General features: G+C 46.2%; 52 protein-coding genes and 2 other annotated features (1 of these 54 running past the window's edge). Of the genes, 45 read left to right on the top strand and 7 right to left on the bottom strand.

Features of this window, described 5'->3' with window-relative positions:
- Window positions 1-330, top strand: partial view of a ferrochelatase gene (hemH, locus tag OB236_RS15005; protein ID WP_262684714.1) — the end only. The gene continues 606 nt to the left of window position 1, outside the view; only the last 330 of its 936 coding nucleotides appear in the window; its start codon lies beyond the left edge, outside the window; its stop codon occupies window positions 328-330.
- A 79-nt stretch (window positions 331-409) separates the two neighbouring features.
- Here hemH and OB236_RS15000 read toward each other — a convergent pair whose 3' ends face one another.
- Entirely contained in the window at window positions 410-1,072 is a 663-nt protein-coding gene (locus OB236_RS15000) for a Crp/Fnr family transcriptional regulator (protein WP_262684713.1), read from the bottom strand.
- A gap of 111 nt (window positions 1,073-1,183) precedes the next feature.
- Here OB236_RS15000 and hemL point away from each other — a divergent pair, with 111 nt between their 5' ends.
- On the top strand, window positions 1,184-2,488 hold the full coding sequence (gene hemL / locus OB236_RS14995) for a glutamate-1-semialdehyde 2,1-aminomutase (protein ID WP_408638477.1): 1,305 nt from the start codon (window positions 1,184-1,186) through the stop codon (window positions 2,486-2,488).
- A gap of 91 nt (window positions 2,489-2,579) precedes the next feature.
- Here the strand turns inward: hemL and OB236_RS14990 are convergent, their stop codons facing one another.
- A complete protein-coding gene (locus OB236_RS14990; protein ID WP_262684711.1) occupies window positions 2,580-4,370 on the bottom strand; it encodes a phosphodiester glycosidase family protein in 1,791 nt (596 codons plus the stop codon).
- A gap of 139 nt (window positions 4,371-4,509) precedes the next feature.
- Between OB236_RS14990 and OB236_RS14985 the strand changes: the two genes are divergently transcribed.
- The 9 genes from OB236_RS14985 (at window position 4,510) to OB236_RS14945 (ending at window position 15,311) form a co-directional block, all read left to right on the top strand.
- On the top strand, window positions 4,510-4,635 hold the full coding sequence (locus OB236_RS14985) for a hypothetical protein (RefSeq protein ID WP_256711325.1): 126 nt from the start codon (window positions 4,510-4,512) through the stop codon (window positions 4,633-4,635).
- A gap of 2 nt (window positions 4,636-4,637) precedes the next feature.
- Window positions 4,638-5,513, top strand: coding sequence for an RluA family pseudouridine synthase (locus OB236_RS14980; RefSeq protein WP_262684722.1), 876 nt, complete (start codon window positions 4,638-4,640; stop codon window positions 5,511-5,513).
- A gap of 103 nt (window positions 5,514-5,616) precedes the next feature.
- Complete coding sequence (locus OB236_RS14975) at window positions 5,617-6,651, top strand: LysM peptidoglycan-binding domain-containing protein (RefSeq protein ID WP_262684710.1); 1,035 nt, start codon at window positions 5,617-5,619, stop codon at window positions 6,649-6,651.
- A 139-nt stretch (window positions 6,652-6,790) separates the two neighbouring features.
- Window positions 6,791-7,092 (top strand) — a binding site (T-box leader).
- 117 nt (window positions 7,093-7,209) lie between these two features.
- Window positions 7,210-9,867, top strand: a complete 2,658-nt coding sequence (locus OB236_RS14970) for a valine--tRNA ligase (protein ID WP_317259351.1) — start codon at window positions 7,210-7,212, stop codon at window positions 9,865-9,867.
- A 5-nt stretch (window positions 9,868-9,872) separates the two neighbouring features.
- The gene (locus OB236_RS14965; RefSeq protein WP_262684709.1) at window positions 9,873-11,261 is read left to right on the top strand and encodes a bifunctional folylpolyglutamate synthase/dihydrofolate synthase; all 1,389 of its coding nucleotides are present in this window, start codon (window positions 9,873-9,875) and stop codon (window positions 11,259-11,261) included.
- 7 nt (window positions 11,262-11,268) lie between these two features.
- A complete protein-coding gene (murC, locus tag OB236_RS14960) occupies window positions 11,269-12,654 on the top strand; it encodes a UDP-N-acetylmuramate--L-alanine ligase (protein ID WP_076231520.1) in 1,386 nt (461 codons plus the stop codon).
- Window positions 12,655-12,819: 165 nt separating this feature from the next.
- Window positions 12,820-13,044 carry a DUF1450 domain-containing protein gene (locus OB236_RS14955; RefSeq protein ID WP_091163585.1) on the top strand — a complete coding sequence of 75 codons (225 nt, stop codon included), beginning with the start codon at window positions 12,820-12,822 and terminating at the stop codon, window positions 13,042-13,044.
- Window positions 13,045-13,188: 144 nt separating this feature from the next.
- Entirely contained in the window at window positions 13,189-13,695 is a 507-nt protein-coding gene (locus OB236_RS14950) for a ferritin (RefSeq protein WP_076231525.1), read from the top strand.
- A 170-nt stretch (window positions 13,696-13,865) separates the two neighbouring features.
- Complete coding sequence (locus OB236_RS14945) at window positions 13,866-15,311, top strand: SPOR domain-containing protein (protein ID WP_262684708.1); 1,446 nt, start codon at window positions 13,866-13,868, stop codon at window positions 15,309-15,311.
- 45 nt (window positions 15,312-15,356) lie between these two features.
- Here the strand turns inward: OB236_RS14945 and OB236_RS14940 are convergent, their stop codons facing one another.
- Complete coding sequence (locus OB236_RS14940; RefSeq protein ID WP_262684720.1) at window positions 15,357-16,679, bottom strand: N-acetylmuramoyl-L-alanine amidase; 1,323 nt, start codon at window positions 16,677-16,679, stop codon at window positions 15,357-15,359.
- 264 nt (window positions 16,680-16,943) lie between these two features.
- Here OB236_RS14940 and OB236_RS14935 point away from each other — a divergent pair, with 264 nt between their 5' ends.
- The 15 genes from OB236_RS14935 to OB236_RS14865 all read left to right on the top strand — a co-directional run bounded on the left by OB236_RS14935 (window position 16,944) and on the right by OB236_RS14865 (window position 33,494).
- Window positions 16,944-17,186 (top strand): DUF4321 domain-containing protein, encoded by a 243-nt coding sequence (locus tag OB236_RS14935; RefSeq protein WP_076231533.1) that lies wholly within the window; start codon window positions 16,944-16,946, stop codon window positions 17,184-17,186.
- 45 nt (window positions 17,187-17,231) lie between these two features.
- Entirely contained in the window at window positions 17,232-17,837 is a 606-nt protein-coding gene (locus OB236_RS14930; protein ID WP_262684707.1) for a Maf family protein, read from the top strand.
- 56 nt (window positions 17,838-17,893) lie between these two features.
- Window positions 17,894-18,583, top strand: coding sequence for a RadC family protein (radC, locus tag OB236_RS14925; RefSeq protein WP_262684706.1), 690 nt, complete (start codon window positions 17,894-17,896; stop codon window positions 18,581-18,583).
- A gap of 33 nt (window positions 18,584-18,616) precedes the next feature.
- The gene (locus OB236_RS14920) at window positions 18,617-19,651 is read left to right on the top strand and encodes a rod shape-determining protein (protein ID WP_076231540.1); all 1,035 of its coding nucleotides are present in this window, start codon (window positions 18,617-18,619) and stop codon (window positions 19,649-19,651) included.
- A 32-nt stretch (window positions 19,652-19,683) separates the two neighbouring features.
- Window positions 19,684-20,544, top strand: a complete 861-nt coding sequence (gene mreC / locus OB236_RS14915; RefSeq protein WP_076231543.1) for a rod shape-determining protein MreC — start codon at window positions 19,684-19,686, stop codon at window positions 20,542-20,544.
- Between the two features lie 7 nt (window positions 20,545-20,551).
- The gene (gene mreD / locus OB236_RS14910) at window positions 20,552-21,076 is read left to right on the top strand and encodes a rod shape-determining protein MreD (RefSeq protein ID WP_076231545.1); all 525 of its coding nucleotides are present in this window, start codon (window positions 20,552-20,554) and stop codon (window positions 21,074-21,076) included.
- A gap of 73 nt (window positions 21,077-21,149) precedes the next feature.
- Window positions 21,150-21,800: a septum site-determining protein MinC gene (locus OB236_RS14905; RefSeq protein ID WP_076231547.1), complete on the top strand. Its 651-nt coding sequence runs from the start codon at window positions 21,150-21,152 to the stop codon at window positions 21,798-21,800.
- 19 nt (window positions 21,801-21,819) lie between these two features.
- Window positions 21,820-22,614: a septum site-determining protein MinD gene (gene minD, locus OB236_RS14900; protein ID WP_076231549.1), complete on the top strand. Its 795-nt coding sequence runs from the start codon at window positions 21,820-21,822 to the stop codon at window positions 22,612-22,614.
- Window positions 22,615-22,621: 7 nt separating this feature from the next.
- Window positions 22,622-23,773, top strand: coding sequence for an FtsW/RodA/SpoVE family cell cycle protein (locus OB236_RS14895; protein WP_076231551.1), 1,152 nt, complete (start codon window positions 22,622-22,624; stop codon window positions 23,771-23,773).
- A gap of 112 nt (window positions 23,774-23,885) precedes the next feature.
- The gene (locus OB236_RS14890) at window positions 23,886-26,207 is read left to right on the top strand and encodes a helix-turn-helix domain-containing protein (RefSeq protein ID WP_262684705.1); all 2,322 of its coding nucleotides are present in this window, start codon (window positions 23,886-23,888) and stop codon (window positions 26,205-26,207) included.
- 238 nt (window positions 26,208-26,445) lie between these two features.
- Window positions 26,446-27,303, top strand: coding sequence for an ABC transporter permease (locus OB236_RS14885; protein ID WP_262684719.1), 858 nt, complete (start codon window positions 26,446-26,448; stop codon window positions 27,301-27,303).
- A gap of 39 nt (window positions 27,304-27,342) precedes the next feature.
- Window positions 27,343-28,227: a carbohydrate ABC transporter permease gene (locus OB236_RS14880; protein WP_262684718.1), complete on the top strand. Its 885-nt coding sequence runs from the start codon at window positions 27,343-27,345 to the stop codon at window positions 28,225-28,227.
- A 45-nt stretch (window positions 28,228-28,272) separates the two neighbouring features.
- On the top strand, window positions 28,273-29,847 hold the full coding sequence (locus OB236_RS14875) for an extracellular solute-binding protein (protein ID WP_262684704.1): 1,575 nt from the start codon (window positions 28,273-28,275) through the stop codon (window positions 29,845-29,847).
- Window positions 29,848-29,939: 92 nt separating this feature from the next.
- Complete coding sequence (locus OB236_RS14870; RefSeq protein WP_262684703.1) at window positions 29,940-31,403, top strand: sulfatase family protein; 1,464 nt, start codon at window positions 29,940-29,942, stop codon at window positions 31,401-31,403.
- 66 nt (window positions 31,404-31,469) lie between these two features.
- Window positions 31,470-33,494: an alpha-amylase family protein gene (locus OB236_RS14865; RefSeq protein ID WP_262684702.1), complete on the top strand. Its 2,025-nt coding sequence runs from the start codon at window positions 31,470-31,472 to the stop codon at window positions 33,492-33,494.
- A gap of 104 nt (window positions 33,495-33,598) precedes the next feature.
- Here the strand turns inward: OB236_RS14865 and OB236_RS14860 are convergent, their stop codons facing one another.
- The 3 genes from OB236_RS14860 to OB236_RS14850 form a co-directional block, all read right to left on the bottom strand.
- On the bottom strand, window positions 33,599-34,438 hold the full coding sequence (locus tag OB236_RS14860) for a carbohydrate ABC transporter permease (RefSeq protein WP_262684701.1): 840 nt from the start codon (window positions 34,436-34,438) through the stop codon (window positions 33,599-33,601).
- A complete protein-coding gene (locus OB236_RS14855) occupies window positions 34,435-35,352 on the bottom strand; it encodes a carbohydrate ABC transporter permease (protein ID WP_076231565.1) in 918 nt (305 codons plus the stop codon). Before OB236_RS14855 ends, OB236_RS14860 begins: the two co-directional genes overlap by 4 nt.
- Window positions 35,353-35,444: 92 nt before the next feature.
- Window positions 35,445-36,779: an ABC transporter substrate-binding protein gene (locus OB236_RS14850; RefSeq protein WP_076231568.1), complete on the bottom strand. Its 1,335-nt coding sequence runs from the start codon at window positions 36,777-36,779 to the stop codon at window positions 35,445-35,447.
- Window positions 36,780-37,040: 261 nt separating this feature from the next.
- Between OB236_RS14850 and OB236_RS14845 the strand changes: the two genes are divergently transcribed.
- The 13 genes from OB236_RS14845 (at window position 37,041) to OB236_RS14785 (ending at window position 50,693) form a co-directional block, all read left to right on the top strand.
- On the top strand, window positions 37,041-37,832 hold the full coding sequence (locus OB236_RS14845) for a response regulator transcription factor (RefSeq protein ID WP_262684700.1): 792 nt from the start codon (window positions 37,041-37,043) through the stop codon (window positions 37,830-37,832).
- 55 nt (window positions 37,833-37,887) lie between these two features.
- Complete coding sequence (locus tag OB236_RS14840; protein WP_262684699.1) at window positions 37,888-39,672, top strand: cache domain-containing sensor histidine kinase; 1,785 nt, start codon at window positions 37,888-37,890, stop codon at window positions 39,670-39,672.
- A 140-nt stretch (window positions 39,673-39,812) separates the two neighbouring features.
- Entirely contained in the window at window positions 39,813-40,583 is a 771-nt protein-coding gene (locus OB236_RS14835) for a M23 family metallopeptidase (protein ID WP_262684698.1), read from the top strand.
- The gene (locus tag OB236_RS14830; protein WP_262684697.1) at window positions 40,576-41,463 is read left to right on the top strand and encodes a site-2 protease family protein; all 888 of its coding nucleotides are present in this window, start codon (window positions 40,576-40,578) and stop codon (window positions 41,461-41,463) included. Before OB236_RS14835 ends, OB236_RS14830 begins: the two co-directional genes overlap by 8 nt.
- Before the next feature lie 22 nt (window positions 41,464-41,485).
- On the top strand, window positions 41,486-42,727 hold the full coding sequence (locus tag OB236_RS14825; RefSeq protein WP_262684696.1) for an Rne/Rng family ribonuclease: 1,242 nt from the start codon (window positions 41,486-41,488) through the stop codon (window positions 42,725-42,727).
- Window positions 42,728-42,800: 73 nt separating this feature from the next.
- Window positions 42,801-42,887, top strand: a sequence feature (ribosomal protein L21 leader region).
- Between the two features lie 14 nt (window positions 42,888-42,901).
- A complete protein-coding gene (gene rplU / locus OB236_RS14820; RefSeq protein ID WP_076231580.1) occupies window positions 42,902-43,213 on the top strand; it encodes a 50S ribosomal protein L21 in 312 nt (103 codons plus the stop codon).
- Between the two features lie 10 nt (window positions 43,214-43,223).
- Window positions 43,224-43,556, top strand: a complete 333-nt coding sequence (locus tag OB236_RS14815; RefSeq protein ID WP_076231583.1) for a ribosomal-processing cysteine protease Prp — start codon at window positions 43,224-43,226, stop codon at window positions 43,554-43,556.
- Window positions 43,557-43,570: 14 nt separating this feature from the next.
- Entirely contained in the window at window positions 43,571-43,882 is a 312-nt protein-coding gene (rpmA, locus tag OB236_RS14810; RefSeq protein WP_076231585.1) for a 50S ribosomal protein L27, read from the top strand.
- A gap of 81 nt (window positions 43,883-43,963) precedes the next feature.
- Window positions 43,964-44,608 (top strand): Spo0B domain-containing protein, encoded by a 645-nt coding sequence (locus OB236_RS14805; RefSeq protein WP_262684695.1) that lies wholly within the window; start codon window positions 43,964-43,966, stop codon window positions 44,606-44,608.
- Window positions 44,609-44,620: 12 nt separating this feature from the next.
- Window positions 44,621-45,922 carry a GTPase ObgE gene (gene obgE / locus OB236_RS14800; protein ID WP_262684694.1) on the top strand — a complete coding sequence of 434 codons (1,302 nt, stop codon included), beginning with the start codon at window positions 44,621-44,623 and terminating at the stop codon, window positions 45,920-45,922.
- Between the two features lie 253 nt (window positions 45,923-46,175).
- Entirely contained in the window at window positions 46,176-47,408 is a 1,233-nt protein-coding gene (locus OB236_RS14795; protein WP_076231592.1) for an MFS transporter, read from the top strand.
- A 30-nt stretch (window positions 47,409-47,438) separates the two neighbouring features.
- Window positions 47,439-49,568 (top strand): assimilatory nitrate reductase catalytic subunit NasC, encoded by a 2,130-nt coding sequence (nasC, locus tag OB236_RS14790; RefSeq protein ID WP_262684693.1) that lies wholly within the window; start codon window positions 47,439-47,441, stop codon window positions 49,566-49,568.
- 81 nt (window positions 49,569-49,649) lie between these two features.
- The gene (locus OB236_RS14785; protein WP_262684692.1) at window positions 49,650-50,693 is read left to right on the top strand and encodes an anthranilate phosphoribosyltransferase; all 1,044 of its coding nucleotides are present in this window, start codon (window positions 49,650-49,652) and stop codon (window positions 50,691-50,693) included.
- A gap of 119 nt (window positions 50,694-50,812) precedes the next feature.
- On the opposite strand, the gene OB236_RS14780 is transcribed toward OB236_RS14785, so the two are convergent.
- The gene (locus OB236_RS14780) at window positions 50,813-51,316 is read right to left on the bottom strand and encodes an NUDIX domain-containing protein (protein WP_076231598.1); all 504 of its coding nucleotides are present in this window, start codon (window positions 51,314-51,316) and stop codon (window positions 50,813-50,815) included.
- Between the two features lie 240 nt (window positions 51,317-51,556).
- Between OB236_RS14780 and OB236_RS14775 the strand changes: the two genes are divergently transcribed.
- From OB236_RS14775 to OB236_RS14750, 6 genes are all read left to right on the top strand, one after another.
- Window positions 51,557-52,048, top strand: a complete 492-nt coding sequence (locus tag OB236_RS14775) for an ACT domain-containing protein (RefSeq protein WP_076231601.1) — start codon at window positions 51,557-51,559, stop codon at window positions 52,046-52,048.
- Between the two features lie 46 nt (window positions 52,049-52,094).
- On the top strand, window positions 52,095-53,381 hold the full coding sequence (locus OB236_RS14770) for a homoserine dehydrogenase (RefSeq protein ID WP_262684691.1): 1,287 nt from the start codon (window positions 52,095-52,097) through the stop codon (window positions 53,379-53,381).
- Window positions 53,382-53,422: 41 nt separating this feature from the next.
- Window positions 53,423-54,397, top strand: a complete 975-nt coding sequence (gene thrB, locus OB236_RS14765) for a homoserine kinase (RefSeq protein ID WP_262684690.1) — start codon at window positions 53,423-53,425, stop codon at window positions 54,395-54,397.
- Window positions 54,394-55,272 (top strand): prephenate dehydratase, encoded by an 879-nt coding sequence (gene pheA, locus OB236_RS14760; protein WP_076231607.1) that lies wholly within the window; start codon window positions 54,394-54,396, stop codon window positions 55,270-55,272. The genes thrB and pheA overlap by 4 nt, the downstream gene beginning before the upstream one ends.
- Before the next feature lie 8 nt (window positions 55,273-55,280).
- Complete coding sequence (gene ilvE / locus OB236_RS14755; protein ID WP_076231610.1) at window positions 55,281-56,159, top strand: branched-chain-amino-acid transaminase; 879 nt, start codon at window positions 55,281-55,283, stop codon at window positions 56,157-56,159.
- 247 nt (window positions 56,160-56,406) lie between these two features.
- Window positions 56,407-57,671: LysM peptidoglycan-binding domain-containing protein (locus OB236_RS14750; RefSeq protein ID WP_262684689.1), on the top strand; the 1,265-nt coding region annotated here is incomplete at its 3' end.

Genomic DNA, 57,671 nt, shown 5'->3' with positions numbered 1-57,671 from the left:
GAAACTGCGCGAGCTGTTGCGGCACAGACAGGCATTACGAATTGGCAGTTTGGCTGGCAAAGCGCGGGGCGTACAGGAGTTCCTTGGCTCGGACCGGATATTCTTGATATTTTGCGAACCGTAGTAACGGAAGAACAGATCCGCAACGTTCTTGTGTGCCCGGTCGGCTTTGTATCTGATCACTTGGAGGTCTTGTACGATCTTGATATTGAGGCACAACAGGTAGCTCGGGAGCTGGAGATGCATGTGGAGCGTACGGCTTCACTTAATACCGATCCCTTGTATATGGAGACGTTGAGTGATGCGGTTTATTCGAAAGTAAATGGTTGAACAAAAAAGCCCGATTTTGAATCGGGCTTTTACTGAAATCATGAAAAGCGAAATGTATTTTGCTTGAAGATCGTAAAGTCTAACCTCGTAACTTGGCAAGATCCAGCTTCATCTCGTTGCCGAGAAAGGTCAATATTTGTCTTTCCTGAAAATCACGGATAACCTGCATCAGGATAGGCTTCTGCACACCAGCCATTTGGGAAACCTCATCGTAGTTAAGCATCATCTTGATTGTTACGACACTGCCTGAGCGAATACCATTTTTGTTGGCAAGCTTTATGAGGCTTTTGATGACTCTTGACCTGGCATCCAGGAAGGTAAGATCATGAACGTGCTGGTTCGTGTCGCGAAGGCGATTACACAGCTCCTGCATAATACAGAGAGAAATGTCGAAGTTGGATTTTAACATGTCCAAAAAGTTAGGTGCCGAAAGGGCAATCATCACGCTGTCTTCCAGTGTTTGCGCAGAAGCCGAACGCGGCTTGCCGTCAATCAATGAGAGCTCTCCAAAGCTGTCACCTGTTTTGAACAGGGAGAGAATCTTTTCTTCACCTGAAGTAGCTGCTGTATAAATTTTTACCGAGCCGCTGAAAACAATGTAGAATGCAGAGCCAAGCTCTTTTTCATGAAATAAAACAGTATTGGCTTTGAACGATTTTTTGGAACAAATATTGGAAATGATCGTTAACTGGGAATTGTTAAGACTGGAAAATAAGGGTACCTTGCGCAAAAAGTCGATCATTGTTTCCCCCCGCTTCTTTTGCTGGAAAATAGTCCGAGTATAAATTCAGTTCGAATAATTATATATCGATTTTTCTTGATTTTCAAGACATTTTATCGTAAAGAAAGGGGCATGGCATTGAAACCAACCCAACGAGACGACTCACGTTCATCGAAGGCATTTGCAGAAGCCAAGCAGTTTATTCCGGGAGGTGTTAATAGCCCGGTTCGCGCATTTAAATCGGTAGGTTTAACCCCATTGTTTATGGAACGGGGAGCGGGTTCGAGAGTATTCGATATTGACGGAAATGAGTTTATTGACTATATCGGCTCATGGGGTCCGCTAATTGTTGGCCATAGTCATCCGGAAGTCGTAGAGGCGATTAAAAGCGCAGTTGAATTAGGGACTAGCTTTGGCGCGCCGACTGAGCTGGAAACGCGTATGGCCAAGCTGGTCATTGAAAGAATTCCATCCATGGACATGGTAAGAATGGTTAACTCCGGTACAGAAGCAACCATGAGTGCTTTGCGATTAGCCAGAGGTTATACGAACCGTCCGAAGATTTTGAAATTTGAGGGCTGTTACCATGGTCATGCAGATGCGCTGCTGATTAAAGCGGGATCAGGCGTAGCTACTCTGGGATTGCCTGACAGTCCAGGAGTGCCGGAGAGTGTCGCAGTCAATACCATCACAGTGCCTTACAACGATCTCGATTCGATCCGTGTTGCCTTTGAAAAATACGGAGAGGAAATCGCCGCTGTCATCGTAGAACCGATTGCAGGGAATATGGGCGTCGTGCCACCGCAACCGGGATTTTTACAGGGTCTTCGGGATATTACGACAAATTATGGCAGTCTGCTAATATTTGATGAAGTCATGACCGGCTTTCGGGTCGACTTGGGCAGTGCTCAGGGACTTTATGGAATCAAGCCGGACCTTACCTGTCTCGGCAAAGTCATTGGTGGCGGCTTACCGGTAGGCGCTTATGGCGGCAGACGCGATATTATGGAAATGATCGCGCCAAGCGGTCCTATTTATCAGGCTGGAACCTTATCCGGTAACCCGTTAGCTATGGCTGCTGGCTACACTACGCTTCGCTTGCTAGGCCAGCCTGGAGTTTATGAAGAGCTGGAGCGCAAAGCGGCTCGATTAGAGGCAGGATTCATCTCCAATGCAAAAGAATTTGGCATTGCCTGCACGATCAATCGTGTCGGTTCGATGATATGCCCTTTCTTTACGGATCATCAGGTGACTAATTATGAGACAGCCAAGACTTCGGACCTGCAGCGATTCAATCGTTATTTTGCCGCGTTACTCGACAATGGGGTGAGTGTGGCACCTTCCCAGTATGAAGGGATGTTTGTATCAACTGCGCATTCTGACGAAGATATTGAGCAGACTATTGAGGCTCATCATGCTATTATGAAACAGCTGTAGCCAAACGGAGCTTTCCAGGATGTTGTTGAATAGCAATCGCTTAAAGAAAAAAGGATCAACCCTCGTTGAATGCGAGTGTTGATCCTTTTTATCATTTAACGGGTACTGTAGTAGTTTCTGTTGAACCCCCGGTAGTAGATCCTCCAGAAGGTGCTGCTGGTGAAGCAGGGGGCGTGGTTACAGGTGTGTTAGGCTTAGTTGTTGCATCTCCAGTTGCTGGCGTGTTCTTGGTAGATGCATCACTCGATGATGCAGGTGTATTCTTGGAAGCATCATTTGTTGCAGGCGCATTCTTGGAAGCATCGCTTCCAGCAGGTGGGGTAGTATTGGGTACAGATGTGCTGCCCGTTCCTTGCCCCTGTTGGTTAGATCCACCCGTCGTAGATGATGGGTTGTTAGTAGTCGGATTCGTCGTGCCTCCAGAAGCTCCTGCTCCTGTTGGAGTGGTCTCACCTGGCTTAACTGGATCTGTTGTTACCGGACTACCGTTACCGCCTTGCTGAGTATTAGGATGCGTGGTCGTATCTTTTCCAGTATCCTTGGTACCATGATTAGTAGCAGGAGGTGTTGTTTTGCTGTTGTCTGTGCCTTGTGGAGGCTTGGTCGCATCCGATTGCGTGTTAGGCTTAGTAGACTCGTTGGTGCCGGATGGCTTATTGGTTCCAGTATTTGCAGCAGGAGTCTTGGTCTGCTCCGTATCTGTTGTTTTGGTTGGCGTTGGTGTTGTCACAGGTGCCGGATTATTTTTGGCTTTTGCTTTAAGCTCAGCTTGCTCTCTCAAAAAGTCAGGGTGATCGAACGCACCGCCGGCATTAATTGAAGATAACCCATCCCAAACCCTGTTGGCTACCGCATCCTCAGGATGATCGTAGACGAGAAAAGCGGACGGTAATCTGCGTTCACCGTAACGGCTGGAAGGCTTGGTGACCAACTCGCCGTTCACAACCAGCTCGGAAGAGGCACCACCATCCAGGAAGCCTGCGTTGACTACATCATCCGCAAGGAACAATTCCTGAATTTCTTTCAACGTCGCTCCAACACTTTGAGTCGAGCGGCCGTCAGCGACGATAAAAATGACGGTTCCATCCGCTTTTTGACCAACTCCGGTCCGCGGCGCACGGCTAATGTCATTGATGGGAAGCGGTTTTCCATTTGCAATAACACGCGGATAAAAGGAAGCCGCTTCAGATATACCCATTTCTTGTAATTCAAACATATTATATTTACCGACGACGAGTGTACCTTCCTTGGTAAAGCCAACAATATGCTGTGCGACACTGCTATCCTGGTCCGTATAAATCACTTCTCCACCGGAGATCACAGCCCCAATTGCAGCAAAGCCATTACCTAAGCCCTCGGGATCGTCAAAACCTCCGGCATTGACTCCGGCTACAGCGCCAGTGCGTTTTACCATGGAAGAGATTTTTTCACCTTCACCTGGTTTCGCTGGGGTCATGAGACGAATCGATTTAGGATCATACACATACATCCGTTTGCCCTTCCAAAACGTTCCAGAGACGTCTTCTACTTTAATTAATTCATCGATAGTTCGATTCTTGCGAGTGACCGCAGAGGTAGGTTGAACTGTAACCATGTTAAACTGCTGCTTTTCCTCGGCATTTTCTTCGATAAACTGTCGCATTTTTTGAAGCATACTGTCACGCTGCTCTGTTCCTACAAATATCCAAGCCCAATCACGATGCTGGGTAATAATGACGGTATTAGCCATCCAGATGCGCATTTCCGTCCCAACCGGTGTCAAAAACATAAAGCTGGAAACCATAAAGGTCAGTATTGTAAATCCCAATAGTGAGCGCTTAAACCAACTCCAATCACGAAGTTGCTGTCGGGTGGATTGGAGAAATTGTAGTGCATTACTCAATGTGTAGTCCTCTCCCAAGTTCAAAATAAAATCAATAAATACTATTCATTCTATCATATTATTTGGTTGTTTAATAGAAGTCCTCATGCGAATTTGCTACAATGAAATATAAAGTTTTGTGAATTGAGGCGATAATTGCGTGGATAAATACAGTCTGTACGGGATTACACTGGAAACCCTGGTTGTGATGTTTGGTTTTTTCCTTGTCTTCGGAGGTCTTGTGGCTTACGGTGTTATTTATATGAAGAAGGTGCGGAAGCCGTGAAGATGTCTTGGAGCAAGAAGGGGGAATGGCTGGAGCTGTTATTGCCAGAACCTCTTGAAACAGAGCTCGATTTAGGGAATTATATCCGAATGCCCGTGCTTTTTTTGAAAAAACTTATCAAAAGCGGTGGTGTCTCGATAAAAGGCTCTCGTGTTCGTCTGAAGCTGTTTCCGAATGAACCCCTACAGGATATGCCGGTATGGGCTCCTTTAGACGTGTTGTATGAGGACGATTTTTGTATGGTTGTCCACAAGTCGGCAGGTATGAAGGTTCATGGAGACGGATCAAGGAATGGCAGCGAACAGACGACCTTGGCTGATGCTGTTGCCTTTTACTATGAGAGCACCGGACAGCAGTGCAAGGTCAGACACATCCATCGCCTGGATGAGGATACGACAGGCCCTGTGCTGTATGCCAAGCATGAATGGGCGCAGCTTATTCTGGATGAAGACATGAGGAGTAAATCCATACAGCGCTGCTACGCTGCGATTGTACAAGGACAATCAGAACTTTTGTCTGGGACTATAGACGAGCCTATCGGTAAAGATCGGCATCATTCAGCGCGAAGGCGTGTATCTGTGACAGGGGAGCGGGCGATGACCCACTATGAGGTTGTGGAGCAGTTGAATCACGCTATGCTTGTCCGACTTCGTCTGGAAACGGGAAGAACGCATCAAATTCGTGTTCATCTCAGCCACATCGGGTTTCCAATATGGGGTGACTCCTTGTATGGCGGTCCCACTAATGGAATCAATCGACAGGCTCTGCATGGCGAAAGCTTAGCATTTGAACATCCTCTGACTGGTGAGAACATCATTGTTACAGCACCCTGGCCGGAAGATTTTCTAAGGCTGTATACGGCACTTCAAAAAATATAGTCATGCTTATCCCCCGAAAACCATATAAATCTAAAGACAACTGAAACTGATTAACCGATGGATACGGTTTGCAAGATTTAGTTTTCGGAGGGAGGACAAGATATTGGCTGAGCAGCAGAATGGATTGCGGTTCGATATTTATGAGCGGGTGCATTTGTCTGAGGGAGTTGCCGGCATTAAACAATTGGAGGATGTGGAGCTGGTTCCCCATATTCAGGTTGTGCCTCAAGGGGATCAGGCTCTTCTAAGAGGTAATCTGCTTCTATCCGGCACCTATGTAGATGAGCAGGATGCCGTGAATCGTACGTTGGAGCACCTGATTCCGGTAGAAATTACATTGCCGTTGAACCGGGTGCATCGTGTTGAGGATATCGCCGTTGAAATTGAGAACTTTGATGTTGATATTCTTTCAGCCCGAAGCCTCAATATTACAGGAGTGTTATCTTTGAATGGGCTTGAGGAAGTCATTGTAGCTCCAAGTGCTGATGAGATCTGGAATCATAATTCGGAGGAGGTGCTTTTTGTTCATGAGGCGCCTACACCTGCCAGATCCGACACATCCGTACCGATTTTAACTGAAGCTGATTATACCCAGCCTGTTCAAGAGCGTTCACCTTCTTCAGCTTACAATGATCCGCCGGATGACTTAAGTGGTTTGACGGATGGTGAAGACGAGGAAGAGGAGGAATGGTTGGAGGACGAAAGCGATGAGGCTCTTGATGCCTTTCAACATCAGCAGGCCGATAGTTACGCAAGCTATGCGGCAGAGAACAAGATAGAGCCAAGAGTTGCTTTCACCGGGAAGATTACCGACGCCCCCCAACCTGTAAAGCCATTCGGTTTGACCTCTTTGCTGCAAAGTTCTTCATCAGTCAAAGAGGAGCAAAGATTAGCTGAATCGGAGGCTGCACAGAGTGCTCCCGCTCCGGGTGACCGATTGGAATGGAAAAAGCTGCTGCTAAGCTCAACGAGTGAGAAGCAGGAATTCCGCCGCGTTCGGCTATGTATTGTACAGAAGGAAGAAACCTTGGAAATCATTGCGAAGCGCTATGAATTAAACCCACGTGAAATTGCACTGTTTAACCGATTAGCCGAGCATGAAGTTACCGTAGGACAAATCGTCTATATTCCCAAATAAACGAAAATGCCCGATCAAACCTAAATAAGGGTTTGAAACGGGCATTTTTGGCTATAATAAGGATAAAACCTTGGTTTATAGGCGGATATGTTATTGACTCCATCGGTAATGTTGTTTATCATAGATGTAATCATATGTTTCAATAACTTGGAAAGGGAATAGTAGGCAGCTAACCCATCAGAGAGCGGAATTGTTACGCTGAGAGGTTCCGTAGGATGTAACTTGCCGAAGTCGCCCTGGAGTTGCAGTATTAAAGGCAGGTCTGAGATTCAATATAGCCATCTCGTATGGTCATTGAATGCTTGGTTTGCGGATAGATGCTGCCGGTATCAGCCGTTATCTGTTGAAGTGCCGCATAGTGGGCAGTAATGTGTCAGCCCAAGCCTTTTTCTTATGCGGAATAAAGGTGGTACCACGGAAGCAGATCCTTTCGTCCTTTGCGGCGAAGGGATTTTTTTGTTGCCTATGAAAGTGTAGTGGATGGGTAGAAGGTTAAACCCTGGCCCAGTCCAGCCTGCAAGTAATGGATGAATAGTATGGATAATGGAGGAACCCGCGATGGAAGAAATAAAAACAACGGAAATGCCGACGACCTACGATCCGAAGGAAGCGGAAAGGAAATGGTACGAGTACTGGCTGAAGGGCGAATACTTTAAAGCAGGGCAGCGGAAGGACGCCGAGACGTATACGATCGTTATTCCTCCACCGAATGTAACAGGTATGCTGCATATTGGGCATGCGCTGGATTGCACACTGCAGGATATTATGATTCGTACCAAGAGAATGCAAGGCTATGATACACTCTGGCTGCCTGGATCTGACCATGCTGGAATAGCGACACAAACCAGAGTCGAGCAGAAACTGCGTGAGGAAGGCATTACTCGATACGATCTGGGTCGTGAAAAGTTTCTGGAAAAGGTGTGGGAGTGGAAGGAGCATTATGCGGATTCGATTCACCAGCAGTGGGCTAAGATGGGTTTCTCTCTGGATTATTCCCGTGAGCGGTTTACACTGGATGAAGGGCTGTCTAAAGCGGTCCGTGAAGTATTCGTCCGGTTGTACGAAAAGGGCCTTATTTATCGCGGCAACTATATTATTAACTGGGATCCGGCAGCACGAACCGCTTTATCGGATATTGAAGTTGAACACAAGGAAGTACAGGGTCACCTGTACCATTTGAAATATACAGTCAAGGATAGCGATGAGTTTATTGTGGTTGCCACAACACGTCCGGAAACGATGCTGGGTGATTCTGCTGTTGCCGTTCATCCGGAGGACGATCGATATCAGCATTTGATTGGAAAGGTATTGGTACTGCCGTTTGTTGGGCGCGAGATTCCGATTATTGGCGATGAATATGTGGATAAGGATTTTGGAAGCGGGGCTGTAAAGATAACGCCTGCTCATGATCCGAATGACTTTGAAGTGGGCAAGCGCCATGATTTGCCGCAAATATTGGTTATGGATATTACAGGTACAATGAACGATAAGGCTGGACCTTATGAAGGTTTGGACCGTTTCGAGTGCCGTAAGCAAATTGTTGCCGATATGAAGGAATCCGGGGTTTTGGTGAAGATTGAGGATCACGTGCATCAAGTCGGCCACAGTGAACGTAGTGGAGCTATTGTTGAGCCATATTTGTCCACACAATGGTTTGTGAAAATGAAGCCGTTGGCTGAGCAGGCGATTGCCGCGCAAAATTCGAAAACAGGCGCTAATTTTGTTCCGGAACGCTTCGAAAAAAGTTATTTGCAATGGATCGAAAATGTTCGTGACTGGTGTATTTCCCGTCAGCTGTGGTGGGGCCATCGAATTCCGGCATGGTACAACGACGAAACAGGAGAAATATTCGTATCCCACAGTGAAGCTGAAGCTTCCGTCCGTGCGGGCGGCGGCACGATCCGTCAGGATGAGGATGTGCTGGATACCTGGTTCAGCTCTGCGCTGTGGCCTTTCTCTACATTGGGCTGGCCGGATGAAACGGAAGATTTGAGCCGCTTTTACCCTACGAGCTTGCTGGTTACGGGTTATGATATTATTCCATTCTGGGTGTCTAGAATGATCTTTACCGCGCTTGAATTTACGGATCAAATTCCGTTCAAGGACGTGCTTATCCACGGCTTGGTTCGTGCTGAGGATGGCCAAAAAATGTCCAAATCTTTGGGCAACGGTGTAGACCCGCAGGAAGTAATCGAGAAATACGGCGCTGACGCGATGCGCTTTATGCTGTCAACAGGTTCCACAGCGGGACAGGATATGCGTTTCCGTTGGGAGAAGGTCGAGCAGGCGCGTAACTTTGCCAATAAAATTTGGAATGCTTCACGTTTTGTACTGATGAATTTGACCGGCTTCACGGTGAAGGATATTGATCTGAGCGGTCAATTAGGAACGGCTGATCGTTGGATTCTACACCGCTTGAACGAAACCGTACGTGATGTAACCCGATTGATTGACACCTACGAATTTGGTGAAACCGGGCGTCTGTTAACTAGTTTTATATGGGATGACCTGTGCGATTGGTACATTGAATTCAGTAAGCTGTCCTTATACGGAACTGATGCTGAAGCCAAGAAAAAGACGCAATCCGTGCTTGCTTATGTATTGGATCAGACACAGCGCCTGATTCATCCGTTTATGCCTTTCATTTCTGAGGAAATATGGCAGCATCTTCCGCATGAAGGAGAGACTATTACACTAGCTGCATGGCCGCTTTATAATGCTGATTGGGAAGCCGCTGATGCGGTTCAGGAAATGAATTTGCTTATGGATGTGATCCGTACGGTTCGTAATATTCGAGCTGAGGTTAACGTGCCGATGAGCAAAAAAATCGAATTGCTGATCAAGCCGGCTAACGAAGAAGCTTTGGTTATCTTGCAGCGTAATGAGGAATATATTCGCAGATTCAGCAACACCTCGCTGTTGGAGATTAGTCTCACTCTGGTGAATCCAGATAAGGCAATGACTGGAATTCTTACAGGTGCCGAGCTGTATCTGCCGCTCGCTGGATTAATCGACATTTCACAGGAACTGGCACGTTTGGAAAAAGAGCTTCAATCCCTGCGTGGCGAAGTGGAGCGGATCGAGAAAAAGCTTGGAAATGAAGGCTTTGTAGCGAAAGCTCCTGCCAAGGTAATTGATGAAGAAAAAGCAAAGCTGGCCGATTATGCAGATAAGCGGGATAAAGTGATTGCCCGTTTAGCAGAGCTAAGGGGATGACTTCGATGAGCAGTACGACGAATGATTCGCAGGTACAATCATCTAATGGTTTTCAGAGTGCGGAAGAAGCTATAGATTGGATCGTCAATTTGGTCAAGTTCGGTGTCAGACCCGGGCTCAAACGGATGGAAAAACTGATGGAGCTGCTTGAGCATCCTGAACGCCGCTTGAAATTCATTCATATCGCTGGCACAAATGGAAAAGGTTCAGTTTGTGCTTATCTGACAGAGGTTCTGAAGCAGAGCGGTTACGGAGTCGGTACCTTTACCTCTCCGTATATCGAGAAATATACAGATCGCATTCGCTATAACGGAGTCAACATCGCTGATGAGGATTTGCTGCTAGCCGTTAACAAGCTGAAGCCTCTGGTCGATCAGGTAGCTGATTCCGAGCTGGGGCAGCCAACTATGTTCGAAGTATCAACTGCCGTGGCGATTTATTATTATGCTCGAATATCTTGTCCGGATTATGTGGTTTGGGAAACCGGATTAGGGGGAAGACTGGATTCTACGAATATCGTAAAGTCTATATTGACGGTAATTACGAATGTTGGCCATGATCATATGGACATTTTGGGAGATTCCCTGGAGCTTGTAGCTGCTGAGAAAGCTGCGATTATCAAGGCAGGTGTTCCCGTAGTCAGCGCGGTGGATCAACCGAGTGTGATTGAGGTAGTTGAGCAGGAGGCCACAGCCAAGAATTGCACGCTGTATTTAAGCGGACGCAAGTTTCGCTATGAAACTGTCTCAACCAAGGAAAACGAACAGATCTTCAACTTCGATGGGCCATTTCGCACGATAGAACAGGTTACGATTTCTATGAATGGCGTTCACCAGTTGCAAAATGCTTCATTAGCGCTGATGACCCTTGAACTGCTGCGTCAATACTACGCGCTGATCATCGAGGATGAAGTGCTGTTACGCGCAATGAAGGAGACAAGCTGGGCAGGCCGCATGGAAATGGTGTCTACGGAGCCTCGTATTTTAATAGACGGTGCTCACAACCCTGAGGGTGGTGCCGTATTGGCACAAGCGCTCCGCGACACATACAGCTACAACAAATTGCATTTTGTGATGGGGATGCTGTCCACCAAGAATCATTCCGGTTATTTGCGGCATATACTACCAATGGTGAACACATTAATACTTACGGAACCGGTGTGGCATAAGAAGGAAGAGGCTGCTAAGCTGGCGGAGCTGGCTGCTTCACTTACTCAAGAAATGGGCCTTCCCGATATCGAAATCATTGTAGAGCCTGACTGGAAGGCAGCACTGGAGCTGGTGAAAAGCAAAACGGCAGAGAATGATCTGGCCGTTGTGTCCGGCACCTTATATTTAATAGGGGACGTCCGATCCTGGATCCTACATCAAACCGATTCTGAAAAAGGCTGGTGAGAGCTGCGTGAATACATCTGAGCACATCCATTTTATCGGTATTGGCGGATATGGCATGAGTGCTATTGCCAAGGTCATGCTTGAAATGGGCTACCGTATATCGGGATCTGACCTTGCTTCCCAGGAGCTAACGGAAAAGCTCGTTGCCAAGGGAGCAACTGTGTTTATCGGGCATGAGGCAGAGAATGTCAAAGGAGCCGACGTTGTCGTCTATTCGACAGCCCTGTCTAAAGATAATGTGGAGATGGCGGCTGCTGAGGAATGGAATATTCCGATTCTGCATCGTTCGCAAATGCTTGCGCGTTTAATGAACGCGAAGAAAGGGATTGCAGTCGCTGGTGCCCATGGAAAGACAACAACCTCTTCGATGATTGCGCTCGTGCTGGAGGAGTGCAAAATGGACCCTACTTTTATCATTGGCGGCGAAATCATGAACGTTGGCAGCAATGCCAAGGCCGGCAAGGGAGAATGGGTCGTTGCGGAAGCCGATGAAAGTGATGGTTCCTTTTTGCAATACAATCCATTGATAGCGCTCGTCAATAACATTGAAGCGGATCATCTGGAAAATTACAATGGTGATTTTGAGAACCTGAAAAAGGCTTATGCGCAGTTTCTGAGTCAGGTGAGCGACGAAGGCAAAGCTATCGTTTGTAAAGATGATACGTATCTTCAAGAGCTGATACCTGATATTAAAAGTGAAGTCATTACTTACGGTATTGAAACCGATGCCGATTATACAGCCCGCAACATAGTGCTTGGTGATCGCAAGGTAAGCTTTGAAGTCGAACATCAGGGCAGCAGTCTTGGATTCATCCAATTGTCTGTACCGGGCAAACATAATGTTTATAATGCAATGGCAACATTGATTACCTGCATGGAAGCAGGTTTGAGCTTTAGTCAAATTGCGGAAGCTATTACGGATTTTCGTGGTGCGAAGCGTCGTTTTCAAGTGCTTGGCGAGGTGAATGATATTCTGATCATTGATGATTATGCTCATCACCCTACGGAGATTGAAGCTACAATCAGCGCGGCCAAGGCAACCGGAAAAAGAATAGTCGCTGTATTTCAACCCCAAAGATATACGCGTACGTACTTCTTGTTTGATCAATTCAGTCGTGCATTCTCTGAAGCGGATGAAGTCATCATCACCGATATATATTCACCTGCGGGCGAGCAGCAGATTGAAGGCATAACTTCATCCAAGCTGGTTGAATTGATTCGACAGAACAGCAATCAGCATGTCCGTTATATTCCGAGTAAAGAGGAAGTACAGGCTTTTTTACTTGAGCACGTCAAGAGCGGTGATCTGGTACTTACGATGGGTGCAGGGGATATATGGAAGGCAGCATCAGGATTAGCCCGTACACTGAATCAACAAGCAGAATCCAAATAAAATACAGCTTAAGAGAAACAAACCGAAGACGTCTGTAACTAGCGTTAAGGTTTGTTTTTTTAATTTGCTTGAATAAGCTGTAATAAATAAATTAACATTGACATTGATAATGATAACTATTATCATCAGATACAAATGCATACTTGTGAGATAAAGGAGCAGGATATGAAAAAAATCAAATACTGCTGTAAAAACTTGAAGCTTGGTTCCAAAAAAGTATATAAATCCATTAAGGAACGTTTTCCCGAAATCAAGCAAAAAAAGCAGGATTGTCTCGGGAACTGCAAGCTATGCTCCAAGCAATGCTTTGTTATGTTAGGTAAATCCAACGTTATTTATGCTTCAAGTCCTCGTAAATTGTATAAAGAGCTGAAGCAGGTTATAGGTTAAAAATTTACATACGAAAGGATAATTTAACGATGAGCTTGAGCCTATTGTGGATTCTTTCTCCTATTTTGTGTATAGTGGTTGTACTACTCCCACTCTACGTGTGGGGTTTACAACAAAAATAATCCATGGAAGGTGCGTGTTCGTATGTTGAATGATTCCTTAAGTACAGCTCTGAACGATCAAATGAATTTCGAATTTTACTCCTCACATGTGTACCTGGCCATGGCTGCTTATTGTTCTGCTGAAAGCTTGGATGGGTTTGCCAATTTCTATATTGTGCAGGCTGAAGAAGAACGATTTCACGCAATGAAAATCTATAAGTTCTTAAATGACCGCGGTAGAAGAGCGGTTGTGATTGGTATGGATAATCCCAAAAATGATTATGTATCCATGCTGGACGTATTTGAGCGTGCTTATGAGCACGAACAGATCGTTACCAAGCGAATTTATGATTTGTCGGATATTGCAATGAATGAACGTGAGCATGCGACGATTCAGTTTTTGAAATGGTTTATTGATGAGCAGGTTGAAGAAGAAGCGATGTTTGATTCGATCATTAATAAATTGAAGCGTATTGATAAGGACAGTAATGCATTTTTTATGATGGATACAGAGTTTGCAGGTCGGGTGTTTACGCCGCCTGCACCTTAAACAATAATTTTGTATGAACACCAACAGGCAGCTGATTCCCGGACGATAGATTCGTTCAGGAGCCAGCTGTTTTTTTATGCCGTGCTATCGAAAGTCTAGTGTTATTGTTCTATTCATCTTTTCTCTTTCATAGTCTAATAATACGAATTTGGACAAGGGAGCGAAGTATAATGAGCAAAGCCAAAATGACCTTTCGGTTTGATCAGGAATATAGAAACAATGTTGGCGTTCCTGAGAGGAAAGCGAAAGAGCAGCAGGTAATCCCACTGCGCCCGGAAGAATATAAGGTCACCCCCGTGGATACGCAGACATTAAATCCATATCCGAATGATTTTGGAGGCTGGGAAAGTTCGTTTGATATGGAAACACAGCGAGTGGAGAAGCTGATCCGTGAGTCAGGTCATAGTACTCAGCAGGAGAACAGAAATGAGACTCGATTTGACCCCAGGTATAATACCGGTCGCGACCCCAGACATGAGCCCAGACATGACTCAATAAAAGCTTCTAATGAACTGAATGTTGAACCGAAAATTGACGCTATTCGAGAAACGGGAGCTCCGAATCACAGACAGTTGGAAAATGAGGAGCTATTTTTCTCGAACGACCCTATACGGGGCGAACCTATAGATCCAATTCGTGATCATCGTTGGTATGTGCCGGAGGAGACATTTTATCGGAGGAGGAAAACGGCAGCCTCGTGGTTTAAGGTTGCTGCATCGGTTGCTGGAGCTGTCGCTACGGGTGCAGCCTTCGGTTTTCTTGTACTATCGATGTTTTCTCAGGATTCTGGGACCAATAAAACAAACGTCACGGCCCCAACAGCTACCAATGTCACAGCTAATGCCTCGGCACCAGCCAAATCAGCACCTACAGATCAAGCCGTCGCGGTCTCAGGCTCAGTGACTCCGGCCAATACTGCCGGCAAAGCTGCAGATCCAACCGGTTCCATTGCCGTCTCGGCATCTGTCAGCAGCGGGGCAATAGCTGCTGTGAACGTGCCTGCAAGAACATTGACCTTCCTGCAAAGCGGTGTATTCTCGACATCACAAGGCGCAGCTGCTGCTCAATCAGAGCTGAAGAAAAAAGGTCTTGCTGCGGTAAGCGATGTGGGTGAAAAATTTCCTGTTTATGTGGGGATGGCATCCAATCGAGATGAAGCTTCACGGCTTGCCCAGCAATTTCAACAAAAACAGATCGATGTTATCATAAAGAGTGTGGATATGCCTGCGCTTTCGAAAATCAAATGGACAGGCAAGTCAACGGATAATGTGTCGGCCTTTATCACACAAGGTGATAATCTCGTCCAGCAAATAGCTCCGCTTACCGTTTCGCATTTAACTGAAGCTAAACTGACGGGAATGGATGCTTCACAGGTGCAATCCGTCAAAACTGCTCATCAAGCCTGGCTGGGGATGACTTCGGGAGTGAATGAGGGGCTTTCCGAGGAAGGTAAGGCAGCCGTCCTTAAAATCAGCAGCGCAATGAATGCAGCCGTTGCATCATTGGATGAGTATCGCAAAAGCCCATCTGCTTCCACGTTATGGCAAACACAAAATGCGATTTTGCAGACTGCACTTGCTCAAAAGGAATTCAGACGGGTAATCACGACACCATAAAAGTGGGATGATGAAGTTTTCAGAAAAAAACGCCGACCGGCTCAGCTATGGCTGCTGAGGGGTTGGCGTTTTTGGTGTGCTTTGAACATACCGATCAAGTAAGGAGGCTGCTTCGGCACGCGTCATGCCACGGTTCGGCATAAATTGATCTGGCGCTATGCCGTCGATCCAGCCGGCATGTTGTAAACTGTAGATCGATTTGGCTGCCCAATGATCAGCAGGTACGTCTGTAAACGACGCTGTACCTAACGGTCCAAGGGTGGCAGGAAGAGCAAGCCGTTGAAACGTAGCAGCAACTTCTGCACGAGTAATCGGTTGATCGGGACGTAAGGTAGCGTCATCGTAGCCGTTAAGAACATCTGCCATTACGGCTTTGTTCAAGGCGGCATTTGCCCAGTGACCAGTAATATCCATGAACAACGGCAAGGGAGGTTTTATAGGTGTTGCACAGCTCTCACCATTCTTATAAACCACAGCAGAAACCGTATTGTTGTTACTGCCGTTTGTGCAAACGGAAGGGTTGGCTGAAGGCTTTTTGACTATAGATAAATCGAAAACCCGATCCAGCAAGGTCATCCATTCCGCTCGGGTCAGCTCACGGTTAGGTTTATACAGTCGGCCCACGCCGTCAACAATTCCCTGACTTTTTAAGCGAAGTACAGCATCTCGTGCCCAATGTACACGCATATCGGTGAACACCTCGCTCGGTGTATTCGGTGGCATATAAGCTTCAATGCCTTGCTCTATGGCCTGAGCCATAGTCGTTCTGACTTCATCGCTGGCCAGTAATGCTGCATCCTGTCGATTCGAGAGAAAAGCAGTTTCTACGAGTATGCTTGGAATGGTACCCATACGTACTACATAAACAGCGCTCGCTACAAGACCACGATTTTCTAATCCGGTAGCATCAACGAAATTGTTCAGAACTACCTTCGCAAACTCCCGGCTCTGCGGGGTGAGCTCCGCCATTTCCGGGCTTGCCGGATAGTCTTCCTGTGGATAATTATTATCGTGGTACAGTATCAAAGCACCGCGTGTTTTGGCATTTCCCGGCATGGCGTTGGCGTGGATCGAGACAAACAAATCAGCCTGCTGCGCGTTTGTAAAGTCAACACGTTCTTTAAGTGAAAGAAAAGTATCATCTTCTCTCGATATTGCGGTTTCATAGCCGCGATCTGCCAGCATCTTTCTTAATTTGGTGGCAATATCCAGGTTAACGTTTTTCTCCAGCAGTCCATTGACTCCGACAGCTCCTGAATCCGATCCCCCGTGACCAGGGTCGACAACAATCTTTATTGCCCATGACGAGGATGGAGCAGCTAACAAGCATACAAGGATAAAAATAATAAGGGTATAAGACCGACGCATCAAACAAGGTTCCTCCTTAAAGTTTTCGCCAGAAAACTGGCATCGTAAGCATAAACTTAAAGTTTTCGCCAGAAAACTGGCATCGTAAGCATGGGTTAAAAGCTTTCGTCAGAGTGCTTTTAGCTCTTCCAGGGTATGTTTTTTAGTAAGTAGGTAAGAGGCTATATTTACAGGATAAAGGCTTGTGCTATAATACGGTGAGCGCAGTAGCGGCAGCGATTTGACAGCTTCATTTTTTAATATGTAAAGGAAGTGTAGCTATTTATGAAAAAGAATACCTTTACCTTCATCTTGCTGCTCGTCATAGGATTAGTAGCGGGAAGCCTTGTGGGTCAACTGCTGGTTTCTGTCCCTGCACTGGCTTTTCTTACAAAATCGGTTGATCTTACCTGGCAGCCAAAAGCGGATTTGTTGGTGATCAAATATGACCTCCAATTTCAAATGAAGCTTAATTTGATCAGTTTGGTGGGGCTTGTTGCGGCTTTTTGGATTTTTCGCAGATTATAATGAACTTACTTAAACTTTAACCTATTCGAGACAAGGAGTCTATATATGTCGATATTTGGCGCAAAAAAAATCATTTTGGCATCCTCCTCACCACGCAGGCAGGAATTAATTCAAACTTTAGGTCTTCCCTATGAAATTCGGGTTAGTGATGTTCAGGAGGATACAGAACCGGGAATGAGCCCATCTGAAATCGTCGAGCAGCTCTCCGGTCGTAAAGCCGCAGCTGTCTGCGAAATGTTTAAAGCCGAGCAGCGGACAGAAGGGATCGTGATTGGTTCCGATACGATTGTTGTGCTGGGTGATCAGGTGCTGGGCAAGCCGCAAGACCGTAAAGATGCCGCACGCATGCTGGAGGCTCTGCAAGGAAAGGTCCATCATGTTTACAGTGGAGTTGCTTGTATGGATCTGGGTACGGGACGTGAATTGTATGCCCATCGGGTTACAGCCGTCTATATGAAGCCAATGAGTTCTTTACAGATTGAAAGGTATATCGATACGAATGAACCGATGGATAAAGCGGGATCCTATGCGATACAGGGGATCGGTGCGACCTTGATTGAACGGATCGAAGGCGACTATTTCAATGTTGTGGGGTTACCATTATGCCTGCTTGGTGAAATGCTTGGTGAATTGGGCGTAACTGTTCTTTAATCCGGCATCATGCTATAATAAAGCTTCTACAAACCTAGAATGTCAGGGGGGAATGAATGGAATCGCACAATTTAACATTGCGCGATGTCCCAAACGAAGAACGTCCTAGAGAGCGCATGATGCAGGTTGGGGCTCAAGCATTAAGCAACGCGGAACTTCTGGCGATTTTACTGAGGACTGGTACTTATCAGGAGTCGGCTGTCCATTTGGCACAGCGCATGTTAAGTCATTCCGGTGGATTGCGCAGTCTGGTTGATATGAGCTTGGAGCAGTTAACCGAAATCAAAGGCATTGGTTCGGCTAAAGGACTGCAGATTCAAGCCAGCATTGAATTGGGTCGTAGATTGGCACGCAGTGTGTTGAATGATACCGTAATGGTTCGTTCTCCTAAGGACGTAGCTGATTTGATGATGGAAGAACTGCGTTATTTACAAAAGGAGCATTTTGTATGCTTGTTTTTAAATACTAAAAATCATGTCGTGGGTCAGGAAACACTTTCCATGGGCAGCTTGAATGCAGCTATTGTTCATCCAAGGGAAGTATTTCGTGCGGCGATTAAACGAAGCAGCGCTTCGATTATATGTGTACATAACCATCCGAGCGGGGATCCAACTCCGAGCTCAGAAGATATTCAATTGACACAGCGGCTGGTAGAAGCGGGCGAAATTATCGGCATTGATGTACTGGATCATATTGTTATCGGCGACCAAGCTTTCATCAGCTTGAAAGAGCAGGGGTTGATGTAACAGAAATTGAAACAAACGAAGGGAGTATCAAGCATGTTTGGTGGTTTTACGAAAGATTTGGGCATTGATTTGGGAACTGCTAATACACTCGTCTATGTAAAAGGAAAAGGTATCGTGGTCAGGGAGCCATCGGTAGTGGCAATAAGGACAGATACGAAAACTATCGAGGCCGTAGGAAATGACGCAAGAAATATGATTGGCCGGACTCCAGGTAATATACGTGCCATCAGACCGATGAAAGACGGCGTAATTGCCGATTTCGATACTACCTCGACCATGATCAAATATTTTATCAGACAAGCGCAAAAGCAGCGTTGGTTATTTCCACATCGTCCAAGCGTGATGGTATGTGTTCCTTCTGGTATAACAGCCGTCGAGAAGAGAGCAGTCGAGGATGCAACACGCCAAGCAGGCGCGCGCGACGCTTATACGATTGAAGAGCCATTTGCAGCGGCTATTGGCGCCGATTTGCCGGTTTGGGAACCGACGGGCAGTATGGTCGTTGATATTGGCGGAGGCACTACAGAGGTTGCCGTTATTTCATTGGGCGGCATTGTAACGAGCCGCTCGGTTCGTGTTGCGGGAGATGAGATGGACGAAGCCATCACGCAATACATTAAGCGTACCTACAATTTGATGATCGGCGAACGTACGTCTGAGCAAATCAAGATCGAGATCGGATCGGCATTGACGATGGACCCTCCGGTTCGTTTTGAAATTCGTGGACGGGATCTGGTTAGCGGTTTACCTAAAACAATGGCGATCACGTCAACTGAAATTACAGATGCCCTTACCGATACTGTGAATAGTATTGTTGAAGCTGTGAAAGTGACATTGGAGAAATGTCCTCCTGAGCTTGCGGCTGATATTATGGATCGTGGCATTGTGCTTACAGGTGGAGGCGGATTGCTGCTTAATCTGGACAAGCTGTTAGCAAGAGAAACAGGGATGCCTGTGCTTGTTGCCGAGAATCCACTTGACTGTGTAGCTATTGGAACGGGCAGAGCACTAGAGCACCTCCATTTATTCAAAATGAGATCGGGCCCAACAAGTAAATCCAGACGTTAAATCCATAAGCGTAAGATTAGAAGGTGGTTATTTTGAAATTACTGGGAAATAAACGATTATTAATACTGCTGCTGGGTTTCATTTGCTTTATTGCCTTGATGGGATTGACGCTTGGAAAGCGTGAGCGAATGAGTTGGCCTGAAAAATTTGTTACGGATACGATCTCCTGGACGCAAGGAATTATTTATAAGCCCGCTGGCTATATAGCGGGTTTCTTTGAGGATATTCGGCAGGTGCGTACGATCTTTGAAGAGAACAAAGTACTGAAGCAAACCTTGACGAAATACGCGCGCGACACGACCAAATTAAATGATCTCGAACAGACGAACAAACGGCTGCAGGAAGCTTTAAACTTTACAGAACGTCAAAAGCAGGCAGGTAATTACACCTTTCGTATCGCGGAGGTCGTGGCTGTTAACCCTGATTTACTCAACAATACAGTGAGTATCAATCTGGGTGAGCAGGACGGCGTCAAGCCTAATATGGCTGTAATGTCTGTGGATGGACTGGTAGGACGCGTTAAGAAGGTATCTTCCTTTTATTCTACGGTTCAGACGCTCAAAGGTATTGATGATACAGCCAATGAATCCAAAGCGATTTCGGTAACCGTCAAGAATAAGGAAAATGAAAGCTTTGGTGTCATTGTATCCTATGATCCTGGGGAACAACTTCTCGTCATGACCATGATAGATCCTAATGACAAGCTGGAAGTTGGGGATACCGTGATTACTTCCGGATTGGGACAGGTTTTCCCTAAAGGGATCGAGATTGGCAAGGTAGTCTCCAGAAAGCAGGGCAACTTCGGCATCTCGCATGAGGCGCTGATTCAGCCTTTTGCTTCTTTTGACCACCTTCGTGAGGTGTTTGTCGTTATCGTCCCGGAGCAGGGGTGATCTGATCATGCGTAAATGGCTGTGGTTGATCCTGTTGGCTTTGTTTATTTTGGAGGGTACCATACTGCAATGGATCATACCATCTGTATGGCAATCCAAAATCTATGTGGCGCCTCATTTTATCGTTGTGATCGTGATTTATATCGGTCTTTATGTAAATCGGCATACGGCGCTGGTTTACGGTCTTATTTTTGGATTATTGCAGGACTTTATTTATTATTCTCCGATGCTTGGACCGATTTCATTTGCAATGGGCTTGACCGGCTATTTGGCTGGCTTGATGCATCGCCGTCTTCATTCCAATATTATCGTGAGTATGCTCGTTATGGCACTCGGAAATTTATTTTTCGATTCCATTATCTATGGGCTGTACAGACTGTTCCAAATCAACCATCTTGATCTGCAGTGGGTATTTTTCCACCAGATGCTTCCGAGTATGCTGATTAACCTCCTATTCGCACTTATGGTCTACGTTCCTGTCCGAAAGTTGTTCGAAAGCATGCAGGCTGCAAAGACTGACGCAGAGGAATAATTTTTCACTGAACAAGCAGGAGTTACGTCGAAAAAGGCCGAATTGTATTAGGTGTAGGGAGGTAGGGACGGGGATGGCGGCTACAAAACATCATGTGATGATTAAAGGTGTAAAAGAAGGTCTTGTATTTCTTCTGGATGATAACTGCGCATTCGAGGAAATTATCGAGGAACTGCACCATAAACTGGAAAAAACACACCAAAAAATATTGACGGGTCCGATCATTCATGTTCACGTCAAATTGGGTACCCGTACTGCCTCAGCCGAGCAAAAGGATCAAATTCGCAGCATCATAGGTCAAAAGGGCAATCTGTTGATTCAGTCCATCGAGTCTCAGGCGGTGGATCCGGTAGCGATTTTATCTAATACAGGTGATGTGCATTTGGTTAAAGGTATTGTGCGTTCGGGTCAAACGATGGTAAAAGAAGGCAATATCCTATTTCTGGGTGACGTGAATCCGGGAGGGGAGCTCATTAGTACAGGCAGTATTTATGTAATGGGCTCGCTCCGCGGAATGGCTCATGCCGGTGTGAATGGTAACGATAAATCGATTATTGCAGCTTCTCATTTGAGACCTACCCAGCTGCGGATATCCGCTATTATTAGTCGACCTCCGGACGAATGGGGCATGAACGAAGCTTTTATGGAATTTGCTTATGTCAAAGATGGCAAAATGGAAATCGACAAAATTCACCATTTGCATAGATTGGTTATGGAACCGTAACATGAAGGAGCTGAGCACTATGGGTGAAGCAATTGTCATAACCTCGGGAAAAGGCGGGGTCGGTAAAACGACTACCTCTGCTAATATCGGAACGGCGCTGGCGCTCAATGGCAAGAAGGTTTGTATGGTCGATACCGACATTGGCTTGCGTAATCTGGATGTGGTCATGGGGTTGGAAAATCGGATTATTTATAATTTGATCGATGTTGCTGAGGGACGCTGTCGATTGGCGCAAGCACTGGTCAAGGACAAACGTTTCGATGAGCTGTATATGCTGCCTGCTGCGCAAACTCAGGACAAGAGTGCGATTTCTCCCGAAGCAGTCAGAGAAATTATTTTGGAGCTCAAACGTGATTTTGAGTATGTTATTATCGACTGCCCTGCAGGCATAGAACAAGGTTTTAAAAATGCGGTTGCAGGTGCGGACAAGGCTATTGTGGTGACAACACCGGAAAACGCTGCGGTTCGTGATGCTGACAGAATCATCGGTCTTCTGGAAAATGAGAAAATATTTTCGCCCAAGCTGGTTATTAACCGTATTCGACAAAGTATGGTGAAAAAGGGTGAAATGCTAAGTATTGACGAAATCACGTCCGTTCTGGCGATAGATCTGCTCGGTATCGTCCCGGATGATGAGTATGTCATCAAAGCGGCTAATATAGGGGAACCTACAGTAATGAATCCTAATTCTGCGGCAGCGATTGCTTATCGTAACATTGCTCGTCGCATTCTGGGAGATACGGTTCCACTCATGCCAATGGAGGAAAAGTCAGGGGTATTGACTAAATTCAAGAAGTTTATCGGGATGGGATGAGCATGTTTTGCTGCAAAAACTAAAAAATATCGATTTGTTGATCGTAGCCATTCTTCTGTCATTCATGGTTATTAGCACGCTGCTTGTTTATAGCGCAACGCTCGATGATCCCAATATCGTGTTCGATATGAAAAAAACAATAACGATTTATGTTATTTGCATACTGGCCTTTCTCGGAGTGGCCTTGGTTGATTATCGTGTTTTATTAAAAATCTCTCCCTATTTTTATGGGGCTGGGTTGATATTATTAATTCTTGTCTATAAATTCGGTTTGGAAATTAATAGTGCCAAAAGCTGGTTTCAGCTGCCGGGTAACTTGCTGTTCCAGCCTGCAGAATTTATGAAGCTCATGCTCATTCTTGCCCTAGCCGCGTTCATGGCTAGAAGGCAAGGAGAAAAGCTGCTTTTTTTGACGGACATAGTGCCTATAGGATTTATCGTACTCATTCCTTTTGTCCTTGTACTGATTCAGCCGGATTTGGGAAATGCTGTTATTTTTCTGGTAGTTTTGGTCGGGATGCTGTGGATTGGTAACATCAAGTATACGCACTTTTTAATAGGTTTTTTATTGGTGATAGCGGGACTGTTTCTATTTTATTATTTATTCACTCATTTTCACGACCCGATTCAGCAATATTTGAAGCTGCAAGGTAAAGGTCACTGGGTTACCCGGATTGATACCTTTATAGATCCAGATAATGCTTCTAAGGATCACAGCTTCCAGGTTGTCAATTCGATCAAAGCGATTGGTTCCGGTGGCTTGTCTGGGGAACGGTATTTGCAAGGTACCTCGGTCCACCGCAATTTCATTCCCTATGCGTATTCCGATTCGATATTTGTCGTGCTGGCGGAAGAATTCGGGTTTGTCGGGTCATCGGTGCTGCTGCTGCTGTATTTTGTGCTTATTTATCGGATGATTCTTATCTCGATTCAATGCCATGATAAAGGCGGGGCCTATGTTATTGTTGGCGTGGTGTCGATGTTCGTGTTTCAAATTTTTGAAAATGTGGGGATGCTGCTTGGCATCATGCCTTTGACTGGGATTACGCTTCCTTTTATCAGCTACGGGGGAACGTCGTTACTATTAAATATGATGAGTATTGCCGTTGTGGTCAGCATACGGATCCATCAGGAAAAAGAACCCACATTTCGAGCGTAGAAAAAAGCACCCATAGAGGTGCTTTTTTTTGTGCGAACGCAACAATTATGTTCAATTCACTTGGAGTTTCTTGCTATAATAAATGCAGGTAAACCATGGAGCGTAGAAGTAGTTGCGAAAGGTTGGGATTCACATCAGGCATATCTTGTTGTCCAAATATTTTTCGCGATTGTTCTGGTACAGCGTATTCATTGTCATATTTCCTGTCATAGTACTTGGTGGCTTTTCCTATTATAAATCCTCGGGTATTGCGCTTCAAAAGGTGAATGAAGGCAATGCGCAGGTTACACTGCAAACCAAGCTGCGGATCGAGCAATTTTTAAAAACCGTTGATGCGGCCTCCTTGCAGTTGGTTAGTTCGCCGCTGGTCAACAATGCCATGGATCGTGAGCTTTCCTACAAAGAGTTTCAACTGATTCAGGATCTGCGTGAACAAATACAGCGTATTCAATCGTACGAGCTGGGGATTCAGGATATACAGCTCATCAATATGTCGAAAAGATGGGTTTTGGAAAATAGCGGTGTATACCGGTTTGACGATTATGCCGTAAATATGGACCTGATCTATATCAAGAACACGAAAAACTCCTTCTGGACCGGCTCTTTTTCCAACAACCCTTTAACTACAACGATTGGAAAGGGACAAAGTCTGCAATTGATCCGCAGGCTGCCGCTGAATTCGCAAGCTCCACAGATGGTCGTCGTTATCAAAATTAATCCGGGGGAGATCAGCAAACTGGTCGAAAATATCCCGGGGATTGGCAAAACATTCGTTTTGGATGAAACAAATAACGTTCTAGCTAGTCATGACGGTTCTCTTAATGGTCGGTTATTCCCGATGAAAGAGCCGCTTCGCGAAATGTTGAGCAGTGACCATCCTCCTGAGACGTTCCAAACCGATTGGATGGAGCAAATGGTATCGATTAACCTTATTCAATCTACCTATAATGATTGGAAGTATGTAACTCTGATCCCGATCGCTGAGGTTACCCGTGAGTCGAGAGCGATCGGCTGGATTACTTTTCTCATTTGTCTCGGTATTATGGCGGTTGCCAGTGCTCTAGTTTACCTGCAATCCCGCAACATGTACAGTCCGATACGTAAGCTCTATGAGGCTGTCCGGGGAGCATCCGGCACCGCCTCCAGTTCTGTGAATGATCTGAGCAGCCAGGATGAATTCCAGTATATTAGTGAGCGGTTCCAGACGATGAGGCTGACTCAGAATGAAATGGAAACACAAATGCAAAGGCAGGCTCAGCAGTTAAAGGATTACTTTGTGCTGAAGCTGCTCCAAGGTCATGTGAATACAGTGGATATCACAGGGGAATGGAAATGGTCGCAATTTCCGTCCGAATGGCGTATGAAGGCAGTGCTGGTTACACAGATCGATACCTTTGAAGGCGTACGTTTTCGTGAAGGTGATAAAGATTTACTGCTGTTCGCGATCAATAATATTGTAAGTGAATTAGTACCCGCCGATAGCAGACTGAATCCCATACTGATTCATCCTTCCCAGGTAACGGTAGTCGGGAGTAATACGGAAGACCGTGAGGATTTTAAAAACAAGCTGTATACAGCTGCAGAAAAGATTCAGGCTGCTGTCAGCAGCTTTCTCGGTCTCCGAATCAGTATCGGCATCAGCCGTCCTTATTCCGAGTGGAGCGACATGCCCAAAGCTTTCCATGAAGGCCAGGAAGCGCTGAAATACCGGATCAAGGCAGGGCAGGCAGCCGTCATTTTTATTGAGGATCAACAACCTGTTCATCATGTTAAGCCTTACTACCCAGAAGCTGTTGCCGGGGATATGCTGGATGCAATTAAGCTGCTTGAAATCGGGCGGGTGCATGAACTGCTCGGACAGTTTATGAAGGATGTATTCTCGCGGGAATGCACGCACCAGGAGTATCAGGTGTCGTTCATACGGCTGCTTATCGAATTCATAGATTTGGCTAACCAAATGGGGGTATCGTGGGATTGGACTGACAACCGCAATCCATCCTTTTTTGAGAGACTGTTGGAGCTGAATTCATCTGCTGATATCGAGCGTTGGTTTCGTGAGGATATTATCGGCAGGATTCTTGAGGCTGTTGAGCAATCAAGAACTGTGCAGGACACGTCGATCACTGAGCAGGTATTAAGAATGATCCACGAGCAGCAGGAAACGGATTTGACGCTTGAAGCCTGCGCGGCCCGATTGCATTTTCACCCCAGTCATGTCAAAAGGGTGTTCAGGCGTGACGTGGGGGTCAGCTTTAGTGAATACGTTTCCACACACAGGCTGCAGACCGCCAAGAAATGGCTGACCCACTCGTCAATGAAAATAAGCGAAATAGCTGAACGACTGCAATATAACAATGCACAAAATTTTATTCGTTATTTCCGTAAAATGGAAGGGATGACTCCAGGGCAATACCGGGAGCAGTACAAAGCTTGACCATGCTCATGACAACAACGGAAAGGCCTCCCTGCGGGAGGTTTTTTTCAATTGATTACTAGATCCCAAATGATTATCACGACCTCCAAGTGGCGGGATGATCCCAAAAGATTGTAGACGTTATGATCGACAGCTTCTATATTGAGGGCAAGCGGTTTATAAACACAGAAAAGGAGGTTAAACGTTGGCTTACTCTCATCTATGGGCTTATGTAACTAAACATCGTTGGTTGTATCTCATGCTGGCGCCCGGATTTTTTTACTTTGTTATCTTCAAGTATATTCCGATGTGGGGTGTATTGATCGCCTTTCAGGATTATCAGGTATTCCAAGGTTTTTTGGCAAGTCCATGGGTAGGCGTGAAACATTTTGAACGATTTTTTGGTGATCCGGCTTTTTGGTTGTTGTTCCGTAATACATTTGTACTTGCTTTTTACAATCTGTTTTTCTTTTTCCCTTTACCGATCCTCATTGCCCTGATGCTGAATGAAGTGCGACAAGAACTGTTTAAGCGTGCGGTGCAAACACTCATCTATATTCCACATTTTATTTCGTGGGTCGTGGTGGTCGGGATTGCGTACATTTTTTTTACAACAGAGGGTGGAATCGTCAACGAATGGATCGCGTCTCTCGGCTGGGAGAAGCTGAACTTTCTTGTCAGTGAAAAATGGTTCCGGGTGATGGTTGTTTCTGAATTGATGTGGAAAGAGACAGGGTGGGGTACGATCATTTTTCTGGCAGCACTGGCTGGAGTCGATCCGCAGCTTTATGAAGCCGCTCGTATGGATGGGGCCAATCGACTCAGACAGCTTTACCACATTACGCTGCCAGCTATTCGAAGCACGATTGTGATCCTGTTGATTCTACGTTTAGGCAGCTTTCTGGATACCGGCTTCGAGCAAATTTTTCTGATGCTCAATCCGCTGAACCGTCAGGTGGGCGAAGTGTTTGACACCTATGTATACAGCATAGGCATCCAGCAGGGGCTTTTTAGCTATAGCACCTCCGTCGGATTGTTCAAATCTGTGATCGGGCTTGTTTTGGTATTAGGAGCGAATTATACCGCCAAAAGGTTCGGGGAGGAAGGGGTTTACTAACACGTGGATTCGATACAAAAACAGAACGTGCAGCGGCGCATGGCGGTAAAACGAACAATCGGAAAATCAGCGGGCAGCATCCTGTTCGAAGGCGTCAATTATACACTGTTAACGTTGTTTGCACTGGCAACCGTCATTCCGTTCGTATATATCATCGTAGGTTCCTTAACCCCTGCGGACGAATTAACGAAGCAAGGCTTCACACTCATTCCTACCCGAATCACCTTCGATGCTTATAGCTATTTACTGGCATCTGAGGCGGTCATTCGTGGGTTAGGAGCTTCCTTATATATTACGGCGGTAGGTACTTTCATTAATATTTCATTTACCGTACTGATGGCTTATGCGTTGGCCCGCAAAGAACTGAAAGGAAGGCAGCCTGTCCTGCTGATGGTCATTTTCTCCATGCTGTTCAGCGGTGGCATGATTCCGACCTTCCTGATTGTCAAATCGTTGGGACTCCTGGACAGTTACTGGTCGCTCATGCTTCCTGGTGCGATCAATGCCTTTAACCTGATCGTGATGAAAAGCTTTTTCCAGCAGCTGCCCGAGGGCTTGGAGGAATCAGCCAAAATCGACGGCTGCAACGATCTCGGCATTTTGTTTCGCATTGTGATACCGCTTTCTATGCCTGCTATTCTCACCTTTGTGATGTTTTATGCGGTGACTCATTGGAACAGCTATTTCACAGCTATATTGTACATTAATGATACCGAGAAATGGCCACTTCAGGTACTGGTTAGGCAGTTGATTATATTGTCGCAGGGCGGATTAGGTGAGTCCGGTCAGGACAGCTTTAATATTCCTGCACAAACCGTTAACATGGCGATGATTGTTTTGTCGACACTTCCGATCTTACTCGTGTATCCGTTCGTTCAAAAGCATTTTACAAAAGGGGTCATGATAGGCTCCGTTAAAGGCTGAGTTTTTGTAAAGCATTACAATCAAATTATTGGAGGGGACAACGTAATGAACAAACGGCAATGGTATACAAGCTTAAAGAGTGTCGGCCCTGTTCTCGTGGCAACAAGCTTGTTAGTCGGATGCAGCGGAGGGAATGCAGCAAGCAGCAAAGGAACAGAGACAACTCCGGCAGCCAAGAGCACACAGCAGACGAGTACTCCACCGAAGGAGCAGCCCAAAGAACCGAAAAAGATCAGTTTGATGATGGTCTATTATTTTGCCGAGCCTCCGAAAAAAGACAATATTATGGTGCAGAAGATTGAAGAAATGACAAACACCAAGCTGGATATAACCTGGGTTCCCAATTCCGCTTACGATAATAAAGTGAATGCAACGATTGCTTCGGGTTCACTTCCAATGGTGATGAATGTTCAGAATAACAAGCTCTCCACCATCTTATCGGGGGTGCGATCCGGGATGTTTTGGGAAGTTGGCCCTCTTTTAAAGGATTATCAGAATTTAAAAGGCTTGTACAATGAGCAAACGACTTACAACGCGTCTATAGACGGCAAGCTGTATGGAATGCCGCATCAGCGCCCGCTTGGTTTACAAATGCTTCTCTATCGTAAGGACTGGCTCGACAATGTGGGGATGAAGCCGCCAGAAACCATTGATGATGTGTATCAGATGGCTAAAGCCTTTACGGAGAAGGACCCGGATAAAAACGGCAAAAAGGATACGTACGGACTGGTAGAATTCATGCCCAAGCTGCTCAGTCAGCAAGGGTTTGGTAATGCGCTTGCATGGTTTGGAGCTCCTAACGGTTATGGGGTGAAGGACGGCAAGCTGTACCCTGACTTTACAACAGACGAATATTTGGAAGCGATGAAATTTTACCGCAAAATGTTTAGTGAAAAGCTGATGAACCAGGACTTCGCCGCAATTCAGCAAGGGCAGGCATGGGATGGAATCGCAAAAGAAAAAGCGGGAATGTACCCGGCTGTTGTCGCTCATGCTACCATTCCAAACTGGACTGCATTGTATCAGGCGAATCCGAATGCCAAGCTTGATTTCGTTACACGAATCAAAGGGCCGAAGGGGGAGAGAGTGTTTGCCTCCAATGGGTTTAATGGCATGTATATGTTCCCCAAATCCAGTATCAAAACGGAAGCTGATTTAAAGGATACGCTTGAATTTATTAATAAGCTGTCTGATCCAAAGCTGGAGCAGTTGCTAGTTAATGGTATTGAAGGACGGCATTATAAAATGGAAAACGGCAAGCCAGTACGATTGGACCAAAAATTGTACGACGATGAAGTGACGTCTGTTATTGAGCTTCTGATTACAGACTGGAAGCCCAAGCTGATGACCGGTTCGCCGATGGATGAAAAAGTAAATAAAACGTATGTTGAAAATTCGTCTATAGCCGTAGCTAATCCGACACTGCCGCTCGTTTCGAATACACAGATCGAAAAGGGCAGCGAGCTGGACAAATTAGTCAATGACGCGCGTGTAAAGTATATTTACGGCGAGGTGGACGACGCCGGCTGGAAAAAGGCCATCGATCAATGGAGGAGCAACGGCGGAGACAAGGTCATTGAGGAATATAACGCGGAATATGCCAAATTTACGAAAAAATGATCTATCAGCTGGATGGCAATCTCAGATGAATAAACGGCATGGAGGCTGCATATTCATCTGACTCGTCAATCCAGCGAGAAAGGAGCAGTAGGATGGAAACCGGTAAGGTAACAGGGAAGAAACCCAATGTGATCCTGATTACTTCGGATCATCATCGTTGGGATTATATGGGCTGCGCAGGAGCAGTGGGCGTTAAGACTCCGAATTTGGACCTTCTGGCGGCACGCGGTACCCTCATTACACGGACTTATTGCAATGCACCGCTCTGTGTACCATCAAGAATAGCTATAACATCAGGGAGGTACCCGATGAATACCGGCTGCTTTACGAACCGGCATCCGATACATCCCGATACACCTACATTTCTACACGCATTACGTGGAAATGGCTATCATACAGCGATGATAGGCAAGCTGCATCATCATGTTCATGTATGGGATGGTGATTTTATCGCCCATGAAGCAGATATTCATCAGCTCGGATTTGAGCATGTACATGAAACATCGGGCAAAATGGGCAGCGGCAGCATCGGATGCGAATGCCAGTATACCCGTTTTTTGAGAGAACAGGGCTTGCTGGAAGCTTACCGGAGCTGGACCGGCCGGTTTCGGCAAGGGAATGCAACGATGCTGCCTAATGAAGCATGGCCTTGGGATCAGAAATATACCCAGGATGCCTATATCGCTCGAAAAGCCAGTGAATTTCTCTTGAAGGTGTCGCCGGACAAACCTTTTTACCTGCATCTTGGATTCGTAGGACCCCATGATCCTTATGATGCACCACAGTCCTACAGGAATTTGTATGACAATGAGAAAGCAGGAATGCCGGAGGAACACATTCCAGCAGCGCCATTGACGGATGTTCAGCGTATGGAGTATGACAAGCTGCTTGCTTATAAGGCTTGCATTACAGAAGTAGACAGCCAGATCGGACGTGTGTTGGATACCCTCAAAGCGAGCGGATTGCAAGACGATACGGTCATCCTGTATACATCAGACCATGGAGATAATGCAGGGGATCATGGGATGTGGGGGAAAATCAATTTGTATGAAGGTTCTGTTCATGTACCTTTTATTGCTGCTGGTCCTGGAATCGGGCAAAGTGTAGTCAGTGATGCGATTGTTGAGCTTATCGATATTGGTCAAACCGTATGCAATTTTACCGGTTGTGAGAGCCATCATTACGATCAAGGCAAAAGTATGATGCCGCTGCTGCTTGGGACTACACAGCAGCACCGTAAGGATGCTTTCTGTGAGATGGGCAGCGATAAGATGCTATATGACGGCAGATACAAGCTGATGTACGGCGATTTAACACGAGATACTCGTACAGAGCTGCAGGCAGCCCCCTATCATGGACCAGCCTTCGGTAGGCCTGTGAACCTGCCGCCTGACCGGATCTCTCTATATGATTTATTGAAAGATCCGTACGAACAGCACAATCTGGCAGATGATCCCGTTTATCACGAGATATTGGCGCAGATGAAGGAGAAGCTGCTGATCAGACTGCTCTGCAATATGCAGGCAGTTCCCGATGATGTCGGGAGTGTCCTATAAAGCTTGTTCAAAAAGTAGACTTGTGAGCATACGCTATTAGGTTATTAAGGAGAGGTGAACATACAATTGAAGGATAATTGGTTCAGCAGTCATATACGACAAGTGCATGTCGATTTTCATATGCCGGAATTTCCTTACGACGCCATTAACGATTTTGATGCTGAATCCTTTGTGGCTGAATTTGTCCGGGCAAAAGTCAATGTCGTCGGTATTTTCACGAAATGCCATTTCGGCAATGCTTTCTATGACAACACGGTAGGTCACAAGCATAGTGGGCTTAAGCAAGACTTTTTCGGAGAAGTCCTGGAGGAGGCCCACAAACACGGTATTAAAGTGATCGCTTATTATTCATTAGGTACGGATGCTTACGCAGTAGAGCACAATCCAGATTGGTACCAGATTGATAAGGATGGCAGCAAACGCGGAGGTAAAGGAACGGTGTGGGAGCTTCCTTGCATCAACAGTCCTTACCGCGAAGAGCTTGTGATCCCACAGCTGAAGGAAATTACAGCCAAATATGCGATGGACGGTTATTTGCTCGATATTCCATATTTATGGGACCATCACTGCTTCTGCCGCTACTGCAAAAGCAGATTTGTACAGGAATACAAATTAGAGCTGACACCTGAACTGCTTGCATCCAATCCCAAACTGGTCAATGGGTTTGCGAAGCAGTCCGCCGCTCGCTGCATGCAGGAAATTTATGATGTTGTGAAGTCGATACGTCCGGAAGTCCTCGTTAACTGTAACGGGGCCTGGAAAATGGGTGAGCCAGTGGAAATTAATGCAACAAGCGATTATGGCCTCTGGGAATCCCAGCCTGCCTCAGGAACGTTTCTATGCCATTCCATTCGTTCCCGCTTTGTACGCAACCTTCCAGTACCCGTACAAGTGATGACAGTGCGGTTTACCGAGGGATGGGGGCTGATGAGCTGCAAAACAGCTGAACAGCTGAAATATGAGTTTGCTGCAATCATGGCTAACGGCGGTGTTATCAACGTTGGTGATCAGGTGCTGCCAAGCGGAAGGCTGCAGAGTGGTGTATACGATATTATCGGGGAAGCATTCTCATTCGTTGAGGAGAGAGAGCACCTGTGCATAGGTTCCAGCGCCCATAAACATATAGCCCTCATCGGTAATTTTACAGAGAACTGGTATTTCGAACAGGGAGAAGCGGCAACGATGGGTGCAGCCAAAATGCTGATCGAAGGCCATCACCAGTTTGATATCTACTTCAATAACGATTTTCCGGATTTATCGGATTATCAAGTCGTTGTCCTTCCCGAAACAGTGCGACTGAATGAGCTATCGACAGCTAAAATAGCTGAATTCGTTCGTAACGGAGGGCTGCTGCTGGCAGCTGGGGAAGCTAGCTTGACCGGAGGGGAAACCACGCCTAACTTCATGATGGCAGAAGTGCTTGGAGTGGACTATTTGGACAGAACACCTTATCCATTTGCTTATATGACCCAGAATGATGAGCTGTGGGCAGGTACCGCATCGATTCCCCAGCTAGTGGAAGAACCGTTTCTCAAGGTGAAGCTATCCACGGCAGAAGCTTTAAGCTATGTACAGTGGCCATTAACCGATCCGGCACCTCAAAGAGCGTTTCGGCACCCGATTCCGCCTGCGGGCAGGGTCAGCGATTTTCCGGCGATTACCGCTAACCGTTTTGGACAGGGAACGGCTTTGTATGTAGCTGCTCCGATTTTTAAAGCGTATTGGAACAACAACCATTTTTGGCTGCGGCGAATTATGAATAACTTGTTGAACAAATATGATAGATCTAAACCATTTAGGGTAGAAGCGCCGACCACCGTGGAAGCTAATATGATGGAGAAGGATGGGGTCCGCTATCTTCATTTGATCAATTTTCATAACGGTCACACAGGCAACCGCAAGCAGTCTTTGTATGATCCTATCGAATCCATTACTCCTGTGCATGATATTAAAGTCACGTTCCACAGCTCTGGAATTACAGAAGTTGTGCAGCAGCCGGAAGGGCACGTGTTGGCATTGAGAACAGCAGATAAGGGATATGAAGTGACAGTTCCCAGGCTGCATATTCACAGTGTGTTGGAAATCCGCTGATCAGCTTATCAAAGACATAACAAAAAGGCAGCTTTTGCAGAGATGGTGATCTGCAAAAGCTGCCTTTTGATATCGTAATTCGTTCCAATCTCAGCCTATCCGTATTAACCTTTGATGCCCGTAGTGGAGATGCCCTCGACAAAATATTTTTGCGCGAAGAAGAATACGAGAATACAAGGAACCACAGCGACTACTGACATCGCGAGCACCTGATTCCAGGCTACACTGGTCGAATTATCAAGGGCCATACGCAGGCCGAGGGCCACGGTGAAATTTTTCACACTGGTAATATAGATCAGAGAGTTGAAGAAATCGTTCCAGGTCCATATGAACTGAAAGATCGCCGCAGAAATCAAAGCAGGCATCGCCAGCGGGAGCAGAATACGGACCAGAATGACGAAGGAATTACAGCCATCCATTTTGGCCGATTCATCCAGTTCCCTTGGCAGTCCGCGGAAAAATTGAATGATCATAAAGATGAAAAACGCACTGGTCGCCAGCATCGCCGGAACAATAAAAGGCAGGTAGCTGTTCAGCCAGCCAAGGTTTTTGAACAAAATATATTTGGGAATAATCACGACAGCATTCGGCAGCATGAGCGTAGAAATCATCAAGGAAAACAACAGCTTCTTCAATGGAAAGTTAAATCTGGCAAAGCCGTAAGCAACGATGGTGCTGGAAATTACCGTAAAGATTACAGTTGGAATCACAAGCTTGAACGTGTTCATGAAGAACAGACTGAACGAATATTGTCCAGAGCCTAACCAACCCTTTGTATAGCCGTCCCACAGGAACTGATTGGGCCAAAGGCTCAGCGAGCCGAATATTTCTTCGTTGGATTTAAAGGAAGCCGTGAACAGCCATATCAATGGATAAATCATAATGAGTCCGAATATGCACATCAACAGGAACGTAATCGAATTTCTGACCGATTCTGATTTCATCGTTTATCGCCTCCGTCTTCATAATGAGCCCATTGGGAGGACGATTTGAACACTAGTGCGGTGAAGAGCATAATGATGGCGAACAATACCCAGGAAAGGGAAGAGGCATAACCCATTTTCAAAAATTTGAAGCCTTCATCGTACAGCTTCATTCCGAACAGATAGGTCGATTTTAAAGGGCCGCCATCCGGTAAAATGACAAAGGCACCGGTAAATTCCTGAAAAGCATTGACGATTTGCATGATCATGTTAAACAACAGGATAGGCGTTAGTAAAGGCAAGGTGACGGAAAAAAACATCCTTACTTTGGAAGCTCCATCGACGCGGCCAACCTCATACAACTCGCTTGGAACCTGTTTTAAACCGGCCAGGAACAAAACCATCGATGAGCCAAACTGCCATACATTCAGCATGGAGATCGTGTACAGCGCGATATTCGGGTTACCCAGCCAATCGACACCAGGGATGTGGACCGTAGCCAGCATTTGGTTAACGATACCTTCCTTCATGAACAGGAATCTCCACAGAACGGCGATGGCCACGCTTCCCCCAAGAATCGAAGGTAAATAATAAACTGTCCGGAATATATTGACGCTTCGCAGCTTCGCAGTCAAAACCACTGCAACAAACAAAGCGAATGCCAGCTTAGCAGGAACGGCAATCAACGCGTAGATTAGTGTTACTTTTAAGGATTGGTAAAACATGTCATCCTTGGTAAACATGTCAATGTAATTTTTCAGGCCAATAAATTTGGGCGGATTGATAAGATCAAACGATGTGAAGGAGTAATAAAAGGACATCATGAATGGATATAGCTCCAGGCATAGAAAGCCCAGCAACCATGGACTGATGTAAAGCAGGCCGATATATTGGTATTTTCTCTTTATATGAACAGTAGGTTTCGTTGCTGCCATTTCCTCACCCCGTACATGGTCTATTTGAAGTAGAAATGCCGCTGGTTGTCAGCGGCACTCTCTAAATGTGACATTGAAGCTGTATGTGACAGTTACTTTTTCAATTCTTTCAATTTATCCGTATACCGCTTGATCAGCTCATCGGCTGCTTGAGCGGGTGTTATTTTGTCAAAAGCGACTTTTTGGATAATATCTTTGCCAATATCTCCAAGCTGTGAATTTTGCGTGATAGCATTATCGGGAACAGCCTGATTTTTAGCGGCAAGATCTACAGCATCAGCTACATTTTTGTCCAGCTTGTTAGCCTCGACAATGGCTTTTTTGGCTGGTTCCAGTGCAGGCACAGCTCGGACATCTCCAAGAATTTTGGCAGCCTCGGTATCGCTCAACAGCCAGTTTGCGAACTTAAGAGCTTCTTCCTGACTTTTTGATTGCTTATTCACACTCAATACCATGGAAGGACGGATGACGGCAGCACCGGTTTTGGAATCCTTGAAGGCTGCTGGCAGTACGGATTGGATTTCTGTACCTTTTGGCAGTGTATCTTTGAATTTGATAACCTCACTGCTCCAACCTTCGATAGCTACCATCTCCTGGTTAATCCATTTTGGATTCTGGTCGGTTTTACCGGAAAACAACTGGCTTTCACCAAGCGGCTGGAATACGCCTGTTTTATACGCTTTTTGAATCCAATCAAAGGCTTCGGCTGCCTGTTCCTTGGTGAAGGCTAGGGTATAGTCATCCTTGACCATTGGACTATTGGTTCTTTGTCTGAGCATGGATGAGAACATAACCTGTACGACACCAAGATCGGAGTTCATCAGATACATTTTGCTATCCTTTTCGTGAAGCTTCTTACCTTCCTCCAGCACGCTATCCCAGGTCCAGGCTTGATCGGCTTTAATGCCGAGCTTATCTGCCAGTGTTTTGTTGAAAACTAAGGTTCGCCCGTTCGTACCCATAGGCAAGCCGATGATTTTGTTATTGTAGGTTGTGAAGTTTTTCAGGTAAGTAGCATCGAAGCCTTTGAGATCGAACGACTTTTGATTCGTTAAATCAAGCAGAAGCTCGCTGCCGCTGCCAAGCTCTGACAGCCAGGGTTGATCCAATTGGATCAGATCGGGTGCGGTGCCACCGGCCAACTGGGTTTTCATTTTTTGCTCGTAGCCGTCAAAACCGCCATATTCGGCTTCAATGGTCACATTCGGATTTTTCGTTTTGTACAAATTAATCGCTTCCAATGTTGCCTTGTGACGGGAATCGCTTCCCCACCATGCAAATCTTAAAGTAATCGGTTTGCTGCTGTCGGTTTGACCTGCATCCTTGCCTTGAGATGAACTTGCTGTATCTGGTGTACAACCCACCATGCTAGCTGAGAGCAAGGATATAGCAACAGCCGAGCCCCATAATTTCTTCATATGATTCATTTTCTGATCCCCTTTATGTTCGATTATTCAGCTTCAAGCAGTTACAGGTCCTATTATAGCAATGAGCTTGCCCGCTTTAAATCCATCTGATTTGATAAAAGGTTTGAATATTTGTCTATAATGTTGACGGAGGCAATTGGATTTGGGGTGCCTGATTTGCTATTAGTTTTCATTATTTGTCATCGTATTGTTTGCAGTTCATCGTTCCTCTATAATAAACCCATCACAATTTCCTATTAGAAAAGCACCGAGGAGGATCACATGTACACACTGCTGGTCGTTGATGACGAGACGAAGATACGTAATGGCATATGCAACTATTTCCCGTGGAATGAGATCGGCTTCGAAATCATCGGGGAAGCGAAAAATGGACGGCAAGCGCTGGATACGATCCTCAAGCAGCAAGTGGATGTGGTGCTGAGCGATATCAAAATGCCTGTCATGTCAGGCATAGAGCTGGCCCAGGAATTGTACAGCAGAGAGATCAGTACCAAAATTGTCTTTTTGACGGGCTACAAGGAATTTGATTATGCGCAAAAAGCTCTTATGTATGGTGTCAAAAGCTATATTATCAAGCCGACCAAATATGAGGAGCTGCTGGCGACCTTCAGTAAAATTAAGGATGAGCTGGATCGGGAAAGACAGCAGGAGTTGGCTATTCCCGTAACCCTCGCAGCGGATGCAACGGTTCAGCTTCCTGAGGCACCAGAAGATCCGATAGAGGAACAGGGTTATCATGAAAAGAAGATTGCTGCTATCAAAGCACACATCATGGAATGCTACAGGGATGTGACCTTAGAGGAAGTGGCGGGCTTGTTTCATATGAATCTGTACTATCTCAGTAAATATTTCAAAAAATGGTCGGGACAAAATTTCTCGGAGTACGTGATTTCCGTTAAAATGGAGAAGGCCGCGGAGCTTTTAAGGGATTTTTCCTACAAATCCTACGAAATTGGCAGTGCTGTTGGCTACGATAACGCGAAAAATTTTTCCAGAGCCTTTAAGCTCTACTTCGGTAAAAGCCCCCGTGAGTTCCGAGATTCCCCTCCATGATGCTATCCATTACATGTCCAGAGCAAATGAACCGTAAAGAATGGAAGGCGAACACATGAAAAACAAGTTTTTTATTAAGCATTTGTCCATGTTCCTGCTTCCTTTGCTTATCCCGCTTACGATTTTGGGAACCCTTTCGATTCTCATTACGCAAAATTACATTAAGGAAGACATCAATAAAAATTCGGTTAACGTGCTCAAGCAGACGAAAGAAAATATAGAATTAATTTTAAGTGAAACCGACCCGATGAGTCTTGTATATGGTAATGATTTGAAGGTCATTGAAGCGTTAAGCTCGATTATGAAAAATAGCTCTTTGACGCATGAGGAGCTGATTTCCTTTGATATACTGAAAAGCTTTCTGAGTGCCCCGGCTAACGCGCGGCCCTATATCGATTCCTTTTATATCTATATGCCTAATTCCACAGGCCGTTTTATTTCCTCCAAGCAGGGGTTATCCGATTTGCAAACCTATAATGACAAGGAATGGTACTCGCATTTTATCGAGAAGGACGAGAAGGTCAAGCTGTGGATTGAGCCGCGCAAGGTCAAACAGTTCGAGTTTGAATCGACGAATACGCCCCTTGTAACCATTTATCAACGAATTGAGTCGACGAACGGGGTTATTGTACTGAATATTCGCCCGATCTACATTGAAAATATTTTGAAGTCCTTGTCCACCTTCCCGGAGCAGTGCATTCTGGTCGTGAATGAGAACAATCAAATCATTTTTAGCGACCGTCAGCCTGAATACCTGAAGGATCTGAATATGGAAAGCATCAACAAGTCGAATGAGGCCTTTTATACAATCAATGCTGCCAATGAATCCTTTATTGTATCCCAGCTGAATTCAGCCCGATACGGCTGGAAATATATTTCGATTGTTCCTCAGCGGGCGTTGTATGAGGTACCGTTCCGAATTATTCAAATCACAATGCTGTTGCTGCTTATTTCGTTCATGCTTGGTCTCGTTCTTGCCTTTTATTTAACTAGAAATCGATACAAGCAAATTGCTAATATTATTGATATTATTGATTCTGCTGAAAAAGGAAATCCGCTGCCATCGTTACCGGAACGCGTGCAGGATGAGTACGGGTATATTGTGCAAAATATCGTAAAAACGTTTATAGAGCAAAGCTATCTGAAGGTCCAACTCTCCGAGCGCAGATACAAGCTGCAGGTAGCCCAGTTCACCGCTTTACAATCGCAAATCAATCCGCATTTTTTATTTAACACGCTAGAGGCCGTAAACTGGGAAACGATCGCATTAACAGGAAAGCCGAATCAGGTTACGAAAATTATTGATAATTTATCCGAGATACTCCGCTACTCCTTAACCAATCCGGAAGAACGGGTATCCTTGCAAACCGAAATTAAAAATGTGAAAAGCTATCTGGAAATCCAAAAATACCGGTACGAGGATAAATTTGATCTTGAATGGGACTATGACCCCAAGGTGATCGGCTTTCGGGTAATGAAGCTTTTGCTGCAGCCTTTAATTGAAAATAGTATTTATCATGGGATTAAAGAAAAGGAAGGGCACGGCTTGATCCGGATTAAAATCAAGCTAGTGGAATCAGCGCTGCAAATAGCTATTGTGGACAATGGTTTAGGGATGAACAAGGATACGCTTCAGATGCTACGAAATAATGTTGAGACTCAGCACGAATTTTCGGAGCATATTGGACTTTTCAACACCAACAAAAGGTTAAAGCTGGCCTATGGGGAAGCATACGGCATTACCATACGCAGTAAAGAAGGGTGGGGCACAGCCGTTTATTTGAAAATTCCAATGACTCAGGCCAACACGGATTCTGTTGAAAGCGATGGCCGTCCTTAACATGATCAAGTCTGCACTTTAGCTCTGTATCTCAGATACAGGGCTTATTTGTTGAGGATCCTGCTTGCTTGTTATATTCGAGTGTACATGCTCATAGGATGAAATATACAAGCCCTATTGGATGCAGGAGGATTATCGACATGGAAACACGGGATAAAATGAGCCATCGACAAATGGAGCAGCTGCGAGAATCTTCGGAGCGTTGGAATGATCCTGAATATGTATGGAAACGTAAATGGATGCAGGAATACTCGGAGCAAGCCAAAGCTGATCCTGAAGATGGGGGCGGCTGGCCGTTTCGGCCTAATGCCAATTCGATTCGAATCAAGCTGGTCATTAGCTGTGCGTTGTTTGCAGCCGTGTGGGGATTGTTTCAAATAAATCATCCGTGGGCCAATATTGCCAAATCGCATATTGAAGCGTCGCTGAATGAATCTTTTGATTTTCATATGGTTACTTTATGGTATGAGAGGCAATGGGGAGGGAATCCGTCACTGCTTCCCGCCTGGATGCCTGGCAAGCAGCAGGAGGCGCAGAAGGTGACGGCGCTTAAAAAGCATTATTTTACCCCGGTGAAAGGAATGGTCATAGCTCCTTATGAATCGAGTCGATTAGGGGTAACGCTCGAAACGAAGGTGGATGCGACAGTAGCGGCCCTGGATACAGGCCTGGTTATTTACAAAGGCAATAAGGATGAGACGGGCTTCACCGTTGTCATACGCCATGCGAATGGCCTGGAGTCTGTGTATGGCTGGATTGAAGCAAAGGTCGAGCTTAATGATTGGATAAAGGGAGGGGAAACGATAGGTAAAGTTTCTGCCAACACCTCCAAGCAGGCCGGCTATCTGTATTTTGCCATTTCCAAGGATAATCGGTATTTGAATCCGATGGATGTGGTTGCTTTTGATTAGGTGGAATCGTTGGATCGGTGTGCCTGTTCGCATTCATCCGCTGTTTTCAATTGTCATGCTGCTGTCCGTAGCTGGTGGCTATTTTATAGAAATAGCTACTTTGTTCGGAATTGTGCTAGTTCATGAAATGGGTCATGTTGTAGCTGCCAAAGGGTTTGGCTGGCGCATCAAGGAGATACTGCTGCTGCCCTATGGCGGTGAGGCTGTGGTCGAGGAGCTTGGCAGCGTCCCGGTCTGGCAAGAAGTGATCGTCATTATCGCAGGCCCATTGCAAAATATATGGATGATGCTGATTGCTTATTTACTGCAATGGATGGGCCTGGTTTCGGAGCAGTGGAGCGCCTATTTCATTGAAGCGAATCTCTTCATTGCCTTGTTTAATCTGCTGCCCATCTCGCCGCTAGACGGAGGGAAGCTGATGGAATCGTTGATGAGTCTATGGATGCCTTACCATCGTGTAATATCGCTTTGCAATGGTTTAAGCCTTGTGCTTAGCCTGATGGTTACAATAGTTTCCATCTTGCATGTGATCCGTGGAGGTGGTATACAGCTGAATTTGCTTATGATTGGCTTATTTCTGCTCTATTCCAATTGGTATAGCTATAAAGGGAGAGCGTACCATTTCATGCGTTTTTTGCTGCATCGCGAAACGGCGTTGGTTCGGTTAATGGGGGCAGGGACGCTGGCTCAACCAATCGTAGTCAATGGGAGTAGGCGCATCAAGGATGTCGTTCGTTTATTCATGCGTGAACGATACCATTTGGTTTATGTACTTGACGAATATGGATCGATAAGAGCCGTTGTATCGGAACAGCCGCTGCTGTATTCCTATTTTAATGAGTCCAAGCGGGGATGTGCGATTTCTGAGCTTTTCATGTAAAATGGAAGGCGAGGTGGAAAAGATGAAGCAAATTCTGGTTCAATGCGGACAAGATCAAATTGAAGTAGCTGTGTTAGAAAATGGCAAGCTGGCTGAGTATGACAACGAGTCTCGTGGAACCGAGCAATTGGCTGGCAATATGTATTTAGGGCGTGTCATGCGTGTGCTGCAAGGAATGCAGGCCGCATTTTTGGATATAGGACTTGAGAAAAATGCTTTTTTGTACATCGATGATATGCTTCCTGCTCATCTGGATAAACAGCCTCAGCAAAAGCCGCTGGTTACCGACCTCGTTCAGGAGGGACAAACCTTGCTTGTTCAGGTGGTGAAAGAGCCGGTTGGAACCAAAGGCGCGCGTGTGACGACTCATCATTCGATTCCGGGCAGATGGGGAGTTTATATGCCGGAGGCAGATTATATTGGCGTGTCCCGGAAAATTGCCAATGAAGAGGAACGGCTGCGGCTGAAACGGGCTGCGGAAAGCAAGGTGCTTCCTGGAGAAGGCTTTATTGTACGAACAGCGGCACAAGGAGTTTCGGAGGCGACGATTGCGGCCGATTTGGAAGAGCTTCGACAACGTTGGCTGGCGGTAGAAAAATTGGTCGAACAACCGGGTGCCGTGCCGCGGAAGGTGTATAGCGATTTTGGGCTTCTGTCCAGATGGATTCGGGACGGGTTTAGTGAAGACATCAAAGAGCTCTGGATCGACGATAAAGAAATCCATCAATCCGTCGTATCACTGCTGCGCACCTCGGCGCCTTCGTTATCCGAGCATGTCCGTTTGTACGAAAGTCGACCGATATCGCTATTTGCGACATATCATGTGGATGAGCAGCTGCAAAGCGGCTTTAAACGTAAGGTATGGCTCGACAACGGCGGTTATCTGATTGTTGATTACACAGAGGCACTGACGGTCTTTGATGTTAACACGGGCAAATACACGGGCAGTGTCAGCTTGGAGCAGACGGTGTACGATACGAATTTAATGGCTGCCAAGGATATTGCAAGGCTGTTGAGATTGCGAGATATTGGTGGACTGATCGTCATCGATTTTATTGATATGGGCCTGGAATCGAATCGACAGCAGGTTTTGGAGCTGCTTGTTGATGAAACACGCAAGGACCGAACCAAGACGGTCGTTGTTGGTTGGACGAAGCTGGGACTTATGGAATTGACTCGCAAAAAAATAAAAACGGGCACAGATAAGCTTCCGGTGACCCGCTGCAAGACTTGCGACGGGAATGGCTGGATATGGTCCAAATAACCGTTATTTGAATCAATGAAGTAAATGTTGCTTTGTTAAGTTCACTGTGATAGAATATTCGAGTATGTTGCAAAACATGCTGTAACCGCGCGAAACAGGTCTAAGTATGTGTGGGAGTTACGACACATCACCTGATGTATAGGCGAGTCTGAGACATGAGGGAGGTGCAACAATATGTACGCAATTATTGAAACAGGTGGTAAGCAATACAAGGTTCAAGCTGGCGATGTTCTTTACATCGAGAAATTGAATGCTGGTGAAGGCGATTCCGTTACTTTTGACAAAGTTTTGGCTGTGTCTAAAGAATCTGGTTTGGTTCTTGGAGCTCCATTAGTTTCCGGAGCTGCTGTTTCCGCGAAAGTGGAAAAGCATGGTAAAGGTGAGAAAATCATCGTTTACAAATACAAAGCCAAGAAAAACTACCGTCGTAAACAAGGTCATCGTCAACCTTACACTAAAGTTGTGATCGAAGCTATCAAAGCTTAAGGATCAGCAGATGATTCGTGTGAAGATTAAGCGCAAGCCTGACGGTCGGATCTATTCGTTTCAAGTAAAAGGTCATGCCATGTATGATGAGCCTGGCAAAGATATTGTCTGTGCAGGTGTATCTGCTGTTACGGTAGGTACGGTCAATTCGGTCGAAGTATTGCTCGGAATTCAATTGAAGACGAAAGCCAAGCATGGCTTTTTGGATGTTGAACTTACTGAGCTTGCAGATAACGTCTTGAATGAAAAGGTACAGATGCTGCTTGAGTCGATGGTTGTCATGCTGCAAACTATTAAACAATCGTACAGTACGTATATAGATTTGCAAGAAAATACGAAATGAAGGAGGTTGACACCATGTTACAATTAAATCTTCAGATGTTTGCATCCAAGAAGGGTGTAGGTTCCACAAAAAACGGTCGTGACAGTATCGGTAAGCGTCTTGGCGCTAAACGTGCTGACGGACAAGGAGTTAGTGCTGGAAGCATCTTGTACCGCCAACGCGGAACTAAGATTCATCCGGGAAATAACGTAGGTATCGGTTCCGATGATACGTTGTTTGCTCTAATCGAAGGCGTTGTGAAGTTCGAGCGTTATGGTCGTACTCGCAAAAAAGTAAGTGTTTATCCATTTGAAGTCGCTCCGGTGGCTGCAGCTGTAGAAGTATAATACGTCATCGACGATAGCCCCGGCGATTCAGTGTCGCCGGGGATTTTTCTATATTTGGACTAGTGGATCGGAGAGGTTGACATGGGTTCGAATCGACCGTTCAACGAAGAATGCTTCAGTAATCAGAGTGAAAATGGAGCCTTTTTAATGGGTGACGAGAGAGAATCTGATCAGGATCTCCGATTGATTCGCTTGTTTAACCACTATCGGCACGATTGGATGAATGAGATTCAATTAATATTCGGTTATGTCAAGTTACGCAAGTATGATAAGCTAGAGAGCTTGATACAAAACATCAAAGTGAAGGTTCAGCGAGAAAGTAACGTTTCGAAGCTGGGAGTTCCTGAACTCATTATGTATGTATTCTCGGTACAGGCCGAGGTGAAGGAATTAAAGCTGGAAGTCGAAATGGAGCACGAAATCCATTTAAATGAACTTTTGATCGATTGTAAAGAATTGACTCGATTACTGATTGCAGTCATTGAAGTTTTTAAAGAGCATGCGGTTGTTCACCATGAACATGAGTATGGTTTACAGCTAAAGCTGACACAAACGGTTGGCAAACTGACAATTGATGGTCATTATCAATGTGATAAGACCGGTAATCAGCTGCTGCCTGCTCTTGAACGAGTCAGGCTCCAATCGGATATGAATATGACATGGAAAACAAATCAATGGGATGGACATTCTATAGGAGTGAGCATCGAATTACCGTTGAATATATAAAGAGGTGTAGGCATGTTTATCGATAAAGCGAAGATTTATGTTAAAGGCGGCGATGGAGGCGATGGTCTCGTTGCATTCCGCAGAGAAAAGTATGTACCTGATGGAGGTCCGGGCGGAGGCGATGGAGGTAATGGAGGCAACGTTATTTTCCGTGTGGACGAGGGCCTTCGCACACTCGTAGATTTCAGATACCAAAAGCATTTTAAAGCGGATCGTGGAATTAAGGGTCGAAACAAGACACAGCATGGCGCTAATGCTGAGGACCTAATCGTAAGAGTACCTCCGGGAACGGTCGTCATTAATGATGATACTCACGAAATTATGGCAGATTTAACGCGTCATGATCAGGAAGTTATCGTAGCCAAGGGTGGTCGCGGTGGTCGTGGTAACGCCAAATTTGCAACAGCGAACAATCCCGCTCCGGAGATAGCCGAGAATGGTGAAGAAGGCCAGGAGCGTTGGCTTGTGCTTGAGCTTAAGGTGATGGCGGATGTGGGCTTGGTAGGTTTTCCGAGTGTTGGGAAATCAACACTGCTGTCTGTTGTATCTGCTGCCCAGCCTAAGATCGCTGCTTATCATTTTACTACACTGACTCCGAACCTGGGGGTTGTTGATGTAGGGGATGGTCGAAGCTTTGTGATGGCCGATTTGCCTGGATTAATTGAAGGAGCTCATGAGGGCGTAGGTCTCGGTCATGAATTTCTGCGGCATGTAGAAAGGACACGAGTTGTTGTTCATATTATCGATATGGCAGCTACGGATGGTCGTGATCCTTTTGATGATTGGCAAAAAATCAACAATGAGCTAACACTTTATAGTGCCAAGCTCGGTGAACGGCCGCAAATTGTTGTCGCTAACAAAATGGACATGCCGGACGCAGAAGTATATCTGGAGGAATTTACACGGCAGCTTGCTGAAGTGGATCCGTCAATCCGTGTGATGCCTGTATCGGCAGTCACCAAAAATGGTGTTCAGGAGCTTCTGTACAAAGTGGCGGACCTGCTGGAAACCATTCCAGATATGCCGCTCTTGGAGGACCTGGTTGATCTGTCTGAGCGCAAGGTGTTCAAGTTTGAAGCACAGGATGACGAGGAATTCACCATCCGACGTGAGAATGATACATTTGTTATTGAGAGTCCAAGTATTGAAAAGCTGATCAAAAGAACGAACTTCAGCACACAGGAAGCCGTTGAACGATTTGCACGGATTTTACGTAAAAAAGGTATTGATCAAGCACTTAGAACTCGTGGTGCTGTAGATGGACAGACGATTCAGATTGGTGATTTTGAATTTGAGTTTGTTGAAAAAGAATAGTAAGCTCAAAAAGAGAAGTGCAAACCTTGCGTTAGTTTCATGTGAGGTTGGCACTCCTCTTTTTTGTGCAAACGATTTAAACACGAATAAAAATTGTGATTATTAACTTTAAAGTTCGAGTATAATATGAATTTTTTACATAAATAGTATTGAAATTTTCGGAGAACGCATGTATATTATTTAGATGTAAACAAATATAACATTTAAATGACGTCGATGCTTGAAAAGAGACTGCTAGGGGAGGTGTTTTAGAATGGAAATTAAAAATTTTAAGAAATCAGGTCATTTTCCAAGTTTGATGTCAGCATTCCTATATTTTGATGTAAGTTTTATGATTTGGGTATTATGTGGTGCGCTGGCCTTATACGTTACCAAGGACTTTGGATTAACCGATGCGCAAAAAGCGACGATGGTGGCGATTCCTACATTAGGTGGTTCCATATTCCGGATCCCAATGGGGATTCTGGCAGATCGAATCGGATCGCGGAAAGCTGGAATTATCGGTATGCTGCTGACCATCCTTCCGTTATTGTGGGGTTGGCTTGGCGGAACTACTTTTAATCAGGTGCTGGCACTCGGATTTTTACTTGGGATTGCAGGCGCAAGCTTTGCGGTTTCCCTCTCCTTGGCAAGTCGCTGGTACCCGCCGCAGTATCAAGGATTAGCAATGGGCATTGCAGGCGCGGGAAATAGCGGAACTGCACTTGCAACCTTCTTCGGTCCACAGCTGGCTGCAAGTATGGGTTGGCACAATGTATTTGGACTTGCGATTATCCCGTTGGTGCTTGTATTGATCGCATACATCATGATGGCGAAGGATAGTCCGAATCAACCAGCTCCCAAAGGAATTATTGATTATTTGTCGGCATTTAAACACAAGGATACCTGGTGGTTCAGTATCTTTTATGCAATTACGTTCGGAGGCTTCGTCGGATTTTCCAGTTACTTCAGTATTTTCTTCTATGATGTGTATGGAGACAAAACGATTCCAGATGGTTTATCCAAAATTCAAATCGGTTATCTGGTTACGATCACCGTCATTGCGGGCAGCTTTTTCAGACCTATAGGCGGTTACATTGCAGATAAAATCGGTGGTATGCGTTTCATGCTGGTACTTTACACGGTCGTCTGTGTTTGTGCGTTTCTCGTGTCGACGATGCCAAGCTCCTTTATGGTGATGCTGCTGATCACGAGTGTGATGATGGCTTGTCTGGGAATGGGCAATGGATCGATTTTTCAATTGGTACCACAGCGTTTCTCCAAAGAAATCGGAGTTGTAACAGGTATTGTAGGTGCGGCAGGCGGGTTTGGCGGATTTTTACTTCCTAATAATATTCTTGGACCCTTAAAACAAGCTACAGGGACTCATGTTACCGGATTTATTGTGGTGGCCTCGATCGTTCTGGTCGTGACGTTAGCCTTCTATGCGGTATCACGCAGCTGGAGAAAAGAATGGGCGAAGGCAGGCAATGGCGTGAACTATTAAACTAATAGGGCAATAAGGTGAGTGAGCAGAATGAACGAATTTCTTAAGCATTTTCAGAAGCAGCAGGCTGTAACCACTACGAGAGAGATAACGACCACAACGGAATGTCCTTATTGTAGTGTCCAATGCACGATGAATCTACATGAGGAAAAGTCGATCATGGTTAGTCGGTTTTCGGTCTCGGCGAATAAAGAGGATCCGGTTACGGATGGCAGGCTCTGTGTAAAAGGATTGAATGCTCACTCGCATGCTATTGATGATCGCAGATTGCGCAATCCAATGATCAGGATAAAAGGCAAACTCTCTAATGTATCCTGGGAAGCGGCCATGGAAAGATTTCGGATTCAAGTGCAGGCTTTGCAAACCAAATATGGCAAGGATTCGGTTGGCGTATATGGCGGTGGATCTCTGACAAACGAAGAATGCTACTTGCTTGGGAAATTTGCGCGGGTCGCTTTGCAAACCAAATATATCGATTACAATGGCCGTTTCTGTATGTCGGCTGCTGCGGGTGCAGCGAATTTGACATTTGGTGTGGATCGCGGATTGACCAATCCGCTGGAAGAGGTACCGTTTGCCAAGTGTATCATTTTGGCAGGAACCAATATTGCGGAGTGCCAGCCAACAATTATGGCTTATTTTCGCAAAGCCCGCCAAAACGGCTGCAAAATTATCGTCATTGATCCAAGGGAAACTGCGACTTGCTCAATAGCGGATCTGCATTTGAAGGTAAAGCCAGGGTATGACGCCGCGCTGGTGAACGGAATGATCAAGGTCATAATCGAAGAAGGCTTTGTTGATCAAAGTTTTATCGAGCAGCGGACGAATGGCTATGACGAGCTTGTCGAGCATGTAAAGCAGGTCTCCTTATCGGAAGTCGCCGCTTTGACGGGAATACCACCCCAGCAAATTGTAGAAGCTGCACGGATGTACGGAGAAGCCGAGACCGGTATGGTATTTACAGCACGGGGTGTAGAACAGCATGCAAGCGGTGTAGCCAATGTAAGGAACTTTCTCAATATGGTGCTGCTTACAGGTAAAATAGGCAAGCAGGGTTGTGGCTACGGAGCGATTACGGGTCAGGCTAACGGACAGGGCGGACGCGAGCATGGTCAGAAGGCCGATCAGCTGCCTGGCTATCGACTGATTGAAAATTTGGAGCATCGTGCTTATATGGCTAAAGTTTGGGGTGTTAATGAAGAAGACCTTCCCCGAAAAGGAATTTCGGCTTATGAAATGATGGAAGCTATTGACCGCAAAGAAATTAAATGCCTGATTGTTCTGGGTTCGAATCCTGTCGTGTCCAACCCGAATAGCCACATGGTAGAAAAAGCATTAAAAAAACTGGAGTTCCTCGTTGTTATCGATTTATTCGAATCGGAGACAGCTCGTTTGGCTCATATGGTGCTTCCCGGCTCAGCTTATTTGGAGGACGAAGGAACGATGACCCAGTTAGAGGGACGCGTTCTGGTGCGCAGAGCGCTCAAAGCACTCCCGGGCAAGGCAAAGCTTGATTGGAAAATTGTTTGCGAAATGGCGGCTGTTCTGGATAAAGGGGCTTATTTTAATTATCAAAATGCGGAAGAAATCTTTAATGAACTAAGACTGGCGAGCAAAGGGGGGAAAGCTGATTACTTCGGAATGACTTACGCCAGTCTTGAGGCACAGCATGGGATGTTCTGGCCTTGCCCGGAGGAGGGCCATCCCGGAACGCCGCGTATGTTTGAGAAGCAATTCGACCATGAGGATGGACGTGCGAGGCTGGCACCGATTGAACATCAGAATCCGAAGGAAGTGGCGAATCGGAAATATCCGTATATATTAACGACCGGAAGAGTGCTGCAGCATTATTTATCGGGCGTTCAGACAAGGAATACTTCGGAGTTGAATTCCAAATATCCGGAACCGCTGCTTGAGATTCATCCGGATTCGGCGGGAATCATTGGTCTTGTCAATGGAGGTCATGCCAAGGTATCCTCCAAGCGAGGAACGATTCGTTTGAAGGTGAAGTTTTCGCAAAAAATTCGGCCGGATACGGTATTTGTCGCTTTTCACTGGGGCGATGATTTCTGTATTAATCGGTTAACTAACCCGGCCCTGGACCCCACGTGCCGAATGCCGGAATTTAAAGTGTGCGCTGTGCAGATCAATCCGGCGTAATCTCACAGCTGCAGATGATTCGTAAGCAGTTTATTTGCTTACGAATTTGGCATTTTAGTCATTTATGAGGGAGTTGACACCATGAAGCAATGGATTAAAGCGGTAGGAACCGGACGAACAGGGTCACGTGATTTGACTTATGATGAGGCGGTAGCTGTGGCTCATGCCATTGCTCGCGGCGAATCTACGGATGCACAAACAGCGGCGTTTTTAATGGCGATGCGGATGAAGGGGGAAGCAGACGAAGAAATGATGGGCTTTGTCGATGTATTTCGCAAGTACTCGCTGCCTTACCGTTCCTTCTCCAATTCTTTGAATTGTGCCGGCCCTTATGATGGCAGACAGTATTTTCCGGTTACGATTCCGGTCAGCCTGCTAATCGCTTCCGTTGGATTTCCACAGGTGCTCCATGGAAGTCAATCGTTGCCCCCAATGTTGGGTATTTCTTTGAAGGAGCTTCTGGAGGGCATAGGTATCCAGGTGGAGCTGGAAGCCAGAGATTGGGAAAACATCTTCATGAGCTTGCATATCGGATTCATATGGACAGATCTGATTTGTCCACCCTTTGGACGAGTGAGGCAGGTCCGAGAGCAGATAGGATTGCGAACCTTCTTTAATACCGTAGAAAAAGTAATCAATCCTGTCCATTCACAAAATTTAATGATCGGTGTACACCACAAAACGGCGATGGACCATCTGATACATCTCTTACCGAGGTCGGGTTTTGAAACAGCCTATATTGTACAAGGTATTGAGGGCTCTGAGGATTTACCGATTCATAAAAGCAGTGTTATTCGTAAGGTGACACCTTGGGGTGACGAATCGAATATTATTGACCCTTTAACATTCGGATTTCGTGGTGACCCTTTAGAGAAATGCGGGAAAGACGAACAAATTGGACTTTTAAATAGGGTTATTCAAGGAGATGATTCCGATGATATCCATAATGAACGTGAGCATGTTGTATTTAATGCAGGATTGCGCCTGTACTGGTTTGACAAGGTAGGTTCGTATGAAGAAGGCTTTCAACTGGCTCGTTCCCTGCTGCAGCGCAAAGAGGCATTTAAAATTCTAGATAAATGGCGGGATCTCAGTAATAAAAGCGAGTTTCGTTCGCATGGCTGAGCTAAGGTTGAGGTTGTTCTGGAGGAAGTGTCAATAAAAAACCGTATGGATGTCAAGTCCAGACGGTTTTTTGTCGTTGTAAAGCTTGTTTGTTATATTTGTACATCTTTATAAGTTTGTCAGTTCATCTCGGGATCGACCAAGGCTGTCCAATGTACCTCTGGAGCTGAATATTGATCAAATCCAGCGGTGCCAACCCAGATGTGATCAGTTGGACCATGCTCGAAGTAGTGCTCCAGCAGTCGATGGAAAATAAACGGGATTTCTCGATCAAGTACCTGCTCACGTGGAATCCAGTGCAGTACCCCTTCCTCAGTCTGGATGACATCCCGGCGGGTGGTATGGGCTGTGTAAATAAATTGCTGGCGAATTTCCTGCTGATTGAGTCGGATCAAAATGTACTGCAGCTTTAGATCGATAATTTCTTCTTCCTGTAAGCCTGTTTCCTCGCATACTTCACGTAAGCAGGCATTGCGCGGAGAGCTAATCTCTCCCGGATCGAGATGGCCGCCTACGGCTGCCCACATTCCCGGATTTAATGTACGTGTCGGGGACCTTTTCATCATCAAAAGATCGTTGTCATGAAACAACATGGCAGTTGCCATTATACGTGCACGAATCATCAATTTGCTCCTTTATGGGGTCGTTTCAAAAGTCGTCTTTTTGAACACCACTATTTTAGATATATGAGAGGCCCAGCGTCATGCTTGTTTATTGATTTTACCAACTTTACCATGAATGCACTTGTTTAGGAAGGCGACAGATGTGGAGACTTTATGAAAAAGACTGGCTATTTGCAAAAGCCTATTGCCTCAACCCGTTGTTTTCGATATAATGTCCACTAGGTAGAAACATTCGTCTTTATGGAGAGGATTTTTACGCTGTCGGATAAAAAAAAGGGTGACACGAAGCCAAATGAACATGAGCGTTACTATTTGGTCAGGGAAGACATTTTACCTGAGGCCTTGCTCAAAACCGTGCAAGCCAAGGAACTGCTGGCCCGTGGGAAGGTAAGAACGATTCATGAGGCTGTGGAACAGGTCGAATTAAGCAGAAGCGCCTTTTATAAGTATAAGGACGGAATATTTCCGCTCAGCAAGCTGGATCGGGAACGAATCGTGACGATTTCGATGGATCTGGAACATCGTTCAGGCATTTTATCCAAAGTGCTAGCGATGATAGCCGGACTTGAGGGTAACGTACTAACGATACATCAAACGATTCCGCTGCAAGGGATAGCCAATGTGGTGATTTCAGTGGAGACTTCATTAATGGAAGAAAATGTAGCTTTTGTGCTGGAGATGCTGCGAGCACAGGAAGGCGTCAGTCGTGCTGCTCTGGTTGGGCAGGGGTAGTAGCTGAAGGCTGAAGGATCGGTTGCAAATATAAGGAGGATAACATATGAAATCTATTCAAGTAGGGCTGCTCGGTCTTGGGACTGTAGGAACAGGGGTTGTCCGTATCATCAAGGGACACCAACAGGATTTGATGAGCCAAACCGGTGCCTCCATCGAGATATCCAAGATTTTGGTTCAGGATAAAAGCAAACTGCGTGACATCGAGGTCAGTTCTGAGCTATTAACGGAAGATCCACGTGACGTTATTGAAAATCCGGAAATTGATATCGTCATTGAGGTGATGGGCGGTATTGAGCTGGCCAAAGGCTATATTCTTGAGGCGCTGGACAGAGGCAAGCACGTTGTTACAGCCAATAAGGATTTAATGGCGCTGCATGGGCAGGAGATTTTGGCGAAAGCATCTGAAAAAGGCTGCGACGTCTTGTATGAAGCAAGTGTGGCAGGCGGTATTCCGATCATTCGGACATTGGTTGAGGGCTTCTCTTCTGACCGCATTACGAAGATTATGGGAATCGTCAACGGTACGACCAACTATATCCTATCAAAGATGAGTCAGGAAGGCGCTGCTTATCATGATGTGCTCAAGGAAGCGCAGGATCTGGGCTATGCGGAGTCTGACCCTACCTCAGATGTAGAAGGTTTCGATGCAGCACGCAAAATGACGATTCTTGGCACACTCGGTTTCCATGCTCATGTTTCTTTGAGTGATGTCAAGGTTCGTGGTATCAGTCAAGTTACGAAGGAAGATATCGCTTACGGCAAGCGTCTTGGGTATGAAGTGAAGCTGCTTGGGATCGCCGAGCGCCAGGACGATTATATCAGCATCAGCGTGCAACCGACCATGGTGAAGAAATCGCACCCGTTGGCATCGGTGAATGGAGTGTTCAATGCGGTGTATGTACACGGTGAAGCCGTAGGGGAAACCATGTTCTATGGTCCTGGAGCGGGCGGTATGCCTACAGCAACCTCCATTGTCGCCGATCTTGTGGCGGTAGTTCGCAATTTGAAGCTGGGGATTAATGGTCAGCGTGCTTTGGCTCCATTTAAAGAAAAGAAGCTGAAGACCGACGAGCAGATTGCTTCCAAAAATTTCATTTTGCTGCACGTCGAAGACAAGGCGGGTGTGCTTGCCCAAATTACGCAGGTGTTCGCCCAGCATGAAGTCAGCCTTGAGTCCGTATTGCAGCATCCGAACGAAACGAATCCGAAAGCGGAAATTATCATTATTACTCATGATGCAAATCAGGCGGCAATGAAAAAAGTGTTAAAGCAGTTCGAAGATATGGACGTGGTTCACTCGATCAAAAGCGTTTATCGGGTGGAAGGCTAATAAATCAATCGAGAAGCTTAAACGGAAAAAGGAGTCGTACGATGGGTATACAAGGCGGTAAGGTACGCGTAAAAGTGCCGGGAAGTACGGCGAATCTGGGTCCTGGATTTGATACGCTCGGTATGGCGCTTGATCTATATACATGGATAGAAATGAGTACAGCAGCACAAACCAGCATCCATCTGCTCGGTAGTGGGATGGAAGGAATTCCTACAGATAAATCAAACCTGATCTATAAGGTAGCGCAGATGGTATTTGACAAAGCCGGGGTTACGCACCCGGAGCTGGAAATTTCGATGTACAGCGATATCCCGCTTACGCGTGGTCTTGGCAGCAGCGCAGCAGCGATTGTAGGCGCGCTGGCATGCGCCAATGCGCTGATTGGCAGTCCGCTGTCGGATGACACCTTGTTCCAGATGTCGACGGCACTGGAACATCATCCCGACAATGTCGGTGCATCGCTGTTCGGCGGTCTTGTTGTCGCCTTCTGGGACGGCGAGCGCGCGGAGTATATCCGCGTCGAGCCGAATGAGCAGTTGGAAGTGTTGGTGGCCATTCCACACTTCCAGCTGTCGACAGAGAAAGCGCGGCATGTCCTGCCGCGCGAGCAAAGCCTGACGAATGCCGTGTTCAACGTCGGCCATTCGTCCGTGCTCGTAGCCGCCCTCTGCACCGGGCGGCTTGACATGATCCCGCGCGCGATGAAAGACGCGCTGCATCAGCCATACCGAGCCCCGCTCGTGCCGGGGCTCGCGCACATCCTCGCAGAGGCGACGAACCATGGCGCCCTTGGCGTTGCTTTAAGCGGTGCCGGTCCGACGATGCTTACGCTCGTCGACCGGAGCAGCTCCCGCAAGGCGGAGCTGGAGCAGTTCCTGCAGGGCACGCTGCAAGCCGAAGGGATCGAGGCCACCTTGATGTGGCTGAACCCTGCGTCACATGGCGTACAGGTGTTGACACACTTTGATGAAGGGTGTACATTATTTGAAAACATCAAAGGAGACGTTCGCACATGAAGCGAATTGCACTTTTGGGTCCCGGTACATACACCGAGGAATCGGCACGCCATTTTTTGGACAGTGCTGTCTGTGAGTACGTTCCTTGCAAGCTGATTGACGATGTGTTTATGTCAACGGTAAACGGAATAACGGACTATAGTGTCATTCCGATCGAGAACACCTTCGACGGCTCGGTCAGCCTTCATCTGGATTGGCTGGTACACGAAGTGAATCTGCCGATGCAGGCCGAGTGGATTTACCCGATTTCTATACAGTTAATGGCTGTGGGGGCTCCGGGAGATACGTTGGAAGCAAGCTGCAGCGGCCTGAAGAAAATCGTTTCACACAGTGTGACGTTAACCCAATGCCGCCAGTTTTTGCGGAAGTATTTACCTCATGTGGAGCTGGAGCAGGTAAGCAGCAATGGTGAAGCTGCAAGACTCGTACAGGAGCTTGGCAGTCCGGAGGTAGCGGCACTTGCTCCTCGTTCGGCTGGAGCACTGTATGGACTCCAGATATGGGCACAGGATGTCCAGGATCATCAGAAAAATTTTACCCGATTCGTTCTGGTTGGACAAGCTCCCATTGAATTGATGGATAACTACCGGTCTCACAAAACGACAATTCTCGTCACGCTGCCGGAGGATTATCCGGGTGCCCTGCATCAGGTGCTTTCAGCTTTTGCCTGGCGCAGGATCAATCTGTCCAAGATCGAATCCCGGCCAACGAAGAAAAAGCTGGGCAATTACTACTTCTACATCGATATTGATGCATCACTTGATTCGGTATTGCTCCCGTCAGCCCTTCAGGAAATTGAAGCGATAGGCTGCCAGGTTCGCATATTGGGTTGTTATCCCACCTATTCTTATAAACCTACACACTCGGAGGTGTAATTGTTATTATGGCACAAGTGATTTATTTAAACGGCAAGTATGTGAGCAAGGAAGAGGCAACAGTTTCTGTATACGATCATGGATTTTTGTACGGAGACGGTATCTTTGAGGGTATCCGAATTTATAATGGAAATATTTTTAAATGCAAAGAGCATTTGGATCGCTTGTACGATTCGGCCAAATCCATCATGCTTGACATCCCGCTTCCTCAGGAAGAAATGCAGCAGGTGCTGATCGAAACCATTCGCAAAAACGAGCTGCAAAACGGATACATTCGTCTTGTTGTTTCCCGTGGTCCCGGTGATCTTGGCTTAGACCCGCGCCGTTCGCCGAAAGCGAATGTAATTATTATCGTAGAGCAGCTGTCCATTTACCCGGAAGAGGCTTATGTGAATGGATTAAAAACCGTTTCAGTATCCACACGCCGCAATGTGCCTGATGCTTTGAATCCAAAAATCAAATCGCTGAATTACCTGAACAATATTTTGGTTAAAATTCAAGCCAATCTGGCTGGCGTAGGCGAGGCCATCATGCTGAATTCCCAAGGCTATGTGGCTGAGGGCTCGTCCGACAATATTTTTATTATTAAAAGAGGGGTTGTTTTCACGCCGCCTTGCTACTGTGGGGCGCTTGAAGGCATTACCCGTGCTGCGATTATCGAAATTTGCGAGAAGCTGGGCTACAAGGTCAAAGAAGAGCCATTCACCCTGCATGATGTTTATGTCGCGGATGAGGTGTTCTTTACCGGAACAGCAGCAGAGGTTATTGCCGTTCGCGAGGTGGATGCAAGAACAATCGGTGAAGGCAAAGCAGGCCCTATCACTACGCATCTGCTTAAAGAATTCCGTAAGCTGGTTGATATCGACGGTGTGAAGGTATACGAATAACTCGTCTTGGAGCAGCCCTCTGTTTCCACTTCTAAAGTGGAGATGGGGGGCTTTTTGTGTTGTTCTGCAAGGCAATAAGTCGAACACCAGTAGGTAAAGGTGACAAGCCCTCGATTTTTCTTGCGTTTAATCTTAGTTTTTTTCCTTTAATGATGGTCAAATGCCTACTTCGGTGCATAAACTGTAAGGTCATTTTGTTTTGGCACGTGCAGGTGGTTTTCAGGATAACGCCAAGGAGGTTTGTGAAGTGAAAATTCATATGGTGAAGAAAGGCGACACGCTCTACGAAATCGCCAAGAAGTACAATGTAGATCTCGACAAGCTGATTGCCAGCAATCCGCAAATTGCGGACCCGAATGTGATTGAGGTGGGAATGAAGGTGAAAATCCCCAATGCGCCAATGCCGGTCATTCCGCCAACCGATTATTTGCATAAGCATGTGGTTGTGCAAGGGGATACGTTGTGGAAGCTGGGAAAATCATGGAATGTCCCCCTGCAAATGTTGATTACCGCAAATCCGCAGCTGAAAAATCCGAATATTTTGATGACAGGCGAGGTTGTGTACATTCCCAAGGTCAAGCCGCATCATGAATCTCATCAACATGAAAATGATCATCCGCATCAGCCAGAAAATGAGGCGCAGCACCACCATACCCACCCATCCCATCATCATAACAAACCGAATACAGCCCCCATTCCAGTACCAGTTCCAATACCTGCACCTGAGCCAATCGCGGTAGCACCCGCACCCGTAGTTGAGCAGCCAGAGGTGGTAAAACCGCCTGTCAAGCCTATTGCGATGCCTGAACCGATCCCCAATATCGAGTTTCAAATGCCGTTAAAGCCGCCAGCACCATACCCGGAATACTTACAACCTGAAGCCCAAATGCCACCAGTCAAGCCAATGAAGCCGATGCAGCAAGAACAGCCGCAGTTTCTACAGCCTGAAGCTCAGGCGCCAAATATGAAGCCCATGCAGCCGATGCAGCAAGAACAACCGCAGTTCCTACAGCCTGCAGCTCAAGCGCCGGCTGTAAAGCCGATACAAACTAATCCGTGGACAGAGCCGATGCACTCCAATCCGTGGACAGAGTCGATGCACTCTAATCCGTGGACAGAGCCGATGCACTCTAATCCGTGGACAGAGCCGATGCACTCCAATCCATGGACAGAATCGATGCACTCCAATCCATGGACAGAACCGATGCAGTCTAATCCGTGGACAGAGTCGATGCACTCTAATCCATGGACAGAGCCGATGCACTCTAATCCATGGACAGAACCGATGCACTCTAATCCATGGACAGAACCAATGCAGTCTAATCCGTGGATGCATCCGATGGTCGAATCCACAAACGCCTATCCATGCGTCGACCCGAGTTATGTACAGGGCGCACAAACACAAGCACCGATGTGGGGGCATCACCCTCATGATATGAATTTGTTTCAGCAATATCAGGAGCCAGCTGCAGAAGTATTTACTCACGATAACATGAATGCTCCCATGCAGCC

This window comes from Paenibacillus baimaensis (assembly GCF_025567575.1).
This window is presented reverse-complemented; position numbering and strand designations above follow the sequence as displayed.

Bases quoted from the DNA above. Each gene is read 5' to 3' on its own strand.
- OB236_RS14860 (WP_262684701.1), bottom strand. From the start codon at position 34,438: ATGAAATCAGAATCGGTCAGAAATTCGATTACGTTCCTGTTGATGTGC.
- OB236_RS14920 (WP_076231540.1), top strand. From the start codon at position 18,617: ATGTTTGGTGGTTTTACGAAAGATTTGGGCATTGATTTGGGAACTGCT.
- OB236_RS14845 (WP_262684700.1), top strand. From the start codon at position 37,041: ATGTACACACTGCTGGTCGTTGATGACGAGACGAAGATACGTAATGGC.
- OB236_RS14850 (WP_076231568.1), bottom strand. From the start codon at position 36,779: ATGAATCATATGAAGAAATTATGGGGCTCGGCTGTTGCTATATCCTTG.
- OB236_RS14795 (WP_076231592.1), top strand. From the start codon at position 46,176: ATGGAAATTAAAAATTTTAAGAAATCAGGTCATTTTCCAAGTTTGATG.
- OB236_RS14855 (WP_076231565.1), bottom strand. From the start codon at position 35,352: ATGGCAGCAACGAAACCTACTGTTCATATAAAGAGAAAATACCAATAT.
- minD (WP_076231549.1), top strand. From the start codon at position 21,820: ATGGGTGAAGCAATTGTCATAACCTCGGGAAAAGGCGGGGTCGGTAAA.
- obgE (WP_262684694.1), top strand. From the start codon at position 44,621: ATGTTTATCGATAAAGCGAAGATTTATGTTAAAGGCGGCGATGGAGGC.
- OB236_RS14965 (WP_262684709.1), top strand. From the start codon at position 9,873: ATGAGCAGTACGACGAATGATTCGCAGGTACAATCATCTAATGGTTTT.
- mreD (WP_076231545.1), top strand. From the start codon at position 20,552: ATGCGTAAATGGCTGTGGTTGATCCTGTTGGCTTTGTTTATTTTGGAG.
- OB236_RS14935 (WP_076231533.1), top strand. From the start codon at position 16,944: ATGAAAAAGAATACCTTTACCTTCATCTTGCTGCTCGTCATAGGATTA.
- OB236_RS14840 (WP_262684699.1), top strand. From the start codon at position 37,888: ATGAAAAACAAGTTTTTTATTAAGCATTTGTCCATGTTCCTGCTTCCT.
- OB236_RS14940 (WP_262684720.1), bottom strand. From the start codon at position 16,679: ATGCGTCGGTCTTATACCCTTATTATTTTTATCCTTGTATGCTTGTTA.
- radC (WP_262684706.1), top strand. From the start codon at position 17,894: ATGGAATCGCACAATTTAACATTGCGCGATGTCCCAAACGAAGAACGT.
- OB236_RS14775 (WP_076231601.1), top strand. From the start codon at position 51,557: ATGGAGAGGATTTTTACGCTGTCGGATAAAAAAAAGGGTGACACGAAG.
- OB236_RS14955 (WP_091163585.1), top strand. From the start codon at position 12,820: ATGAAAAAAATCAAATACTGCTGTAAAAACTTGAAGCTTGGTTCCAAA.
- OB236_RS14785 (WP_262684692.1), top strand. From the start codon at position 49,650: ATGAAGCAATGGATTAAAGCGGTAGGAACCGGACGAACAGGGTCACGT.
- thrB (WP_262684690.1), top strand. From the start codon at position 53,423: ATGGGTATACAAGGCGGTAAGGTACGCGTAAAAGTGCCGGGAAGTACG.
- OB236_RS14835 (WP_262684698.1), top strand. From the start codon at position 39,813: ATGGAAACACGGGATAAAATGAGCCATCGACAAATGGAGCAGCTGCGA.
- OB236_RS14980 (WP_262684722.1), top strand. From the start codon at position 4,638: ATGTCTTGGAGCAAGAAGGGGGAATGGCTGGAGCTGTTATTGCCAGAA.
- nasC (WP_262684693.1), top strand. From the start codon at position 47,439: ATGAACGAATTTCTTAAGCATTTTCAGAAGCAGCAGGCTGTAACCACT.
- OB236_RS14905 (WP_076231547.1), top strand. From the start codon at position 21,150: ATGGCGGCTACAAAACATCATGTGATGATTAAAGGTGTAAAAGAAGGT.
- OB236_RS14805 (WP_262684695.1), top strand. From the start codon at position 43,964: ATGGGTTCGAATCGACCGTTCAACGAAGAATGCTTCAGTAATCAGAGT.
- OB236_RS14815 (WP_076231583.1), top strand. From the start codon at position 43,224: ATGATTCGTGTGAAGATTAAGCGCAAGCCTGACGGTCGGATCTATTCG.
- OB236_RS14875 (WP_262684704.1), top strand. From the start codon at position 28,273: ATGAACAAACGGCAATGGTATACAAGCTTAAAGAGTGTCGGCCCTGTT.
- rplU (WP_076231580.1), top strand. From the start codon at position 42,902: ATGTACGCAATTATTGAAACAGGTGGTAAGCAATACAAGGTTCAAGCT.
- OB236_RS15000 (WP_262684713.1), bottom strand. From the start codon at position 1,072: ATGATCGACTTTTTGCGCAAGGTACCCTTATTTTCCAGTCTTAACAAT.
- OB236_RS14885 (WP_262684719.1), top strand. From the start codon at position 26,446: ATGCTGGCGCCCGGATTTTTTTACTTTGTTATCTTCAAGTATATTCCG.
- hemL (WP_408638477.1), top strand. From the start codon at position 1,184: ATGGCATTGAAACCAACCCAACGAGACGACTCACGTTCATCGAAGGCA.
- pheA (WP_076231607.1), top strand. From the start codon at position 54,394: ATGAAGCGAATTGCACTTTTGGGTCCCGGTACATACACCGAGGAATCG.
- OB236_RS14950 (WP_076231525.1), top strand. From the start codon at position 13,189: ATGTTGAATGATTCCTTAAGTACAGCTCTGAACGATCAAATGAATTTC.
- OB236_RS14880 (WP_262684718.1), top strand. From the start codon at position 27,343: ATGGCGGTAAAACGAACAATCGGAAAATCAGCGGGCAGCATCCTGTTC.
- OB236_RS14945 (WP_262684708.1), top strand. From the start codon at position 13,866: ATGAGCAAAGCCAAAATGACCTTTCGGTTTGATCAGGAATATAGAAAC.
- OB236_RS14780 (WP_076231598.1), bottom strand. From the start codon at position 51,316: ATGATTCGTGCACGTATAATGGCAACTGCCATGTTGTTTCATGACAAC.
- OB236_RS14825 (WP_262684696.1), top strand. From the start codon at position 41,486: ATGAAGCAAATTCTGGTTCAATGCGGACAAGATCAAATTGAAGTAGCT.
- ilvE (WP_076231610.1), top strand. From the start codon at position 55,281: ATGGCACAAGTGATTTATTTAAACGGCAAGTATGTGAGCAAGGAAGAG.
- rpmA (WP_076231585.1), top strand. From the start codon at position 43,571: ATGTTACAATTAAATCTTCAGATGTTTGCATCCAAGAAGGGTGTAGGT.
- OB236_RS14930 (WP_262684707.1), top strand. From the start codon at position 17,232: ATGTCGATATTTGGCGCAAAAAAAATCATTTTGGCATCCTCCTCACCA.
- OB236_RS14870 (WP_262684703.1), top strand. From the start codon at position 29,940: ATGGAAACCGGTAAGGTAACAGGGAAGAAACCCAATGTGATCCTGATT.
- OB236_RS14970 (WP_317259351.1), top strand. From the start codon at position 7,210: ATGGAAGAAATAAAAACAACGGAAATGCCGACGACCTACGATCCGAAG.
- OB236_RS14770 (WP_262684691.1), top strand. From the start codon at position 52,095: ATGAAATCTATTCAAGTAGGGCTGCTCGGTCTTGGGACTGTAGGAACA.